The organism is Burkholderia seminalis, from assembly GCF_001718535.1.
Classification (GTDB): domain Bacteria; phylum Pseudomonadota; class Gammaproteobacteria; order Burkholderiales; family Burkholderiaceae; genus Burkholderia; species Burkholderia seminalis.
In genome coordinates, this window is sequence record NZ_CP013399.1 from 173015 (window position 1) to 230685 (window position 57671).

The window sequence follows — 57671 nt, forward strand, 5'->3', positions numbered from 1 at the left end:
CGGCCACGATGGCCGTGAACGGGATCGCCGTGTAGCGAAGGATGAACTTGATCGGGGTCATGAAGCGGTGGGTCGAAGGAATCGCAAACGCGGGCCGCGCGGCAGCGAAGCCACAGGCCGGTCGTACCGGGCATATTGTACTGAAAGCCCCATCCGGCTAACAGAGTATGATAATGACATTATCATGTTCATCACATGATTCGACAGACCCGGTCTCCGGCGCAGGCAGCGTGCCCACCTTGCCGCCCGGCGCCGGCTTTCCCGTCCGTGCCCGCGATCCGCGGCGATTGAGCGAAACCCTTATGCCAGCGCAGTACTTTCGCAACCTGACCGGAAAACACCGCAGCGCGACCGCGAACCGTCAGCTCGGGTTTTCGCTGGCCTTCGTCGCCGGCGCGGCCAATGCCGGCGGCTTTCTCGCGGTCAAGCAGTACACGTCGCACATGAGCGGCATCGTGTCCGCGATCGCCGACCAGACGGCGCTCGGCGACGTCCGGCTGGCCCTGGCCGGCATCAGTTCGCTGGGGTCGTTCCTGTTCGGCGCCAGTTGCTCGGCGATCCTCGTCAACTGGGGGCGCCGCCGCGGGCTGCATAGCCAGTTCGTGCTGCCGCTGCTGGTCGAGGCCGCGTTGCTGCTCCTGTTCGGGCTGCTCGGCAGCCACCTCGCGCTGTGGGAAACCTTCTTCGTGCCCGTGACCGTGACGTTGCTGTGCTTCATCATGGGGCTGCAGAACGCGACGATCACGAAGCTCTCGGGCGCGGAGATCCGCACGACGCACATGACGGGCATCGTGACCGATCTCGGCATCGAGCTCGGGAAGCTGTTCTACTGGAACCGGTCGGCCATCGACGTCGACGCGCATGCGGTGATCGCCAACCGCTCGAAACTGAGGATTCACGCGATGATGCTCACGTCGTTCTTCGTCGGCGGGCTGGCCGGCGCGATCGGCTTCAAGCATGTCGGCTACGTATCGACGGTGCCGCTCGCCGCGGTGCTCGTGATGCTCGCGATCGTTCCCGTGATCGACGATCTGCTCGCGCTGCTCCGCGGCAGCCGCTGATCGGCCCCGAGGCCCTCGTTCCGGCGGCGGCACCGAAGTCGGATCGATTATAATTTGATTAACATACCGACCACGCTCGACCCGTCATGGAAACGAAAACCGCCCGCCTGACCGTCCTGATCGACCCCGCGAAGAAGGAAGCCTTCGAAATGCTCTGCGCGGAGCAGGATCTCACGCCGTCGCAAGTCGTGCGGCAACTGATCCGCGACTATCTCGACCGGCACGGCGTCACGTACAAGACCAAGAGCGCGCTCGGCAAGCGCGTGAAGTAAGCGCGGCCACACCGGCCGCGCCCGCGACGGCGGTCACACGCCGGTCATGCGCCGATTTCCCATCGCCCGCGCGCTTGCGCGCGCCGCGCCAGCCGCCGCGGATCGACGTTCTCCCCTGCCTTCATGCGCCTCGCCGTGGCCGCCAGCTTCAGCGTGCCGGCCTGCTCGCACGCGAGCGCGCGTTCGAGCAGGATCCGCAACGACGGCAGCCGGGCGTCGTGCTTCCAAGCGAACGCGACGAAGTTGTTGTCGTCGCCGCACGGCACCAGCGTATACGACGCGCCGAACACCGTTCGCAGGTGCTCGAGATGCCGCGGCAGCGCCGGATCGTCGTCCATCAAGTTGATCGCCAGCACGCCGGTGTCGCCCAGGCGCGCGCGGCACGCGTCGAGGAAGGCCGCGCCGGTACACCGGCCCGGCGTGCCGTCGGCGACGAACGCGTCGTGCAGGATCACGTCCGTCCGGACGTCCGCCCGGTTCACATGATCCGCGCCGTCGGCGCATATCACCGAGAACCGTGCATCATCGGCGGGAATCCTGAATATGTCGCGCAGCGCGATCACGTCCGGATTGATCTCGACCGCGTCGATCGCCGTACCGGGCAGGTGCCGGTAGCAATATTTCGCGAGCGAACCGCCGCCGAGCCCGAGCATGCAGATATGCGCAGGCTCGGGCTGCAGCAGCAGAAAGCCCATCATCACGCGCGTATAACCGAGCTCGAGCCGCACGGGATCGCGCAGCGACATGAAGCTCTGCGTCGCGAAATGATCGAAGTGCAGCGACAGCGCATGCCGTGTCTCCAGCACGAACGGCCGGCCGTCGTTCAGCGGCGTCGCCAGGAATTTGACGAACGCGTCGTAGGAAGCTGGATCGTCGATCATGGGCGGGTAATCGGGCGAAAACGGCCGGGCGCGACGTGCGCTCAGACCTTCTTCAGGTAGCAGGCCTTCAGCATGAAGCCGCCCATGTCGGTCTTGCAATCGACTTCGTGATCGCCGCCGACGAGCCTGATACTCTTCACCTTGGTACCCATCTTCAGCGTGATCGACGAGCCCTTCACGCGCAAATCCTTGATCAGCACGACCGAATCGCCGTCCGACAGCACGTTGCCGTTCGCATCCTTGACGACGTCACCCGCCGGTTCGTCGACCACTTCGGCACCCGCCGACCATTCATGGCCGCAGTCGGCGCAGACGGTCAGCGTGCCATCCGGGTAAGTGTTTTCCATCGCGCATTGCGGGCAGGCGGGGGCGGCGTTCATTGCAGCTTCCATTCGGGAGGAGTTGGATCGATCAGGAAAATGCCGGGCGGGCAGGTTGCGCACCCGGCCGGTCATGCAACCGGGACACGCCTGCCAGGGACGCGCAGGTCGCCATCGGCGCACACGACATTATAATGCAATACACATATCCTGACCGATGCATTATAATCCTCGACTTCACGATATTCAGCGAACTTGAAGGCAGCTTTACTGAGGATGTCTGCAAGTTCACACCGGATCGCGCGCCGCGCTCCCGCGGAAAACCGCGAAAGCCCGGCCCGACGGTGCACGCCGCACATCGATCCCGCCCCCGTCCGGAGGATTTCCAGCATCGTGGCAACCGTTGTGTACGTTCAGATCGGCTCGGCGTGGAACCGCAACCGCGGTGCCGCCGCCCGCGACGCAACCGCCGACGCAGCGCGCCGCTTCGAAAGCGACATCCTGCTGATCGCGAACGGGCTCAGCGGGAACGCGAAGGACAGCGCGGCCATCGCGTCGCTGCAGGTACACGGCGGCACGTCGGCCCAGGTGCTGGCCACCGGGCCCGATGAAGAAGCCGCGCTGCACGCGCTGCTGCCGCTGCTCCAGGCGCGCTGATGCTTGCGCCACCCGTCTCGCGGCATTGCGCCGCGCCCCCCGAATCTCCACTCCCCGAGGAAGCGATGAGCGATACCGACATGTCCAACACCCCCAACCTGTCCGCCTCCGCCATCTGGGCGCTGGAACGCCTCGCCGATGTCCGCTACGGACGCGATGCGCCGGCACTCGGCTGGTCGATCGCGCGGGAGCTCGTCAGCGCCGGCTTCGTCAGTCATCCGGTGCACGGCCGCTCCGGCGCGTCGATCACGGCCGAAGGGCGGACCTTCCTGAAAAGCCGGAAATAGGCCGCCGCCCGCGAGCGGCCTTGCCTTGCACGGGAGGAGCCCGATTGCCGGTTGCGGCCGCACGGGGTTCCACGGCGGGGATGCCCGCGGCCATGCGGATTCCCGTTGCATCGGGCAACAGCGGCTGCGCGACGCCGCCACCGCCGCGCAGGGGTTTTGATATGATTTCGGCGCCTTGACGGCCTGGTTGTTCTGTTCAACCCTGTTCCGGAAACCTCGATGCCGCCGGTCTCTTCCCCGCCCGTTCTCGACACGCCCCGCCTCGTCCTCGAAGGCCATCCGCTCGGCGACTTCGACGCGCTTGCGGCGATGTGGGCCGAGCCGGCGGTCGTCGCGCACATCTTCAACGGCCAGCCGTCCGCGCCGCGCGATTCGTGGATGCGCATGCTCGCGTATCGCGGGCTGTGGCCGCTGCTCGGCTACGGCTACTGGGCGATTCGCGAGAAGGCGTCAGGGCGCTATGTCGGCGATCTCGGCTTCGCGGATTTCCACCGGAACATCGAGCCGTCGGTGCGCGGCGTGCCGGAAGCCGGCTGGGCGCTCGCGAGCTGGGCGCACGGCAAGGGCTATGCGACCGAGGCGCTCGCGGCCGCGCTGGCGTGGCTCGACGGGCAGCAGCGCTTCGAGCGCAGCGTGTGCCTGATCGCGCCGACCAACGTCGCGTCGATCCGCGTGGCGGAGAAGGCCGGGTATGGCGAACCGGAACGCATCCGCTTCAACGACGCCGATTCGTTGCTGTTCTCGCGCAGGCGTCGATAGACGCGAATACCGCGTTAATCCGGCGGCCGCCTCACTCCGCTGCCGGTTCGTAGAAATGCCTGAAAAGACTGTCGTCCATCGGCCAGCAGTTTCCGCATTCATCGAGCAGGATCCAGTCGCCCGGCTTCACCGTGCGCCAGCCTTCCGGCGTCGCGATGGCCCAAACGCCGTGACGGCTCTTCACCCGGTCATGATCGCCGTCGGCGAACCACCGTGTTGCATCGACATAACTGGTGCGTTTTCTGAATCTCATGCCATTCCCAAAGGAAGCGAATATCCGCTTCGTGTTGCCGGACGGGAAACGGATCGGGTGCCCGCGCGGAAAGCGCGGCTCGAGGCGGCGGTGCCGCCTTCGGCGCGATGATCCCCGCGTGGATTTCGTGCGGCGCGACCCGGCTCCCCGCCCCGCGCACCTGCAACGAATCGCGATCCGTCCGGCGCGCGCGACAGGTGCCGAAATTGTAGGGACGGATACTCGGCGACATTGGTAATATTTTGTAATGATATGTCGAGTAACCTTGCCTGGCCTCGGTTTCGCCCATACAGACGACGGTGGGAACAACGGATTTTCCGCAAACGTTTTCGTCTGAAGGATGCCCGATCGCGCATCCTCGCCGGCCCCGCGCCGGCTATCGCGCCGACCGTTTCGGCCAAACGTGCGTCTGCACGCCGACAGCCATTCGCCGCTTCGCCAGGCAGCGGCGGTCCCCCCATCGATACGCTCACCGAACGAATCAGATTTCGTCACATTCCGTCGGAATGTCGCGCAGTACCATGCACGTCGCGTCGGCTACCCCGCGTTCGGACTGGGCCTGACCGCTCGCCACTTTCCCGTTTCCCCCCTCGTTCCGCGATGCCCATCCGAATCCTGCTCGTCGAAGACGACGTCCCCCTGTCCGCGCTGATCGCCGACTATCTGCGCCAGCATCATTACCAGGTGGACACGCTGTCCGACGGCACGGGCGCGGCGACGACGATCATCGCGAGCCGCCCGGACCTGGTGCTGCTCGACATCAACCTGCCGGGCAAGGACGGCTTCGAGATCTGCCGCGCGGCGCGCACGCAATACGACGGCATCCTCATCATGATGACGGCCCGCGACGAACCGTTCGACGAGTTGCTCGGCCTGGAACTGGGCGCCGACGACTTTCTCCGCAAGCCGGTCGAGCCGCGCATCCTGCTCGCGCGGATCAAGGCGCAGTTGCGGCGGGCACGCCCGCAGCCGGCCGACCGCGGGCCGGAATCGCCGCAGCGGTTCACGTTCGGCAAGCTCTCGATCGACCGCACGGATCGCCGCGTCCACCTTCCCGACGGCAGCGTGCCGCGCCTGACGTCGACCGAATTCGACCTGCTGTGGGCCCTTGCGTGCCGCGCCGGAGAAGTGGTCAGCCGCGCCGACCTGACGTTGCTGCTGCGCGGCATCGCGTTCGACGGCCTCGATCGTTCGATCGACGGCCGCATCTCGAAGCTGCGCCGCAAACTGCGCGACGACGCGACCGAGCCTAAACGGATCAAGACCATTCGCTCCAAGGGTTATCAGTTCAGCAAGCACGCGTGGGAGTGATTCGCTGCGCGCGCAACCATGCGGCGTTGCACGGTGCTCGGGCCGCGACGTCCGGCATGCGCCCGCGGCTGCCGCACGTGTGCCGGATCAGCGTCCGGCCTGCCATCCGCCGCCCAACGCCTTGTAAAGCGCGACGAGGTCGGTCGTCGTCTGCAGGGTTCCCTGCTCGGCGTCTTGCCGCCCCTGCGACCACTGCCGTTCGGCATCCAGTACGTCGAGGAACGGCGACAACCCCTTCCGGTAGCGATCGCGCGCAAGATCCAGCGCCCCCTGTTCGGCCTTCACCGCATCGTCGAGCGCCGCCGCACGCGCCTGGTCGGTGCGATACACGGCCAGTGCATTGTCGACGTCGCGCAGCGCGACGAGCACGGCCTGCCGGTAGGCCAGTGCGGCTTCGGCCTGGCGGGCCTGCGACAGCCTCAAGTTCGACACGAGCGCGCCGCCGGAAAAGATCGGCAGCGAAACGGCCGGCCCGAACGCATAGAACAGGTGCGACCAGTGCGCCAGCTCCCGCACGTGCGACGCGCGCAGGCCGACCTGCCCCGTCAGCGAAATGTCCGGATAGAACTGCGCGACCGCGACGCCGACGTCGGCGGTGGCCGCATGGAGGTCGGCCTCCGCCCGGCGGATATCGGGGCGCCGGCGCGCGAGCGTCGACGGCAGGCCGACAGGCACGGTCGGCGGCACGCCGGGCAGCGTGGCCGGCGCGGCCAGCCAATCGTCGAGCGCGCCCGGCGCGCCGCCGACCAGATACGCAAGGCCGTTGCGCAGCAGCACGATCTGCTGGTCGAATTGCGGCAGTTGCGCGCGGATCTGCGCGAGCCGCGCCTCGGCCGCCCGTACGTCGAGGTCGCTCGCGAGCCCGTGCGCGGCTTGCTCGCGCGTCAGGTCGAGCAGTTCGCGCTGCGCGCGCTGCAGGTCGTCGGCCAGTGCGCGTTGCGCCTGCGCGCCACGCAGTTGCAGATAGGTCTGCGCGACTTCGGCTTCGAGCGACAGCAGCGCGTCGTCGCGGCTCGCGACCGCCGCACTCGCCTGCGCGCCGGCCGCCTCGACCGAGCGGCGCACGCGCCCGAACAGGTCGAGCTCCCACGATGCATCGAACCCGGCCTGCCACAGGTTGACCGGCGCCTCGAGGGCATCGAGCGCACCGCGCGCGCCTTGCCGCACGCTCGCGCCAGTGCCGGGCCCGAACCGGTCGAGCGGCGAGCCCGGTGCGCCGAGCCGGTCGACTCGCTGGTCGATGCCCTGCTCCTCGACGATGCCTCGCAGGCCGAGTTGTTCGCGCTGGTAGCTTGCGTTCGCGCGCACGTCGGGCAGGCCTTGCGCGGCAGCCGCCCGAACCTGCGCGCGAGCCTGCGCGATGCGCAGCACGGCGGCCTGCACGTCGAGGTTGTCGCGCGCCGCACGCTCGACGAGCCGGTCGAGCACCGGATCGCCGAACGCATGCCACCAGCGGGGATCGGGATCCGCATCGGTTACCGGCGCGGAGCGCGCCGCGACGTCCGACGCGGGCGCCGCCTGCCCGTCCGCCTGCATCGCATGCCAGGCAGGCGGTACCTCCGCGTGCGGCGGCTGATAGTCGGGCCCGACGGTGCACCCCGATATCGTTGCGCATGCAATGAACAGCATGGCAGCATCGCCCGCGACGGAACGAATCCGGCGGCGGCGGCTGTCGCGGCACGCACTCATCTCAATGCCCTCCCGCGCCGTGCGCGGCCTTCGCCGGCGAAAACAGGAACGTCAGCGGAATGCTGAACGCGCAGAACACCGCGAGGATCGCGAACACGTCGATATACGCGAGGATCGTCGCCTGCGCGACGAACGTCTCGTACAGCCGCCCGGTGGCCGTCTGCAGCGCGGCCGCCGGCCGCGCGCCCGTCAGCGCGCCGATCGCTTGCGCGTTCTGCTGCAGCGCGTCCTGGAAGTTCTGCGACAGCGGCGACATGTGCGTGGACAGATGCGCCATCCGCGCCTGCGTGCGCTCGCGGATCAACGCGGTCGACACCGAGATGCCGATCGAGCCCGCGACGTTGCGGAACATCGTGAACAGCGCGGACGCGTCGTCATTGAGCCGCTGCGGCACGGTCAGGTAGGCGAGCGTCGTGATTGGCACGAACATGAAACCGATCGCGAGCGACTGCGCGCAGCGGATCAGCACGAGATGCAGGTAGTCGATATCGGGCACCAGCATGCGCGAATAGACGAGCGCGCCGGACAGCAGCACGAAGCCGAAGCCGACGAGATAGCGCGTCTGCACGTGCGGCATCAGCCGGCTCACGACCGGAATCTCGAGCGTGATCAGCAACGCGCCGGGCGACAGCACGAGCCCGGCGAGCGTCGCCGTATAGCCGAGGTGCTGTTGCGCGAGCTGCGGCACGATCACCGCGCTGCCGTACAGCACGGCCGCGAACGTCGCGATCGTCACGCAGCCGAGGGCGAAGTTGCGATCGCGCAGGCACGACAGGTCGACCACCGGCTTTTTCGTGCGCAGCAGCCACAGCGTCGCGCCGACGAGCCCGAGCGCCGACAGCACCGCGAACACCCGGATGAAGGGGGAGCCGAACCAGTCCTCGTCCTCGCCGCGATCGAGCATCACCTGCAGGCAGCCGAGGCCGATCGCGATCAGCCCGATGCCGATGTAGTCGACGGAGATCCCGCGTTCGGCGCCGCGCCGCCACGGCGGATCCTCGACGAGCTGCATCACCGCGAGCACGGTCAGCGCGCCGATCGGCACGTTCAGCAGGAACACCCAGCGCCACGAGAAATGGTCGGTGATCCAGCCGCCGAGCGTCGGCCCCAGCACCGGCGCGACGACGATCGCGATCGCCGAGATCGAGAACGCGCGATTGCGCTGCGCGGGCGGAAACGTGTCGAGGATGATCGACTGCTGGTTCGGCTGCAGCCCGCCGCCGAACAGCCCCTGCAGCACGCGGAACACGATCAGTTCGCCGAGATTGGTCGCGACGCCGCAGAGGAACGAACACACGGTAAACGCGGCGATGCACAGCAGGAAGTAGCGCTTGCGGCCCATCAGGCGCCCGAGGAAACCCGAGATCGGCAGCACGATGCCGTTCGCGACGAGGTACGACGTGAGCGTCCAGGTCGCCTCGTCGTAACTCGCGGACATCGTGCCGGCAATGTGCGGCAGCGCGACGTTGACGATCGTCGTGTCGAGCACCTCCATGAACGCGGCGAGCGTGACGACGATCGCGACGAGCCACGGGTTCGCGGCCGGCCGCCATGCGTCGCCGGACGAAGCCGGCCGGGCGGGCGGCCGGTTCACCGGCACGCTCCGGGAAACGGCAACGACAGGCGGATGGCAGGCATGAGTCGATCGCTCCGGTCGAACCCGGCCGCGGCGCGGCGGCCAGTCATTTCAGGTGCACGGTCGGTTCGACCGACAGGCCGAGACCGAGCGGCGGACGGGTCGGCAGCGGGCCGTCGAGCACGATCTTCACCGGCACGCGCTGCACGATCTTCACGAAATTGCCGGTGGCGTTCTCGGCGGGGAACGCGGAAAAGCGCGAACCGCTGCCGAGCTGGATGCTGTCGATGCGGCCGTGCAGGTCGAGATCGGGATACGCGTCGACCGACACGTCGACGCGGTCGCCGATGCGCATCCGTTCAAGCTGCGACTCCTTGAAGTTCGCGGTGATCCAGATGCGCGGCGTCACGATCGAGAAGATCGACGTGCCCGGCTGCAGGAACGAGCCAAGCTGCACGTTGCGGCGTGTGACCCAGCCGTCGGACGGCGCGCGCATCTCGCAGTACGACAGGTTCAGGTTGGCCGTGTCGAGCTGCGCGCGCGCCTGCAGCACCTGCTGGCGGCGTTCCTCGACGGCCGTCTCGGCCTGCCGGATCTGCTGCGGCACGAGGCTCGCGGTGCGCGCCTGCGCCTGGGCCATCGCGACGTTCGCGTCGGCGCTGGCGCGCTGCGCGTCGGCCGCGTCGATCGCCTGCTGCGACGTCGCGCGCGCATCGACCGCGCGCTGCCGCTCCTGCGCGGCGAGCGCCTGGCGGTAAGCCGCTTCCGCCGATTCGATCTGCGCGCGCGCCTGCCGGTACTGGGCCGGGTACTGCACGCGCGCGATGTCGAGCTGCACGCGCGACGCGTCGAGCTGCGCCTGGGCGAGACCGAGCTGCGCCTGCGCGGCATCGACCTGGGCGCGGTAGTCGCGCGGATCGATCTCGACGAGCACGTCGCCGCGCCGCACGAACGTGTTGTCGTCGACGGCCAGCCGCGTCACGTAGCCGGACACGTGCGGCGCGACCGCCACCGCGTTGCCGTCGGTGTACGCGTCGTCGGTGCTTTCCTGGTTGCGCGTCGCGAACCACCACACGAGCGCCGCGACGAGCAGCACGCACAGCACCACGCCGAGGATGATCAACGGTTTCTTGCCGGACCGCCGGCGTTCGCCTTCGCCGTTGTTGCCGTCGCCGTCGCCGCCGGTGCGGCCGCCGCGGTCGTCGTGCGGATGGCCATCGCCGCCACCGCCGCCCGGCGCGTCGGTCGGCTGATCGGCGCGGTGGCCCGGTGCAGGGCCGTCACGCCGGCCGCTGTCCGGCGAATTGCCGCCGTCGCCCGCGCGCGCGACGGCGGGCGGCATGGATTCGGCCGCCGTGAAGCGCGCCCGGCCCGACGTCGGCAACACGGAAGCGGCGCGTGTCGGAACGATCGCCGTGCGCGGGCTCGGACCACGCCGCAATACGACGCGCCTTCGCTCGCGAACGGACCACGGACACAGGATGGCATCGGACATCGAACAGGACTCCGGGCGGCGGCCGCATGCGCCATTGCACACGTCCGCCTCAAACCCGCCCTCCAGCAAACCGCGGGCCCGGCCCGGCTGCGATGGCGATCCCAATCGGCCATGCACTTGTCCTCTGTTCATCCGGTCCGCTGGGGCGCACCATGACATCGCCGATTTGGCTCTCCCCCGGCTCTCTCGACGAAGGTCGCGGCAGAAATGACAAGCCGTTGAAAAATCGCGGAGCGCGGCGGCGGCATGGGAACAGGGATACAGGAGTACGCGTCGCGGGGGATCGTCTCGAAGCTTTCAATCGCCCGTCTGTCCCGCACGATTCGAGGACGACGTTCGACCGGACACCGTCACGCGTCTTTCGTCGTCTCGTCGAACCCGGCAACCGGCGTCTGCGGCTCGCGCGCGAGCCCTTGCGCAAACACCTTCAATCCTTCGATCAACGGCGTCAGCGCATCCCACAGCGCTTCGTCGTGCAGCAGCCGGTAGACGCCGCGCACGCCGGGCGCGACATGCGGATGCTGCGCCGGCTGCCACGCGCCGACGTGATGCAGCGCGTCGGCGGCCGCGAACGCGGCGCGTCCGAATTGATCAGTCGGAATGCGCGACAGCGCCGTCAGAAGCACCGCGAGATTCTGCATGCCGCTCCGCATGCCGGGCTTGTCGAGCGCGTCGACGAACGTGTCGGCCAGCCGCGCGTTCGCGCTGACGACCTCGTTCGCGAAGTGCAGGTAGCCGTGACGGTGCAGGCTGCCGAGCAGATGTTCGAGGGCGTCGCGCGCCGTGGGCTCCGCAGGCGGAGGCGTCGTGTCGGGAGGCTGGCGTTCGGTCATGGGCTTGCTCCGGATGAGGCGTCGGGCTGCCGCGTCGGGCTGCCGCGGCGGGCAGCCGCGGTGGCATCAGCGCGAGTGGCCGTCGGGCGGCGCCTTGTACTCGCTGCGCGCGCCCATCGCGTCTTCGACGCCGTGCACGCCATGCAGCGCGGTCACGCCGTCGACGATCGCCTGTCGTTCGGATTCGTCGATCTGGCCGGTCAGGCGCACCTGTCCGCGCTCGACGCTCACGTCGACGTCGCGCGGGTGGCCGACGAGACGGCCGAGTGCCGAGCGTACGCGCTCGGCCACCTGCACGTCGCTCGCTTCGCCCGCAAGCCAGTCTGCCCGCAGGCCGGCGATCGTGCCGCGCGCATGCGCGGCCGCCCGCTTCGCCTGCGTAGCCGCGTAGTCCGCCACGTCGTGACGGCCCGCGGCCGCCTTGTCGCGAAGATACGCGCGCCGCCGCCGGCCGGACGACGGATCGAGGAAGTACATCGCGGCCGCGCCGCAGGCAACGGCCACCGCAAGATTCAACACGGGATTCGAAGGCGTTCTGGAGTTCATGGAGGCACCGTGGGCAATACCCGGAACGACCGGGCTTCGTGAGGACGTCAAGCACGTGCCGTTCCCCGCGCGCGTGCCGCGCATCCGCCGTCGCCACGCGATACGGCGACAGAAACGACAAGCGTTTGAAAAATCATCGGCGCGCACGCCGCCCGGTCACGATTCGGGCGGCGTGTCGGCCGTCGCCGGGCGGTTCGTGCCCGCTTCGTCTTCCCGATCCGCGGCCTGCTGCGCTATGTCGAGGTAGGTCTGCGCCATCGCGCGCAGTTCTGCTTCCGATGCGTCCTCGATCCCGATCAGCCGGTCGCTCGCCGCATGCGTGACGGCCAGGAGCTCGTCGAGCTTCAGGTGCAGCGCGACGCTGTCGCGGTTCTGGTTGCGCTGCAGCAGGAACACCATTAGGAAGGTGATGATCGTCGTGCCGGTATTGATCACCAGTTGCCACGCATCCGAATAGTGAAACACGGGCCCCGTGACGAGCCACAGCGCCGTGATCGCCACCGCGCTGCCGAACGCGACCGGCGAACCGGCCCAGGTGGTCACGTGCGACGCGAAGCGTTCGAACGCGCGCGTGACGGGATGCCCGGCCTGCCCGGCGGATTTGCCGGCCTTGCCCGCGTCGCAACGCTCGGGCCGTGAGTCTTGGGATTCGCGCATGATGTCTCCGGCTATCGGATGTTGATCTGGTTGCGCACGCGGATTCCCGTGCCGCGTCCGGCCACGCCGGTCGCGCACGAAGCCGCCCGGGGTTCGGTCCCGTATGTGCGCATGACCGACGAGCATCACGCGTGCCCGCATCGCCGCTGAAGCCTTGCGGTCTTTACGGCTCACGGCGCGTTGCCATGCTCCTTCTGCCAGCGCTCCATCAGCGCGATCTCGTCGCGCTGCGCGGCGACGATCCGGCTGGCGAGCTGCCGCAGCGTCGGGTCCTTCCCGTATTTCAGCTCGACCTGCGCCATGTCGATCGCCCCCTGGTGATGCGGCGCCATGTGCGCGACGAAATCGCGATCGGCGTCGCCCGTGTACCGCGCGGCGTCCATCGCGTCCATCATCCTGCGGTCGGCACGCTTGAAAGCCTGCGTGGACGAGTCGGGCACGCTGGCCGGCTCGGCGGGGCGCAACTGTGCCGCAGCGGGCAGCGCCGACGCGCAGGCCGCGAGCATCAAGCAGGCGGCGCAACGGCGCGCGGATAAACGGTTGAATGCAGTCATGTGGCGCATCCTCGATAAAGGTTGACGGATCGTGCGCGCCCACCGCATGCAACCGCTGTGCCCGGCGCGGCACATGCCTTGCGCGACAGCCGGCATCGGCTCATCGCGAATCAAGGAGAAACGGCATGGCGACAGTGGCGGATTTCATCGTCGAGCGGCTGTACGACTGGGGCGTGCGTCGCCTCTACGGCTACCCGGGCGACGGCATCAACGGTTTTTTCGGTGCGCTTAACCGCGCAGACGGCAAGATCGAATTCATCCAGGCGCGCCACGAGGAGATGGCCGCCTTCATGGCCTCCGCGCACGCAAAATTTACAGGCGAGCTCGGCGTGTGCGTCGCGACGTCCGGCCCGGGCGCGTCGCACTTCGTGACGGGCCTGTACGACGCGCGGCTCGACCACATGCCGGTGCTCGCGATCGTCGGCCAGCAGGCACGGGCGGCACTCGGCGGCCACTACCAGCAGGAAGTCGATCTTCCGGCGCTGTTCAAGGACGTTGCCGGCGGATTCGTCCAGATGGCGACGGTGCCCGGCCAGGTGCGTCACCTGGTCGACCGCGCGATACGCACCGCGCTCGGCGCACGCACGGTCACCGCGCTCGTGCTGCCGAACGACCTGCAGGAACTCGACTACGCGCCGCCGAAACGCGCGCACGGTACCGTGCACTCGGGCATCGGTTACACCGCGCCGAAAGTCGTGCCGTACGCCCACGACCTGCAGCGCGCGGCCGACGTACTGAACGCCGGCAAGAAGGTCGCGCTGCTGGTCGGCGCGGGCGCGCTGAAGGCGACCGACGAGGTGATCGCGGTGGCCGACCGGCTCGGCGCGGGCGCCGCCAAGGCGCTGCTCGGCAAGACTGCGCTGCCGGACGACCTGCCGTGGGTCACCGGCTCGATCGGCCTGCTCGGCACCAGGCCGAGCTACGAGCTGATGACCGAATGCGACACGCTGCTGGTCGTCGGCTCGGGTTTTCCGTATTCGGAATTCCTGCCGAAGGAGGGCCAGGCGCGCGGCGTACAGATCGACCTGAAGGCCGACATGCTGAGCCTGCGCTACCCGATGGAGGTCAACCTCGTCGGCGACAGCGCCGAAACGCTGCGCGCGCTGCTGCCGCTGCTGAAGGCGCGTGACGACACCGGCTGGCGCGAGCGGATCGCGACATGGAACGACGCCTGGCACGAGACGCTCGCGGCGCGAGCGGCCGCCAAGGCCACGCCGGGGCGCGGCGTGAACCCGCAGCGCGCATTTACCGAGCTGTCGCCGCGGCTGCCCGACGACGTGATCCTGACGAGCGATTCGGGCTCCTGCGCAAACTGGTATGCGCGCGACCTGATGATCCGGCGCGGGATGATGGGCTCGCTGTCCGGCGGGCTTGCGTCGATGGGCGCCGCGGTGCCCTACGCGATCGCCGCGAAGTTCGCGCATCCGGCGCGTCCGGTCATTGCGATGGTCGGCGACGGCGCGATGCAGATGAACAACATGGCCGAACTGATCACGGTCGCGAAATACTGGCGGCAATGGCCCGATCCGCGCTGGATCTGCATGGTGCTGAACAACGAGGACCTGAACCAGGTCACGTGGGAGCAGCGCGTGATGGAAGGCGACCCGAAGTTCGACGCGTCGCAGCAGATTCCGAACGTGCCGTACTACCGCTTCGCAACGCTGCTCGGCCTGAAAGGCATCTACGTCGACGATCCCGAACAGCTCGGCGCCGCTTGGGACGAAGCACTGGCGGCCGACCGGCCGGTCGTGCTCGAAGTCAAGAGCGATCCCGAGGTGCCGCCGCTGCCGCCGCACGTGACGCTCCAGCAGGCGAAGCACTTCGCCGAAACGCTGGTGAAGGGCGACAGCCGCGAAACCAGCGTGATCGTCGAAACCGCGCGGCAAGTGCTGTCGGCCGTACTGCCGGGCAACGGAGAGCACGGCGGCAAGGGCGGCACGTAACGCCGGCGGACGCAGGCGCCGAATTACAAGCCGGCTGTAACGCATCGGACGTTGCGCATGCAACCCGGCGGCGGCACACCCCTGTCGATCCCACGCACGGAAATTGCTCGATCGCGGGTTGCCGCCATCCCGCCGCAAGGAGTCGCGTTGCCCGTCCCGCCGCCCATGAAAGCGCGCCGTCTCGCGCACGTCGCCGGATTCGCCTGCGCGGTCGCGCCGGCCGCCGCCTGCGCAGCCGCCGGGCCGCTGCCGCTCGCGTACGTCGTGCACGCGGCCGGGCCGGCCGCGCAGCCGGTGTTCGTGCTCGGCTGGGCGCTGCTCGCGCTCTGTACGTTCGTGTGCATCGCGATCGCGGTGCTGCTGCTCGTGGCGCTGTTTCGCCGCCGCGCCCCCGCGGGCCGCCCGGGCAGCGGCGTAACGTTCGTCGCGCTCGGCAGCGGCATCTCGATCGTGCTGCTGTTCGGCGCGCTCGTGTACATGCTGCGCGTGCTTGGCGCGGTGGCATCTCCGCCGCATCCGCCCGCGCTGACGCTCGTCGTCACCGCGCACGACTGGTGGTGGGCCGCGCGCTATCCGGCCGACGCGAACGGCAGCGCATTCGTCACCGCGAACGAGCTGCACATCCCGGTGGGCGAGCCCGTCGCGATCGAACTGAACAGCGCCGACGTGATCCACGCGTTCTGGGTACCGCAACTCGCGGGCAAGACGCAGACGATCCCCGGCCAGACCAATCGCCAATGGCTCCAGGCCGACCGGCCGGGCGTCTATCGCGGACAGTGCTCGCAATACTGCGGCGCGCAGCACGCGCACATGGCACTGGAAGTGGTGGCCGAGCCGCCCGCCGCGTTTCGCGCATGGCTCGCCGCGCAGCGCCGCCCTGCTCCCGTGCCAGGCACCGACGCCGAGCGGCGCGGCCGGCGCGTGTTCGCCGCGCGCTGCGCGGGTTGCCACGCGGTAAACGGCACCGACGCCGTCGGCGACGCGGGCCCCGATCTCACGCACGTCGGCTCACGCCGGCTGCTCGCGGCCGGCACGCTCGACAACACCCCCGACAACCTGCGCCGCTGGATCGCGCAGGCGCAGCAGATCAAGCCGCAATCGCTGATGCCGTCGATCGCGCTCGCGCCGCGCGACGCGGACGATCTCGCGGCGTATCTCGCCACGCTGCACTGAACGGAGAATGCCGATGGCCATTGCCCGCGACACGCCGCCCCCGCTCAGCCGCGTGCCCGACCTCGGCGACGCGCCGCCCGGCTCCGGGCACGAGCGTGCGCTGGCCGCGCTGTGGGAATCGGCGCCCGGCTGGCGCGGCTGGCTCGGGACGGTCGATCACAAGCGCATCGGCCTGCGCTACATCGTCACCGCGTTCGCGTTCCTGCTGCTCGGCGGCGTCGAGGCGCTCGTGATGCGCATCCAGCTCGCGCGGCCGAACGCGACGCTGCTCACGCCCGCGCAATACGACTCGCTGTTCACGATGCACGGCGTCACGATGATCTTCCTGTATGCGCTGCCCGTGCTGTCCGGCTTCGCGAACTACCTCTGGCCGTTGATGCTCGGCTCGCGCGACATGGCGTTCCCGCGGCTGAACGCCTTCTCGTACTGGGTATTCCTGTTCGCCGGGCTGTTCCTTTATGCGAGCTTCCCGCTCGGCGCGGTGCCGGACGGCGGCTGGTTCAACTACGTGCCGCTCACGTCGCTCGATTACAGTGCCGGTGCGAACATCGACATCTACGCGCTCGGCATGATCCTGCTCGGCATCTCGACGACCGGCGGCGCCGCGAACTTCGTCGTCACGCTGCTGCGGATGCGCGCGCACGGCATGTCGATCGACCGGCTGCCGATCATCGTGTGGGGCACGCTGACGGCATCGGTCGCGAACCTCGTCGCGGTGCCGTCGGTGAGCCTTGCGTTCCTGCTGCTGTGGCTCGACCGCAATGCCGGCACGCATTTCTTCGACGTCGCGAACGGCGGGCGGCCGCTCCTGTGGCAGCACCTGTTCTGGATGTTCGCGCATCCGTGGGTGTACGTCGTCGTGCTGCCCGCGATGGGAATCGTGTCGGATGCGCTGCCGACCTTCTGCCGGCGGCCGCTCGTCGCGTACGAGGCCGTCGCCGTATCGACGGTGGCGACGATGCTGATCGGCTTCGAAGTGTGGGTCCACCACATGTTCGCGACGGGCATCGCGCCGCTCGCGCTCGCGTTCTTCGGCGCGGCCAGCATGCTGATCTCGATCCCCAGCGCGGTCGCGGTGTTCGCGTGGATCGCGACGATCTGGACCGGCCGCCCGGTGTTCCGCACGCCGTTCCTGTATTTCGCGGGCTTCGTGCTGATGTTCGTGATCGGCGGCGTGTCGGGCGTGATGACGGCGGCCGTGCCGCTAGACTGGCAGCTCACCGACACGTACTTCGTCGTCGCGCACCTGCATTACGTGCTGCTCGGCATCAACGTGTTCCCGGTGCTCGGCGGCGTCGCGTACTGGTTCCCGAAATTCACCGGACGCATGATGAACGAGCGGTTCGGCCGCTGGACCTTCTGGGTCGTGCTGATCGGCTTCAATCTCGGCTTCTTCCCGATGCACGTCTCCGGGCTGCTCGGGATGCCGCGCCGCATCTATACCTATCCGTCCGGAATGGGCTGGGATACGTCGAACCTGCTGACGACGATCGGCTCGTTCGTATTCGGGATCGGCATCGTGATGTTCGTCGTCAACGCGCTGGTGAGCGCGCGCCGCGGCGCGCACGCCGGCGAGAATCCCTGGGGCGCGGCCGGCCTCGAATGGTCGGTCGCGTCGCCGACGCCCGTGTACAACTTCGCGGCGCTGCCGCTCGTCGCATCGCGGCACCCGCTGTGGGAGACGCGCGACGATGCGCGTCGCACCAGCATGCGCGTCGGCTACCGGCTCGCGGACGGGCGCGAGGCGCTCGCGGTCACGCCGCTATCCGCAACGCCGAACGCGATCCTGAAGATGCCCGACGACACCTGCATTCCATTCGGGCTCGCGCTGCTCGCGACCGCCGTGTTCGCGGCGATGCTCGTGCGCTCGCCCGCGCTCGTCGGTGCGGCCGTGGCCGGCTGCGCGATCGCGACCGCCGCGTGGCTGTGGCCGCGCCGCACGCTCGGGCAGCGCGCCGGCCTGGCGGCCCACCCCGACACGCAGGCGCCCGCCGCCGCTGGCCTTCATCCGGACGAACCGCCGTCGGCGACGCTCCCCCATGGTGCGCCGTCCCCCTGCGTCGAGCCGCTGCCGATCGGCAGTTGCGGCGCGCGCGCGGGCGGCTGGTGGGGCGTGCTGATGCTGATCGTGACCGAGGCCGGACTGTTCGGCTACCTGCTGTTCTGTTATTTCTATCTGCAGTCGCAGACCTCGGCCCCGTGGCCGCCCGAAGGGATGCCGAAGATCGGGCTCGCGGCCGTCAACACGGTCGTGCTGCTGTCGAGCAGCGGGTTCGTATGGCTCGCCGAGCGCGCGGTACGGGCCGGCCGGCAGCAACGCGCGGTCGCGATGCTCGCCGTCGCGCTGGTGCTCGGCACAGCGTTCGCGCTGGTCCAGCTGCACGAATGGCGCGACCATCCGTACGGCCCGACCGCGCATCTGTATGGCAGCCTGTATTTCACGATCACCGGATTCCACCTCGCGCACGTCGTCGCGGGTCTCGCCATCCTCGCGCTGCTCGCCGGCTGGACGGCCGCCGGCTTCTTCGACCGCGAGCGGCGCGTCGCGCTGACGGTCGGCGCACTCTACTGGCACTTCGTCGACCTCGTGTGGCTGTTCATCTTCACCGCGCTGTACGTCTCGCCGTTCTGGCTCAGGAGCACGGAATGAACGGCGCGCGACGCGCGTGGACGCCGCTGCTCGCAATCGCGGCCGGGCTCGTCGGTGCGCCGGCGCTGTGGTTCGCGCAGATGCTCGTGTCCGAAACGCTCGCGTCCACCGCGTGCTATCCGCTCGGCATCGCGCAGACGGTGCCGCGCTGGGCGCACGTCGGCGTGTGGCTCGCGCTGATCGCCGCGTGTGCGTTCGCACTGGCCGCGGCCTGCGCGACGTGGCTCGCACGTGCATGGCGGCACCGCCACGACGCCGATGCGCCCGCCGCGACGCACGACGACAGCATGCGTTTTCTCGCGCGCTGCGGGATGCTCGCCGCGCTCGGCTTCGTGATCGGTCTCGTGTTCACGGGGATCGTCGCCGCTTTCGTGGGGCCGTGCAGCCCATGGCACTGATCCCGTTCGTGTCGCTCCTGTCGCGCGCGGCGGCCCGGGTGCCGGGACGCCGCGCGGGTATCGCGCTTGCCGTATGCGCCGTGCTCTGCGCGTGCGACCTCCAGCAGGACGACAATGCGGCCTCCGCCGGCGATACGGCCGACGCGGCGTCCGCCGCGGAAGCGCCCGAGCCCGCGTCGGGCTGGCGTTTCGTGCGGATTCGCGCATCGGCAGCCGATGCCGGGGCATCGATGTCCGCGCGCGTGCAACACGACCCGCGGCTGTCGCGGTCGCGCGACGCCGCGGCGCCGGATGCCGCGCCAGCCGCATCCGCCCGGCCGCCGCATCCGGCTTCCGGATCGGCCGGTCGCCGGCCGGACGTCGTCGCCGCCGCCGCAAGCGCCGATGCCGCAACGATCGCGCGCGGTCGCTACCTCGCGCTCGCCGGCGACTGCGCGGCGTGCCACGACGCGGCCGACCATACGCCGTACGCGGGCGGCCAGCCGGTGAATTCGCCATTCGGGCCGATCTACGCACCGAACATCACCCCGGACCCGACGCACGGGATCGGCCACTACACGCTGCGCCAGTTCGACGACGCGTTGCGGCGCGGCGTGCGCGCGGACGGCAGCCGGCTGTATCCGGCGATGCCGTACCCGTCGTTCGCGCGCCTGAGCGACGACGACGTGCGCGCGCTGTATGCGTATTTCATGCGTGGCGTCGCACCGTCCCCGAGCGCGGCGAAGCTCACGCAGTTGCCGTTTCCGTTCAATCAGCGCTGGGCGCTCGGGCTCTGGAGCCTTGTGTTCGCCAACGGCGACCGGTTCGCGCCGCAGCCGTCGCAATCGACCGAATGGAATCGCGGCGCGTATCTCGTGCAGGGGCTCGGCCATTGCGGCGCATGCCATACGCCGCGCGGGCCGGCCTACAACGAACGCGGCTACGACGAGCGCAGCCCCGCGTTCCTGACCGGCGGCGTCAACGACCACTGGTTCGCGCCGAACCTGACCGGCGCGGACGCGGACGGCCTCGGCCGCTGGTCCGCCGGCGATATCGCCGCGTTCCTGCGCAGCGGCCACGCGCAACGCGGCGCGGTGTTCGGTGCGATGGCGCCGGTGGTCGGCGAAAGTACCGCGTTGCTGACCGACGCCGACCGTCGTGCAATCGCCGTGTACCTGAAATCGTTGCCCCCACAACCGACTGCCGCGACGAATCCGTTGGGTGTCGGCATGCCGCGGCTGACGGCCGCCGGCCCGCGCCCGGAGGGTGGCCAGCAGGCGCCGGGCGCCGGGATATATGCGGGTTTCTGTGCGCGTTGCCACGGTGCCGACGGCACGGGCGTGCGTGACCACGGGCCGCCGCTCGTCGGCAATTCGGCGGTGCTGGCGGCCGATCCGACCAGCGCGATCCGGATCGTGGTCGAAGGCGCGCGTCCCGCGCCAGGTACGAACGGCCCCGTGCAACGGATGCCGGCCATGCGCGGCACGCTGACCAGCAGCGAGATCGCGGCGGTGGTCAGCTATGTGCGCGGCGCATGGGGCAATCGGGCCGCGCCGGTGTCGGAGCGGGAGGTGAGAAGGTTACGGGAAGCGATTCGCCAATAGCGTCCGGCATGGCAACGACGGCCGGGACGCACGCCCGGCTGTCGTCCGCGCGTCGCTCAGTCCCGCAACACCGCCACCGCCTTGATCTCGACGATGTAGCCGGGCGAGCCGCCCAGCATGTGCGCGCCGACCGCCGTCCATGCCGGTTTCGGATCGGCGTGCAGATACCGGTCGCGCACCTGCATGAACAGCGGCAGGTCGCGCATGTCGGTATGGAACGTCGTCAGGTCGACCACGTCGCCGAACGATGCACCGGCCGCCTCGAGCACGAGCCGCAGGTTCTCGAACGCCTGCACGATCTGCGCCTCGCGGCCGTCGACCGGTTGCATCGCCGCGTCGCGGCCGATCTGGCCGGACACGTACAGCGTGTCGCCGACCTGCAGGCCCGGCGCATAGCCGATTTTCTCGTACACCGCTTCCATTCCCGCCGGAACGATGGCTTTGCGATCACGCATGGGTGTCTCCGTGGCCGGCGGCGTCGCGCCGGCCGTCTGGTTGTCGATGAAAACGGTCGATGGGCGAAGCCGAGCGGCACGCCGCTCAACCCGTATCGCCGCCGGCGACCGGCAGCACCGTGCCGGTGATGTAGCTCGCCTCGTCGGACGCGAGGAACAGAATCGGCGCGATCTGCTCGTCGAGGCTGCCATAGCGCTTGAAGTACGTCGACTCGGTCACCTGCCGCACGGCCTCGGCCATCCACGCCTGCTCCTGTGCGCTGTCGCCGGCCGCATTGCGCGGCACGCGACGCGGCGGTGCATGCGTGCCGCCCGGCGCGGTGGCCACGACACGGATGTTGTGCGCCGCGTACTCCATCGCGAGCGCCGACGTCAGCGCATTGACGCCGCCCTTCGCCGCCGAGTACGGCACGCGGCGAATCCCGCGGGTCGCGTTCGACGAGACGTTGACGATCGTGCCGCCGCCGCGCGCGATCAGGTGCGGCAGCACGGCGTGACAGGCATAAAGCGTCGGCATCAGCGAGCGGCGGATTTCCGCGTCGATCTGCGCCGGCTCGAATTCGGCGAACGGGCGCATGCGAATCGCGCCGCCGACGCCGTTGATCAGGATGTCGATGCCGCCGAACGTCCGCACCGCGCACGCGATCGCCGCCCGAGCGCCTTCGTAGGTTTCGAGATCGGCGACGCAGCCTGCCGTGTCGCCGCCGCTCGCCTCGGCCGCCACCTCGGCGACGAAATCCGCGCGATCGACGAACAGCACCCTGCCGCCCTCGGCCGCCGCGCGCAGCGCGACGCCTCGCCCGATACCCTGCGCCGCGCCGGTGACGACGACGACCTTGCCGGAGAATCGTTGCATGATCATGCCGCCTTTGCCGTGACGTTGGGCGTGAACTTCTCGTAGTGGAAGCTGTTCGGCTTCACGCCTTCGTCGTCGAAGTACTGGCGCACCGCGTCGACCATCGGCGGCGGCCCGCACAGATACACGTCGACATCGCCGTCGTTCAGTGCATCGGCCGGAATGTGCTGCGTGACCCAGCCCTTGCGCGGATGGTCCGACGCGGCATCCGCGACGACCGTCGCGAAGCTGAAGTTCGGCAGCTGCGCCGCATAGGCCTCGATCGCGTCGACCAGCACGAGATCGAGATCGCGCGTCACGCCGTAGATCAGGTGCACCTTCTGCCGCGAGCCGCCGCGCGCCAGCACTTCGAGCATCGACAGGAACGGCGCGAGGCCGGTGCCGCCGGCGAGGAACAGCAGCGGCCGCGCGACGTCGCGCAGGTAGAAGCTGCCGAGCGGGCCGTGCAATTGCAGCGTGTCGCCCGGCCGCGCCGATTCGAGCCACGTGCTCATCACGCCGCCGGGAATCTTCTTGATCAGGAAGCTGACCTTCGCATCGGCCGGCGCCGACGAGAACGAATAGGAGCGGTGCTGGCCGCTCGCGGGCACGTCGATGTTCACGTACTGGCCCGGCAGGAACACCGGCGCGGCCGCGCCGACGTCGAGCTCGAGCACGACGGCCGCGTCGTTGTGCTGCTCGACCTTCGTGACCGTCGCGGCAAAGCCGCTCTGGCCGGTCTTGCACGCGACCGACGAGGTCGGCACCGCGATCACGCAATCGCTTTGCGGCACCATCTGGCACGTCAGCACGAGGCCGTCGTCCTTCTCGTCTTCGGTGAGCGCGTCATCGATGTAATCGTCGCCGAGGTCGTAGCGGCCGCTTTCGGCGCGGCACTTGCAGGTGCCGCACACGCCGTCGGAGCAATCCATCGGCAGGTTGATCTTCGCGCGGAAGGCCGCGTCGAGAACCTTCTCGCCGGCCTTGCAATCGATGAAGCGGGTTACCCCGTCCTCGAAGTTCAGTGCAATCGTGTAGCTGGACATGGTGTCGCCTCCACTTCCTTTCATCACAAAACGACGGCGTCAGACGTGATAGACGTCGAGCACCTGCCGGATGTAGTCGTTCTTCAGCACGATCTTCTTGTGCGAGATCAGCAGCGCATCGCCCGCCCGGCGCAACGTGACGAACATCGTGCCGAAGAAGTGGTCGGTCACGCGGTAACGATGGTTCAGCGTGTGAAAGTTGTAACGCACGTCCACTTCGTCATCGCGCTCGGCCAGCACCTCGACGTTCGTCACGTTGTGGCTGGTACGCGGCTCGGGCGTCGATGCGCCGCTGCGCTCGGTCTTGATCCGGAACACGCGGTCCTCGAGGCCGCCGCGGTCCGGGTAGTACATCAGCGAGATCTGGCTCTGCGGGTCGTCGGTCGGCCGGTCGTCGTCGTCCCACGCGGGCATCCAGTACGTGACGTCCTCCGAATAGCAGGTCAGCCACTCGTCCCACTGGCGATCGTCGAGCAGCCGTGCTTCGCGATACAGCGTCGTGCAAATGGTCCGGTAATCGAAGCTCATGCCGCCACCTCCCCGCGTTCCTTCTTCAGCGCATCGCGCATCACGTGCACCCAGTGTTCGTGCTGGCATACGAACAGCCCTTCGTCCTCGCTGCGCTCGCCCGAGATGCGCGGGTTCAGCCCCATCTTCGTCGCGTTCTCGTCCGGCCCGTCGACCCACAGCGGCGCGCCGCGCGACAGGTCATTCCACATCGCCGTGACGCCCGCATAACCGGCCTGGCACGCGCGGAACTCCTCGAGATCGTCGGCAGTGCCCATGCCCGTGACGTTGAAGAAATCCTCGTACTGGCGAATGCGGAGCGTGCGATCGGTGTCGCTCTCGCCCTTCGGCGCGAAGCAGAAGATCGTGACTTCGGTCCGGTCGACGCCGAGCGGCCGCACCACGCGGATCTGCGTGCTGAACTGGTCCATCAGGAACACGTTCGGGTACACGCACAGGTTGCGTGTCTGGTTCACGATGAAGTCGGCCTGCACGTCGCCGACGCGCGCGCGGATCTCGTCGCGATGCCGGTACACGGGCCGCACTTCCGGGTTCATCGTCTGCGTCCACAGCAGGATGTGGCCGTTGTCGAAGCCGTACACGCCCGCGACCGACTTGCTCCAGCTGTTCGCGTCGACGGCCTTGGTGCCGTCTTCCTTGCGGCGGCCCATCGTCGCCGCATAGTTCCAGTGCACGGTGCTGACGTGGTAGCCGTCGCAACCGTTCTCCATCTGCATCTTCCAGTTGCCTTCGTAGATGTAGGACGAGTTGCCGCGCAGCACTTCAAGCCCGTTCGGCGCCTGGTCGACGATCTGGTCGATGATCACGCGCGCTTCGCCGAGGTAGTCCTCGAGCGGCAGCACGTCGGGGTTGAGGCTGCCGAACAGGAAGCCGCGATAGCTTTCGAAGCGCGCGACCTGCTTCAGGTCGTGCGACCCGTTCGTGTTGAACTGCACCGGATATTCCGTCGTCTTCTCGTCCTTCACCTTCAGCAGCTTGCCGGTGTTCGAGAAGGTCCAGCCATGGAACGGGCACGTGAAGCTGCCCTTGTTGCCGTGCTTGCGGCGGCACAGCATCGCGCCCTTGTGCGCGCAGGCATTGATGACCGCGTGCAGCTCGCCGGTCTTGTCGCGCGTGATCACGATCGGCTGGCGGCCGATCCACGTCGTGTAGTAGTCGTTGTTGGCCGGAATCTGGCTTTCGTGCGCGAGGTACACCCAGTTGCCCTCGAAGATGTGCTTCATCTCGAGCTCGTACAGTTCCGCGTTCGTGAAGATGTCGCGGCGGCAGCGGAATACGCCGGCCTCCTTGTCGTCCTGCACGGCGGTGGCGAGCAGATGATCCAGTTCGTTGGTGGGGTCGATCGTGGCGGACATGTTGTCTCCTTCCATGCGCGTGCCGCGTCCTGCAAGCACGCTCGCATCGGTTTCGGTTGAATCTCGCGGAAACCCGGCCGGCGGCGGCGCATGCGCGCCGCGCCGCCAGGCGGTTACGCCGTCGCGGCTGCGCGCGGGCGGTGGACGATCTGGTTGTCCCTGCCCTGCACCAGCGGCGTCAGCACGAAGTTGAATTCGATGTCCTGGTAGGCATCGGCCTTCATGCCGAGCGCCGTGCCGCCGGTCTTCCCGACCACGGGCGGGATCAGCTCCTCGCGCGTCGCGTACGCGAAGTCGTCCCAGATCAGCGGATCGCCGTCGATGTTGAACTGCGTCGTCAGCTTGCGGTGATCGGGGCTGTCGACGAAGAAGTGCACGTGCGCCGGGCGGTTGCCGTGGCGGCCGAGGCCGTTCAGCAGTTGCTGCGTCGCGCCTTGGGGCGGGCAGCCGTAGCCGACCGGCATCAGCGTGCGAAATTCGTACTTGCCGTCGGCACCCGTCTTCACCGCGCCGCGCAGGTTGAAGTCGGTCTGTGCGCCGGTCGGGTCGAAGTGCGAATAGAAGCCCTTCGAGTTCGCGTGCCAGCATTCGACCACCGCGCCCGCGACCGGCTTGCCGTCGAGGCCCGTGACCGTGCCGTGGATCACGAGCGGGCCCGCGCCGTCGTCCGCGTCGAGATCGATCTTCGACACGCCGTCGCGAACCGGCGCGCCTGCGACGTACAGCGGCCCTTCGATCGTGCGCGGCGTGCCGCCGTCGAGGCCGGCGGCCTGGTCCGCGGCGTCCATCCGGATGTCCAGGTACTTCTCGAGACCCAGACCGGCCGCGAGCAGCGCTGCCTCGCCATCCTGACCGAGCTTGTTCAGGTAGTTGACGCCGGCCCACACTTCGTCGGGCGTGATGTCGAGATCGTCGATCGCCTTGAACAGGTCGCCGAGCAGGCGCAGCACGACCTGCTGCGTGCGCGCGTGACCGCCGGCGCCGCCCGCGTTCGACGCGGCCTTCAGCAGATCCTGCACTTCCCGGGTTTCGAAAACTTTGACGCTCATGATGGTGTCTCCACGTGTATTTTGGGGGGAATGACGGCTTTGCCTGACTCGGGCTAGCGCGCGACTCGCACGAGTCCGTCGCGGGTGAAACGCCTGACCTTGTCTTCGTCGAGCTCGATGCCGAGACCGGGGCCGTCCGGCACGGCCAGTTCGAAGTCGCTGTAGTCGAGCGGCTGCGTCAGGATCTCTTCGGTGATCAGCAGCGGCCCGAACAGCTCGGTGCCCCACTGCAGGTTCGCGAAACTCGCGAACAGGTGCGCGGACGCCACCGTGCCGAATGCGCCTTCGAGCATCGTGCCGCCGTATAGCTCGATGCCGGCGGCATCGGCGATCGCGGCCACGCGCTGCGCGGCGAAGAGGCCGCCGCTCTGCTCGATCTTGATCGCGAACACGTCCGCGCCGTGATGCTTCGCGATGTCGAAGGCGCTGTCGGGGCCTTGCAGGATTTCATCGGCCATCAGCGCGACCGGGAAACGGCCCATCAGGCGCGCCAGCGCCGCGGCGGACGCGACCGGCTGCTCGACCAGTTCGCAGCCCGCATCGGCCAGCGCGGGAATCGCGCGCGCGGCCTGCGTTTCGCTCCATGCCATGTTCACGTCCACGCGCACCGACGCGCGATCGCCGACGGCCTTCTTGATCTCGGCCACGTGCCGGATATCCGTCTCCGGCGACTTCGCGCCGATCTTCAGCTTGAACACGTTGTGGCGGCGCAGGTCGAGCATCCGCTCGGCTTCGGCGATGTCGGTGGACGTGTCGCCCGACGCGAGCGTCCATGCGACCGGCAGGCGATCGCGCCGGCGGCCGCCGAGCAGCTCGCCGACGGGCACGCCGAGCCGCTTGCCGTGCGCGTCGAGCAGCGCGGTTTCGAGCGCGCTCTTCGCGAAGTGATTGACCTTCGCGAGCTTGCCGAGGAAGGCCATCAGCGTCTGGATGCGTGTTGCGTCGCGGCCGACGATCGCCGGGGCGAGGTACGCATCGATCGCGAGCTTCATCGCCTCGGGGCTTTCCGGGCCGTACGCCATGCCGGCGATCGTCGTGCCTTCGCCGAGGCCCGTCACGCCGTCGCTGCAGAACACCTTCACGAGCATCAGCGTCTGGCCGTGCATCGTGGCCACCGACAGCTTGTGCGGGCGGATCGTCGGCAGGTCGACGAGGCGGGTTTCGATGCGTTCGATGGTGGCGGAAGACATGGCGCGTGCGGCTTGGGGGCTGTTCATGGAACGGATTTATACGCGGCGGGGAAATGGGGCGTCCAATACTTTTGGTCGCCGAATTTCATACCTGACAGGTATCGAACCTTGGCAATATGCGCGCATTATTGCGACGCACCATACCTATTTTGGCTAGTTAGCGAGATGCGGAGCCTTGCTGGAGCGGGGTGTGCGCGAATGCGCGCTACGGTGGGGGAAGCGGTGCGCCGCGGTCGACCGCGCACCGGCCATAAGCGAGGAAATCGGCGGTCGATACGGGAAGATCAGGGTTTTCCTGAGGGAAAAAACTGCCGGACCGTGGCGGCACGACGGGCCGCCGTGCCATCGTCGGTCAGCGGCAGGCCGCCGCGACCGTCGCCTGCCATTGCGCGGCGACGCCGGCGTAATCGTCGACCTTGAAAGCCGAGCCGTCCTGGACATGGACCCAGCCGAGCGTGCGCTCGGACAGCGGCTTCTCGTGATCGTCCGTCGCGACCTTGACGATCGCATGCGCACGGACGTGCACGACACCGTTCGGGTAGTCGGACGACGGGTTCGCCAGCGTCACCGTCACGAACGGCCCGAGATCCTGCAGCAACTGCGCGGCCGGCGGATCGTCGGCCAGCAGCAGCGCGCCGCCCTTCACGCGGTCGTCCACGCGGATGGCCGTGCCGCCCGGCCGCCGGTGCGCGGCGGTCGGCAGCGACATCCACAGCACGTGCGCCGGGTTGAGATAGACCACGTCGGGGTCGCCCATCGCGTCGCGCGTTTCAATCCGGGGTATCGGCATCGAGCATCTCCAGTCGAATATCGGGCACCGCATGCGGGTGTGTCGGCACCATGATGATGCCGCACGATGTCGGCTTGCCGCGCGTGTTCCGATGAATGGCGCGACGGCCCGCGAGCGGGGCGCCGCGCCATGCGCACGTCACTGCCTTGCCGGCGCACCGATACCGTCGATGTCGGGCGCCCAGCCCGTCGGATTGGAGAACTTCAGCGTGTTGGCGCTCCCTTGCCTGAACGTGCCCGTCACCGTCACCGTCGACACGTTCCCCCATCCGCCCGTCGACGGGAACGACACGGACACGGGCGCCGCGCCGTCGAAACCGACCTGCGCGCTGCGCGGCGTCGAATCGCCGTTCACGTAGGCGATCACGACGCTGTAGGTGCCGTCCGCCGGCACCGAGATGCCGTTGATCGTGAGCGTGCCGTTGCTGGTCCCGTCACCGTTGCCGATATAGCCGACGTCCTGTCCGCGCGAACACGCGCCGCATGACGACACGTGCGCCGCCCCGCCGAGCGTGTTGCCGGCTGCCTCGGCCTCGTAAGCCAGCGGCGGCGGCGGCGGAACCTTCACCGGGCCGGCCACCACGGCGACCGACGTGACGTCCGGTGCTGCCGTCGTACCGCCGGTGCCCGACAAGGTCAACGTGTTCGGCCCGGACTGCAGGTTGACAAAGACCGTTACCGTGCCGACGGTATTGCCGGTGGGCGGAAACGCGAGCGTCGTGCCGTTGCCGCCGTTCGCCGCGAGCTGTGCGCTGGCGGTTTCCGTCCCGGTGTTCAGGTAGGCGATCTGGACATAACCGCCCACCGTTTGCGAGGTCACGTTGTTGAACGTCACCGCGCCCAGCCCCGTCACCTTCTTGCCGCTCGCACACGCGGTGCAGTCCGCGACCGTCGCGCCGCCCGACAGCGGGCCCGGCAGGTAGGCGGTCGACGGCAGGTCCGTGCCGCTCAACACGAGCATCACGGTGCCGCCGGCCGGCACGCTCGCGGCCGTGTAGGCACCGGTCGCCGCGCCGAGATCCTTGTGCGCCCAGACATCGCGGACGGTCGCCGACGTACCGGCCGCGAAGCCCAGTTGCTGCCACGTCACCGTGATGTCGCTCGCCGCCGTGCCGTTATTGAACAGCAGCACCGCGCGTTTGCCCGCGCCGGCCAGCAGCTTCGCCCACACCTGCTGCCCGTTGGCATCCGCGACCTTCAAGCCCTGCAGGCCCAGCATGTCCTGGTCGATCGCGATCAGCTCGGGATTGGTGAGCAGGCTCGCCGTATCGCTCGACAGCGACTTCGACAGGTCGTTGCCGAGTATCATCGGCGCGCCGGCGATGGCCCACAGATTCACGTGCGCCAGGTCGTTCGCCGCCGTCATGCCCATGCCGGCCACCATCATGTCCGGATCGTTGTAGTAACCGGTGTGCTGGCCTTCGGGGTGATAGTTGCCGTTGAAGTTGCCGAGCACCGAGCCGAACTTCGGCACCCCGCTCCCCGGCCCGTAGATGTCGCCCGTCGTGCGCCACGAAGTCGCGATCCCCGCGCCCCAGTCCCAGGGCCCCAGGTTGTAGTCGGGATAACCGCTCTTGCCGAGCGTGCCCCAGTCGCACATGTTCAGCACCAGCCGCTTCCCGGTGGCGACATAGGCTTTCTGAATCGCCTGCGAGATCGCCGTATAGGCTTGCTGCGGATCGTATCCGGCCGCGCTGCCGCCGCACCAGTCGACCTTGACGAAGTCGTAGCCCCACTGCGCGAACTGCAGGAAGTCGTGATCGTAGTGCGCGTAGTCGCTGCCGACGAAATGCGTGCCGTTCGTGTTTCCGCAGCCCTGCGGCCCGGAGTCGATATAGATGCCGGCCTTCAACCCCTTGCCGTGAATGTAGTCGGCCATCGCCTTCATCCCGCCCGGCCACTGATTGGTGGGATTGCCGTTCATGTCGACGTTGAGGATGAAGTTGCCGTTCGCGTCGCGCTTTCTGGACGTCCACCAGCCTTCGTCGATGTTCACATACTGGTACTTGTTGCCCGTCGCGAGGTTCGCGTTCAGCGCGGCCAGGCCGTCGGCCTGCGCCTTGATCGTATCGAAGCTGACGTTTTCCTCGAGGCTGTTCCACGACGACCAGCCCATCGGCGGCGGATTCACCGCGATCTGCTGCAGTGCGGTCGGGGACGTACCGGTGGGGGTCGTGCCGCCGCCAGTCGTCGACGTCGTGCCGGTGGTCGAGGTCGTCCCCGTCGCCGACGTGTTCGTTCCCGGCGACGAACCGACATCGTCGCCGCCGCATGCCGACAGGCCAATCGCTGCCGCCACGAGACATATCATCAACATTCCTAAATGATTGACGCCCTTCATCTTCGTCTCCCGATTGTTGTGAACGACGCACGCCAGTCAGCATCGTGCGCGTACGCAGATTAATGACGTTCGTTTCCCCGTTTCAATCTTTGCGGCACGCGGTCACATATTGGGAGATGACGGTGTTCCGGTCGCCCATCGCGTTGACGTCGATGCTTGCCGCGATCGTCCGCGAAAACCCACTCTTTGGACACTTGATCGACCAGGCGGAAACAATCCGCGTCGTTATTGCCGGTTTGAAGTAAAACCGGACAGGCGCGCCGCTACGCTCGCGACGTTGCGTGCGCGAGCTTCGCCACGCGTTCGTCGTACCCCCCGGATACGCCGTGGCATCGGGCCGCGGCCGATAGACGTGCGGCCTCCACGGTTCCGGTTCGAGGCTCGGCAACAGGCGCACCAGGCGCCCCTGCTGGACGTACGGCCGAACCAGGTACGCCGCGCACCGGCCGAATCCGGCTCCGGCTCATACGGCCTCGATCTCCGCCTCGGTGTCGTCCGTCAGACAGGCCGGCGACAACGGCACGAAGTGTGGTTCTCCACGGAAGATCCATGGCCACGCGCACCCGCTCCCACGATCGATCAGGCACGTCACCGGCATCGCCTCGAGTTAATTGCGGAATGGGGCTGCCAGGCCAAAGCGCATTCTTGAAAATGACTGCAATCGGGGGCGCCAGATATCCTTTGCGGATCGATAACGGCCGATCCGAACACGCGTGACCGAAAGTCTTCGCGCAGGTTTTCACGCCGGGCCTTCAGATCAGGCACCGGTCCCGCCGCACCGGCCACACCTGCAGTGTCATCGAACAGAATGCGACAACAAAACCCACAGCGACTGTTCAGTTTCCGCACACCGCATCGCGAACACGCCCCAATCCATACGCCTCCCGCGCGTGGGAAGAAACCCGGATAGCTCCGTTTCGCCCTGCCCGCCTACCCTCGCGGGCATGCTGGAGCGGGCAGCGCGTTGCCCGATCCGGCGATCCGAATTTCCACAGGAGCGCACATGGATAGCAGCAACACCGCACTGTTCGACGCCGACATCTGGCGCGGCAAGATCTTCACCGGCCGCTGGGACGCGAGCCCGCACGCGGCCGACGTGATCGAACCGGCGACCGGCAACACGCTCGGCCGCATCGGTCTCGCCGACGGCGCGGCCATCGCGGAAGCCGCCATCGCCGCCCATCGCGCGCAACCCGCATGGTTCGCCCTGCCCTACGACGAGCGCGCGGCGGTGCTGCGCCGCGCGGCGGCCGTCGCCGAAACGCATTTCGATGCGATCGTCGACTGGCTCGTGCGCGAAAGCGGCTCGACGCGCGCGAAGGCGTCGTTCGAAACGTCCGTTACGATCAAGGCATTGCACGAGGCCGCCGGGCTGCCGTCGCGCGCAGCCGGTGAAGTGCTGCCGTCGGCGGCCGGCCGGCTGTCGCTCGCGCGCCGCCGCCCGCGCGGCGTGGTCGGCGTGATCTCGCCGTTCAATTTCCCGCTGTACCTCGCGCTGCGCGCGGTCGCACCGGCGCTCGCGCTCGGCAACGCGGTCGTGTTGAAACCCGATCCGCGCACCGCCGTGTGCGGCGGTGTCGCGATCGCGCGCGTGTTCGAGCTAGCCGGCCTGCCCGAGGGCGTGCTGCACGTGCTGCCCGGCGACGGTGCGGCCGGCGCCGCGCTGGTCGCCGATCCGCATGTCGCGATGATCCAGTTCACCGGCTCCACCGCGGCCGGGCGCAAGGTCGGCGAAGCGGCGGGCCGCCATCTGAAGAAGGTATCGTTGGAACTCGGCGGCAAGAACTCGCTGATCGTGCTCGACGACGCCGATCTCGACCGCGCGGTCGCCAACACCGCGTGGGGCGCGTATCTGCATCAAGGCCAGATATGCATGGCGACCGGCCGCGTGCTCGTGCAGCGCGCGATCCACGACCGCTTCGTCGCGAAGCTCGTCGAGAAGGCGCAAAGCCTGCGCGTCGGCGACCCGGCTACCGGCGACGTCGGCCTCGGACCGTTGATCAATGCCGCGCAATGCGACCATGCGGCGAGCGTGGTCGATGCAGCCCGCCGCGCGGGCGCACGCGTCGAGACGGGCGGCGGCCATCGCGGCCTGTTCTTCGAGCCGACCGTGCTGAGCGGCGTCACGCCGGGCAATCCGGCGTTCGACGAGGAAATTTTCGGGCCGGTCGCGATCGTCGTGCCGTTCGATACCGACGAAGACGCGATCACCCTCGCCAATCAAACCGAATATGGGCTGTCGATGGCGATCCTGTCCGCCGACGTCGGCCGCGCGCTGAGGATCGGCGAACGCCTGAACACGGGGCTGCTGCACATCAACGACCAGACGGTGAACGACGAAGTGATCAATCCGTTCGGCGGCGTCGGCGCATCGGGCAATGGTGCGAGCATCGGCGGCAGCGCGAACTGGGAAGAATTCACGCAGTGGCAGTGGCTGACGATCAAGGGCGAAGCGCCGTTGTACCCGATTTGACGAGGAGACCGACCATGTACACCGAAAACGATACGCGCGCCGTCACCGCGGCCGTCGCACGCGCCGCCGGCGCGCCCTTCACGATCGAATCCGCGCGGCTCCGCGCGCCGCGCGCCGACGAGGTGCTGGTACGCGTCGTCGCGACGGGCCTGTGCCACACCGACCTGATCGTGCGCGACCAGTACTACCCGGTACCGCTGCCGGCCGTGCTCGGTCACGAAGGCGCCGGCGTGGTCGAGGCGGTCGGCCCGGACGTGAAGACGCTCGCCGCCGGCGATCACGTCGTGCTCACCTACGGCGCGTGCGGCCACTGCGCGTCGTGCGTCGGCGGTCACGGCGCGTATTGCCGGCAGTTCTTCGCGCTGAATTTCGGCGGCGCCGACGCCGACGGGCAGACGGCCATCCGCGACGAAGCCGGACAACCGCTGCACGATCATTTCTTCGCGCAGTCGTCGTTCGCGAGCTACGCGCTCGCACGCGAGAACAACGCGATCAAGGTGCCGAAGCAAGCGCCGCTCGAACTGCTCGGCCCGCTCGGCTGCGGGATCCAGACCGGCGCGGGCGCGGTGATCAACTCGCTCGCGGTGCGCCCCGGCAGCAGCTTCGCGAGCTTCGGCGCGGGGGCGGTCGGGATGAGTGCCGTGATGGCCGCACGCATCGCGGGTGCGACGACGATCATCGCGGTCGACATCGTCCCGTCGCGGCTCGCGCTGGCGCTCGAGCTCGGCGCGACGCACGCGCTCAACAGCCGGGAAGTCGACGTCGGCGACGCGATCCGCGAGATCACCGGCGGTGGCGTCGACTATGCGCTCGAATCGACCGGGCTGCCGGCGGTGCTGTCGCAAGGGATCGACGCGCTCGGCTCGCGCGGCACGATGGGCGTGGTCGGCGCGCCGAAGCTCGGCACGAAAGCCGAATTCGACGTGAACAGCCTGCTGCTCGGCGGCCACACGATCCGCGGCATCGTCGAAGGCGACAGCGTGCCGCAGACGTTCATTCCGCAGCTCGTGCAACTGCACCTGCAAGGGCGGTTTCCGTTCGACCGGCTGGTGAAGTTCTATCCGCTCGAGCAGATCAACCAGGCGGCGGAAGACAGCAGCACGGGAATCACGCTCAAGCCGATCCTGCGCTTGCCGCATTGAGCGCACGCGGGCGCCGCGCGGGCCGCCGACGCCTCGCGGCGGCACGCAACGACGCCCTCGGGGAAGGAAAATGCCGCATTCCGGGCACCGGGCTATATTACGCATTCGCTCGACACGCCGGCGCGGCACGCGCGCCCGGACTTTCGACCCACATGGAGCGCAGCGTGAACATGGCCCCCGAATCCCCTGCACGGCCGGTCGACCTCGACCGGCTCCGCGCCCGCTTCGCCGCGGGCGAGCCGCTGCCGGACACGGCGTTGCCGGCCGGCGTCGCGCGCTCGTGGCTGCGCTCGCGCGATGCCGGGCTGCGGCCGTGGCAAACCGCCCGCTATGAAATGCAGCGCGAGCACGACGAATCGCGCGCGGACCGGCGGCTCTATCGCTGCGTCGCGCAGGAGATCGAGCCGCTGTGGGCCGCATTCGGCGGCAGCGAATGGACGATCATGTGCGTCAATCCGCACGGCACGGTCATCCACGCGCGACGCAGCCCCCAATGCGACGACGCGCTGCTGACGCCGATCGTCGCCGGGCGCCGGATCGTCGAACCGAACATCGGCACGACCGCGCCGAGCTGCGTGATTCACGACGGCGTCGAGACCGTCGTCGCGGGCGCGCAGCATTATCTCGACGCGTTCTCGCGGGTGTTCTGTCTCGCGGTACCGCTGGTCGGCTTCGACGGTGAAGTCATCGGCGCGCTCGATATCACCGGCACCGGCCGGCGCAATGTCGCGCAACTGCTCGAGCCGTTCCGGCATGCGGCGCTGTCCGCCGAGCAGCGGCTTTATGCGATGCTGCGCGACTGCCATCTGCTGCAGGTGCAATACGATCCGCGCTGGCTCGGCACGCCGCTCGCCGGCGTCATTGCGCTCGACGGGTCCGGCCGCGTGCGTGCGGTGAGCCGGCCGGCGCGCCGGATGCTCGACCTCGCGCCCGAAGGGCCGGCCGCACCGGTCGAGCTCCGGCAACTGTTTCCCGGTGCGACGCCCGCGCAGCAGCGTCGCTTGCTGACACCGTCGCGCACGCCGCAGCGGATCGCACGCGACGATGGCAGCCACATCTGGGTGCGCACCGTGCGCGCACCGCTCGATCGGGCGACCGCCGCGCGCCACGCCGACGTGCTCGCCGACGCGGAGGACCTGTGTCACGCGGCGCCGGCCGTCAGCCCACCCGCCAGCGTCAGCCTGCGCGAACAGTCGCTCGACGCGATCCGCCGGGCGCTCGACGAGCATGACGGCAACGTGTCGGCGGCCGCGCGGCAACTCGGCATTTCACGCACGACGCTGTACGCGAAACTGCGGCAGCGCGATGCGGCGGGGCTCCCATACGACGCGCCGCATTGACGACGCGGGACGAAGCGGGCCGCATGACAATGGCGCTTGGGGCCCGTTCATGCCGATAACGGGCTTGCGCGGCCTTTAAGCCACTGCCTGCCGCGCATGAAGCCGCAACGCGAGCCACGCGATCCCGACCGCGAACGCGCCGACCACGCCGCCAAACGTGCCGATCCACGGCAGCCCGTAGTCCCCGGCGATATGGTTGCCGAGCAGTGCACCCGCGCCGATGCCCACGTTGTACAGCCCGGAGTAGATCGACACCGCGAGGTCGGTCGCGTCCGGCGCCAGCTTCAGCACCCACGCCTGCATCGCGAGGCCGAAGCAGACGATCGCGCCGCCCCACACCAGCGTATGCACGGACAGCGTGACGATGTTCAGCGCGCACGGGAACAGGACCAGCAGGCAACCCGACAACGCGACGATCGACGTCAGCAGAAACCGGTCGGGATCGCGCGGGTACGCGCGATTGAAGCAGAGCGCGGCCGGCAGGCCGGCGATGCCGAACAGGATCAGCACGTACGTGATCCGGCTGCTGCTCGCGTGGTTCACGCTCTGGACGAACGGCTCGATGTACGTGTACGACGTGAAATGCGCGGACACGACCAGGACGGTAATCGCGTAGAGCGCCACCAGGGCCGGCTTGCGCAGGAACACGCCGATGCTGCTCAGCGAGCCGGCGCCCTGGCTCGGCAGGACCGGCAACGTGGCGCGCAACACCAGCGCCGCGCCGGCCGCGGCGCCCGCGATGATCAGGAACGTGACGCGCCAGCCGAACGCCTCGCCGATCACGCGGCCGAGCGGAATGCCGGCGACCATCGCGATCGCCGAGCCCATCGCGATGAGGCTCAGCGCGCGGCTTTTGCGGTCGCTCGGCGCGAGCCGCACCGCCAGCGGGACGGAAATCGACCAGAACACCGCATGCGCGCACGCGATGCCGAGCCGGCCGATCATCAGCACCGTGAAATTCCATGCGACGCCGGTCACGATGTGGCTGCCGATGAACACCAGCAACGCGCCGACCAGCAGCTTGCGCCGTTCGACGTGACGCGTGACGAAGGTCAGCGGCAGCGACACGACGGCCACCGCCCATGCGTAGATCGTCAGCATCAGGCCGACGGCGGTCGGCTGCATCTGCAGGCTGTCGCCGATCGCGCTGAGCAGCGCGACCGGCACGAATTCGGTGGTGTTGAAAATGAAGGCGGTGAGTGACAGGGCCAGTACGCCCCACCACGAGTGCCTGGAACTGATGGCGTCCGGTGTTGCCATGCGTGGAATCGACGAGACGAGGGTTGGGGGTGTGTACGGCACGGGCGCGGCGCGGAAAGCGGCACAGAAGGCCCGGCCCGGCGCATCGGGCGATTGTACCAGCGGCGCATGACACGTCGCCGTACCGGCGGCCGGACATGGCGACGACACGGCCATGCGCCGATAATGTCTCCATCGACCACGATTCCCGCGGACGCTTCGCCCGCCTGTCACCGGACCAGGAGATTCACATGCGCATTGAAACGTCGTTTCTGTTCGATCTCGACGGCACGCTCGTCGACAGCGTCTATCAGCACGTGCTCGCGTGGAAGGAAGCGCTCGATGCGGAGGGGATCGAGCTGTCGGTATGGCGTATCCACCGCAAGATCGGGATGAGCGGCGGCCTGTTCCTGAACCAGCTGCTGCGCGAGACGGCGGGCGACATCGACGCCGAGCGTGTCGAGCGGCTCGCACGGCTGCATGCGGCCGCCTACCAGCGGCTGCGCGCGCAGGTGCGTCCGCTGCCGGGCGCGCGCGAACTGCTGGCCGCGCTGTCCGGCGCGGGCATCCGCTGGGCGATCGCCACCAGCGGACGGATGGAAACGGCCGCCATCAATCTCGAGGCGCTCGGCGTCGATCCGGCGAAGCAGGTGGTCGTCACACGCGATCAGGTCAAGTATGCGAAGCCGGACCCGGACCTGTTCCTGACGGCCGCCGCGCAGTTGAACGTGCCGATCGAGCACACCGTCGTGGTCGGCGACAGCATCTGGGACATGCTGGCCGCCGCCCGCTGCCGCGCGCTCGGCGTCGGGCTGCTGTCGGGCGGCTACGGCAGCGACGAACTGGAACGCGCCGGCGCGCTGCGCGTGTACGACGACCCGGCCGACCTGCTGTGGCATCTCGACGAGATTGCCGCGCGGCCGTAGGCGACCGTTCACCGCGCCCGGCTCGTTCGGCGCGAGCGCGCGTTCCCGTCGAGCCTGACGTCATGCGGCCGGCCTCGTCCGGCCAGGCAGCCGCGTGCGCGATCGTTCGCGGCGCGGCCGCCCGGCTTCGATTCATCGAATCGAAATAATCCCAATCGCCGTTGACCATTGCGATTTCAATATTTTAATTAGCGCCTGCTTTCCCGGTGTTTTTAAAACAGGCTGGAAGATTCTTGAAAAAGCGAATTGCCTCTCATATAACGAATACACTTCGCTTCCGTTTCACAATCGCAGTATCGGAATCGTGAAAACGCAAGCGACATACCGCGCCGAACCGGCTGGCCGGCGCGATCCCGCAATGCCAGAAGGCCCGCACATGGTATGGGGCCGGGGTTGCGATGCTTCGTCTCGGCACCCTTTCCGCCATTTATCCGGGGACCTGTAAATGCGCACGGATCTTTCACCTTCATAACGCTTCGACAGAAGCATTACATCGATTTATTCGATCTCACGTATCGGCGGGCGCATTTTCGTGCCGACGTCTCGTGAAGACCTGCGCTGCCGCTCAATCGGCAGGCATTGTTTCGTCCGGTTTTTTCGGAAATAGACGACGCGAGGATTTCGATGAATCAGCTCAGCGAACGGGCGAGCGCCGAACTGCGCGCGCCCCACCTGGAGCGCGCGCTGCCTATCCGCGTGCTGCATGGCGAGACGGTGAACGATTACGAACGGAAAGTGCAGACGACCTACGCCGGCAGTCCGGACGACTGGCGCAAGGCGATCGGCGAGTACCTGCTGTTCCAGTTCGGTGTTTACGACGATCCCCGCTCCACGCCGCCGATCTCGCTCGACGAATCGGGCATGCGCTACTTCGAACGCCAGCTTCATTTCGCCGGTTTCGACGCCCCGGCTCCCGCGCGCGTCGAGCGCATTCTCGACATCGGCTGCGGCTGGGGCTACATCCTCAAGTATCTGGCCGGCCGCTTCCCCGACTGCCTGTGTCTCGACGGGGTCAACGTCAGTCGCGAGCAGCTCGACTACTGCGCACGTTTTCATGCGCAGCACGGGCTCGCGGGCCGCATCAACCTCTATCAGTGCAACGCCCAGGACGTCGATCGACTACCCGATCCCGCGACGCCGTACGATCTCGTGATCATTCGCGGCGTGATCTCGCATTTCCCGAACGCACTGTACGAAAAGGCGATGCGCGCGCTGCATGCCCGCGTGCGCCCCGGCGGATCGGTGGTCATCTCGGATAATCTGTACAACGTCGATCTGAGCGAATATCAGTCCGACACGCCGGACGAGATCGACCGGATCGCGTGCAAACACCGCAAGACGCCCGATTATTTCAGGCAGGTGCTGGTCGACGCCGGGTTCGCCATCCGCGACATGCGCGTGCTGCCGTCGAACATCGACGTCGCGCGCTGGCTGATGGACGCCAAGGCCAACATCGATCGCCATTTTCCGCACCACGCCCCGGACACGCTGGAAGAACTGCGCGTGCTCGCCGAAAACTGGTCCGTCGCGCTGATCAAGAACAAGGTGTCGACCTACAGCGTCGTCGCGGTCAAACCGGACGCATGACCGGGAGACTCGCATGCACGCCTCCCAAACGCCACGCACCGCGAGCGCCACGCAGACGCTGGTGCTGCCGCTGCCGCGTCTGTCGCTGCCCGTTGCACGGCACCCGCGGCATGAAGCGATCGAGCGGCAGCTCGCGATCGACGACTACCCAATCATCCTGCAGCACTATCGCAGCGAGGCAGCGGCGCGCCGTTTTCTCGCGCAGCGCATTCCCGCCTATGGCAGCCTGTGTTACCCGAATGCGCGGCCCGATCGCGTGTACACGATCCACCGCATGATGCACGTCACGACGCTGATGGACGATGCGTTCACGCATCTCGCGCGCACCGGCGATCAGGCGGGGCTCGACACGTTGCGCGAGCATTTCCTCGCGGCCGTCGACGGCAAGCTTCCGCCGGCCGACGCGCCTTCCGCGCGACTGCTGCACGACACGCTGCGCCTGATGCGCACCGCGGGCGACGCGCGCCCGGCCTTCTGGCAGCGGTTCGTCGAATGCATCCGCGACCAGATCCGCACCCAGGCCAATCCGACGGCGACCGACGCGTCGCGCCTGTCGCTCGCCGACTATCTGGCGTTTCGCCGGGTCGAGGGATTCGGGCACTGGATCACCCTGCTCACCGAATACGCGCTCGACATCGACATGGGCGAGCGCCTCGCGAAACACCCGGCACTGGCCGATGCGCGCGACGCGGCGATCGATTCGGTGATCCTCGTCAACGACCTGTTTTCGTTTCGCAAGGAGTGGTCCGCGCATGAGCGGTTCAATGCCGTCTGGATCCTGATGCGCGTCGAACAACTGGACGTGCAGGCGGCGCTCGACCGGCTGGCTGCCCTGTGCGCGTCGAACGAGCGCCACCTGATCGACGCGCGCGACGCGATCGCGACAGGCGTGCTGGCCGGCGACGCCGACACGCAGGCGTACGTGACGGAACTGGGCTACATGAGCGCCGGCAACGCGGAATTCCACGCGTTCAGCACCCGCTACCACGGCGACGATCTCGGCGGCGGGCGCTTCGCCGGCGGCGAAGTCGCGATGACTGCGCTGCCGACGCTCGAGGAAATCGCGGCGGCGGAGCGGCACGATTCGCACCGGTGACCGGAGACGCGCATGCACGCATCGATCCCTCCCGTGTCCGCGCCCGCCGCCTCGCGACATCGCTATCCGGACGGCTGGTTCGCGCTGGCCTACAGCCGCGACGTCAGACCCGGCGCGCTCGTCGTCACGCGTTTCATGGGCGAGGACGTCGTGCTTTATCGAACGGCATCCGGCCTGATTCGCGCGGTCGCGCCGCATTGCCCGCACCTCGGCGCGCATCTCGGGCACGGCGGCGTCGTGCGCGGCGAGGAGATCGTGTGCCCGTTCCATCACCTCGCGTTCGCGCCGGACGGCACCTGCGTGCGCGCCGGGCAAGACGGCAAGCCGCCTGCCGCCACGCTGCGGCACCGCCAGGTGCGCGAATGGAACGGCCTCGTGCTCGCATGGCAGGACCGTGCGGGCACACCGCCGTCGTGGTCGCTGCCCGACCTCGACCTCAATGGTTATTCGCGGCCGCGCGGCGCGTGCCACACCCTGAACGGCAATCTGCAGAATCCGGCCGAGAACGGCGTCGACGTCAACCATTTCAGTCCGGTGCACGGCTGGTCGAATCCGGTGCTGGAGCCGCCGCAAGCCGACGGCCACCGGATGACGATGCGCTCGACGCTCGTGCTGCTCGGGCAACGGCTGTTGCTGGATATCACGATGCACGGCCTGGGCTGCATGGCCGCGCGCATGGAACTGCCGGACCTCGGGCTGCATGCGCGGGTCGTGCTGTTCCCGACGCAGATCGAACCCGATCGCTGGACGTGCCGTGAATTCGTGGCACTGCGCGTCGAACGCGCGTCGGCGTGGCCGTCGCCGCTGCGACGGGCCCTGCACGAGGTACTCGCGAGCGCCGCTTACCGGTGGTGGTTCGTGCCGCAGTTCAAGCGCGACCTGCGCATCTGGCATCACCGCGACTACGACGCGCGCCCGACGCTGATGGCCGGCGAGATGCCGATCATGACGTTCCGGCGCTGGGCCGCGCAGTTCTATCCGGCGCCCGACGGCGATGCGCCCGACGGGCAGGACGGCGCCGGGCCGGCGGCCGTCGCCTACGTCGATCGGGCATTCGCGCGATGAGTGCCAAGCCGACGCAGGAACACGCGATGAATGCAACCGGCCCCGCCGACGAGACCGCGCCGCTGCCCTATCCGGACGGATGGTTCGCACTGTGTTTCAGCCGCGAGCTGAAGCGCGGCAGCGTGCTCACGACGCCGTTCATGGGACGCGATGTCGTGCTGTACCGGACCGCATCGGGCGTCGCCTGCGCGGTCGACGCGTATTGCCCGCACCAGGGCGCGCATCTCGGCCACGGCGGCACGGTCGACGGCGAGCAGATCGTCTGCCCGTTCCATCACTACGCATACGGCCCCGACGGCCGGCGCGCCACCGCCCGCTGCCCGCACGGCGCCCAAGGGCTGACGCTTCGCACCCGGCACGTGCGCGAATGGAACGGCTTCGTGTTCGTGTGGCAGAACGCCGACGGCCTGGCGCCGACCTGGGAACTGCCCGACGTGGACATGACCGGCTTCTCGGCGCCGGTCGGCCAGGCATTCACGCTGCGTGGCGTGATGCAGAACCTGCCGGAAAACGGCTACGACCTCGAGCATTTCGGCGCGCTGCATCGCTGGAAGGACATGAAACCGCATGCCCCGGTGATCGACGGCCCGCGTATTTCGATGCAGGTGGACATGGCGTGGAAGAACATCAGATGGAGCACGCTGATCGGCGTGCATGGCCTCGGGTGCGTGTCGTCCGACCATGAAATGAAAGCGATCGGCCTCGAAGCGAAGATCTTCGCGTGCGGCGTGCAGATCGCGCCGCTGCGCTGGACCTTCCGGGACGGCATCTCGTTCCGCTTTTCGTGGCTGTCGAGGTGGCCGGCCCCGCTGCGGCGCGTCGTCTACGCCGCGCTCGGCCGGTTGCTGCACCGACTGTGGCTCGTGCCGGTGTTCAAGGAAGACATCATGGTGTGGAGCAATCGCGACTACACGGGCTACGGTACGCCGGGCGCGGGCGACGGGCCGTACCCGGTGTTTCAGCGATGGGCGCGGCAGTTCTATCCGGGCAGCGATCGAACCGAAGCCCGGCATCGCGCCGCGCATGCCGACGCGTTCGCCGGGAAATAACAGGCGCCGACGGCCTCGGGGTGCCTGCGTCACACCGTCCGCCTGACCAGCATCGTCCGGATCTCCGAAATCGCCGGGGTCGGATTCAGCCCTTTCGGGCACACGTCCGTGCAGTTCATGATCGTCCGGCACCGGAACAGCCGGTACGGATCCTCGAGGTCGTCGAGCCGCCCGGCCGTCCCGAGGTCGCGCGAATCCGCGATGAAGCGGTACGCCTGCAGCAGCCCCGCCGGGCCGACGAACTTGTCCGGATTCCACCAGTAACTCGGGCAGGCGGTCGAGCAGCACGCGCACAGGATGCATTCGTACAGCCCGTCCAGCTGGTCGCGTTCCTGCGGCGATTGCAGGCGTTCGCGCGCCGGCGGCGGCGTGTCGTTGATCAGGTATGGCCGGATCGAGTGGTACTGGTTGAAGAAATCGGTCATGTCGACGATCAGGTCGCGCACCACCGGCAGCGGCCGCAGCACGATGTCGCGCGGCAGCGTCTGCATGTTCGCTAGGCACGCGAGCCCGTTGCGGCCGTTGATGTTCATCGCATCCGACCCGCAGATGCCTTCACGGCACGAACGCCGGTACGACAGCGTCTCGTCGTCGCGCTTCACGCGGCCGAGTACGTCGAGCAGCATGCGGTCGTCCGGGTTCACGTCGATCTCGTAGCGCTGCATGTACGGCCGCGCGTCGCGATCGGGGTCGTAGCGATAGATATGAAGGGTACGGGGGTCGCTCATCAATGCCTCCAGACGCGGGCCGCATGCGGTAACGGCGCGCCGTCGCCGCATGCGGCCCGCCAGTGCGATGCCGGTCAGTCGTCATCCACGCGCTTGTCGATCAGGTAACGTCCGCGCTCCACGCCCGCGCGCAGCGCCTCGAGTTCGGTCAGCCACTCGGGGCCGCCCGGTGCCGGCACGACCATCTCGATGCGGGCGCCGTCGACATAGACCTGCACCTCGTCGCGCCACGCGCCGCTTTCATCGCGCCGCGCCCACACGAGGATCTCGTGACCGCGATACGGGTCGCGGACCTGTGCATCCTGTTGATGTTGCACGGTGGCCTCCTGTCCTTATCTGCGATACCAGTGCAAAAAATGCGCGCAGCATGACCGCCGCGCACGCCGGCGGCCTTGCGCGCACGCGCCGTGCCCGCCCGGCACGCGGCTTGCGTCCCTTTCGTCCATCGAATCGCCGGCGGACCGTCTCGCGCCGGCCGGAAGGAGCGCACATCATGATCGGCCACCTCGAACTGCTCGGACGACTGCTGCTCGCGGCGCTGCTCGGCAGCGTCATCGGCCTCGAACGCGAGCGCCTGAACTGGGCCGGCGGGCTGCGCACACACATGCTCGTGTGCGTGGGCGCCGCGCTCGTGATGCTGGTGTCGACCTTCGGCTTCGAGGACGTGCGCGGGCAAAACGGCGTCGTGCTCGATCCGTCCCGGGTCGCCGCGCAGGTGGTGTCGGGCATCGGCTTTCTCGGCGCCGGATCGATCCTGCTGCGCGGCGAAGTCGTGCGCGGACTGACGGCGGCGGCAAGCCTGTGGGCCGTGGCCGGCGTCGGCCTTGCCACGGGCGGTGGCATGTACCTGGCGTCGATCGGCGCGACGGCGATCGTGCTCGCGATCCTCGCGGGCGTGAAGCCGCTCGAACGCCGCTTCATCGCGCAGCGCCAGCAGCGCACGCTGCAGCTCGTGGCCGAGCGCGGCGGCCTCACGCTCGGCACGCTGCACGAGGCGCTCGGCCCCGGCCGCGTGCGCGTGAAGCGGTTCATCGTCCAGCAGTCGGACGACGATCCCGACACCGACGACATTTCCGTCTCCTTCTCGCGTACGAGCGGACCGGAATTTGCCGCGATCTGCGAGACGCTGCGGAACATCGCCTGCGTACGAACCTGCCAACCCGACAACGTGCCAAGGAGCTTCGCGTGACCCGGACCGACCTGCTTTCCTATCTCGTGACGAGCCAGCTGGCCGCGCGCATGCGCTCCGGCAACTGGCTCACCGCCAGCCAGCTCGTGGGCGCGCTGCGCGCATGGCTCGCCTGCCATCGCGCCGAATGCGGATGGCTCGAGCGGATCAGGATCGCGAACGCATCGACGACGATCGCGCAAGGCATCTACGACATCGCGATCGCCAACGGCGACCCGCACCGCAGCGCCCACGTGCGGCTCGACGCGGATTCGCCGGAACTGCTGGCATTGCGCGCACGCTGCGGCGCGCTGCTGCAGCGCATCGACGGCGGCTGGGACGGCGACGCCCGATGAGCGTGCCGGATCGCACGACAGGCGCCGCCGAGCCGACCGCCGACGCCGCCCGGCCCGGCGACGTATCGCGGCATGGCCTGCTCGAACGCGGGCGCAACTGCGACGCGATCCGCGGCGCGGACCGCTTCACGATGCTCGTCGACGGCGACGCGTATTTCTCGACGCTGCGCGCCGCGCTGCTGCGCGCGCGCCATACGGTGTTCATCGTCGGCTGGGACGTCGACAGCCGGATGCGGCTCGCGCCCGGCGCCCCCGGCGACAGGTTGCCCGACACGCTCGCGGCCTTCCTGCACGCGCTCGCCGAAGCGCGCCACAACCTGCGCATCTACGTGCTCGCGTGGGACTTCGCGATGATCTACGCACTGGAGCGCGACTGGCCGCCCGTGTATCGCGCCGGCTGGCGCGCGCATCGCGGCATCGTGTTCCGGCTCGACGACACGCATCCGCGCGGCGCGTCGCATCATCAGAAGCTCGTCGTGATCGACGACCGGCTCGCGTTCGTCGGCGGACTCGACCTGACGCGGGCGCGCTGGGACACGCCCGCGCACGCGGCCGGCGACCCGCGCCGCCGCGACGAGCACGGAATGCCTTACGCGCCGTTCCATGACGTGCAGGCGATGTTCGACGGCGATGCGGCCGCCGCGATCGGCGAGCAGGCGCGGGCACGCTGGCTGCAGGCGTGCGGGCGCCCGATCGCGATCCGTGCGCAGCGCCACCTCGAGCGGCCGGACGACGACGATCCGTGGCCGCCGGACGCGCGCGTCGACCTGCGCGACGTGCGGCTCGGCATCGCCTATACGGTACCGCGCCACGGCGGCCGCGAGCCGGTGCGACAGGTGCAGGCGCTCGTCGAGGACACGATCCGCGCGGCGCGCCGGCACCTGTATGTCGAGAACCAGTATTTCACCGCGGCGGTGGTCCGCGAGACGCTGTCCGCCCGCCTCGCCGACGCGCACGGGCCGGACGTGACGGTCGTCGCGCCGCGCGTGCAGAGCGGCTGGCTGCAGGAAGCGACGATGGGCGTGCTGCGCGCGCGGCTGCACGCGACGCTGGCGTCGGCCGACCGCTTCGGCCGCTACCGGCTGCTGTATCCGCACGTCGACGGGCTCGGCGACGCCTGCGTGAACGTGCACAGCAAGCTCGCGATCGTCGACGACGAATGCATCGTGATCGGCAGCGCGAACCTGAACAACCGCTCGATGGTGCTCGACACCGAATGCTGCGTGGCGCTCGTCGCGGCCGGCGATGCACGCATCCGCGCCGCGATCGCCGGCATGCGCGACCGGCTGCTGGCCGAACATCTCGGCACGACGCCCGCGGCAGTGGCCGAGGCGCTCGCGGGCGCCGAACGGCCGAACGCGGCGCTCGACCGGCTGCGCGCGAAACCGGGCCGCACGCTGCGCACGCTCGATCCGGCCGTCGCGCCGCAGCTCGACGCGCTCGTGCCGGTCAGCGCGTGGCTCGACCCGGAACAGCCGATCGAACCGGACCGGTTCGTCCGCGAATTCGTGCCGCACGACCACCATCGTCCGCTCACCGCACGCTTTTTCGCGCTCGGCACGGCCGTGCTGCTGGTCGCCGTGCTCACGCTCGCGTGGCGCTTCACGCCGCTCGGCGCACACCTGAACGTCGCGTCGCTGTCGCATGCGGCCGCCCGCATCGCGCAACTGCCTGCCGCGCCGGTGCTGCTGCTGGCCGGCTACGTGATCGCGGCGACGCTCGCGATCCCGGTCACGCTGCTGATCGCCGTGACGGGGCTCGTGTTCGGCGCATGGCCGGGGCTCGCGTATGCGGCGATCGGCACGATGGCGGCGGCGGCCGTCACCTACGAGCTGGGCCGCTGGCTGGGGCGCGACGCGGTGCGCCGGCTGGCCGGTGCACGCGCGAACCGGCTGAGCGAACACATCGGCCGGCGCGGCGTGCTCGCGATGGCCGTGCTGCGCTTGCTGCCGATCGCCCCGTTCTCGGTCGTGAACCTCGTCGCCGGCGCGTCGCACATCGGCTTGCGCGACTTCCTGGTCGGCACGGCGATCGGGATGCTGCCCGGCATCGTGCTGACCGTCACGTTCGCGCACCAGTTGACGGCCGCGCTCAGTCATCCCCGGCCCGCCGCGTTCGCGTGGCTCGCCGCGATCGGGCTTGCGCTGGTCGGCGTGTCGATCCTGCTCGTCAGGATGCTGAGACGATGGCGCTGAGCACGCACGCGGCGCCGCCGCCGATCATCGTCGCCGCCGACGGCGCGCCCGCCGCGGCCCCGGGCGGGCGCGACCTGCGGATCGCGACCTACAACATCCGCGGCGGCTACGGCGCGTGGCCGGCGCGCGCGGCCGACCGGATCGCCGCCGTGATCGACGAACTCGACGCGGACGTGATCGCGTTGCAGGAAGTGCCGCTCGGCGGCACGCGCGCGCCCGACGTGCTCGCCCACCTGCGCGACGCGACCGGCATGCATGCGGTGGCCGGCCCGACGATCGACACGCCGGAGCGCCGCTACGGCAACGCGGTGCTGTCGCGCTGCCCGATCCGCGCGGCGCGCACGCTCGACCTGTCGTTCCGCCAGCGCGAACCGCGCGGCGCGCTCGACGCCGACATCGACTGCGGCGCGGGCACGATCCGCGTGGTCGCGACCCATCTCGGGCTGTCGGCGAGCGAGCGCAGCGCGCAGGTGCAGCGGCTGCTCGCGGCTTTCGACACAGGCGCGATGCCCGTGATCCTGCTCGGCGACATCAACGAGTGGTTCGTGCGCGGCCGCGCGCTGCAGGCGCTCGTCACGCGGTTCCGGCGCGCGCCGGCGCCGCGCACGTTCCCGACCGTGTGCCCGGTGTTCTCGCTGGACCGGATCTGGATCCACCCGGGCGAGTTGCTGGTCGACGTGGTCGTGCATCGCAGCGCGCGGGCGCGGCATGCGTCCGACCACTACCCGCTGGTGGCGCGGATGCGCGCGACACCCGCGACGGGCACGTTGCTTGCGCGCTGAGCCCTTTTTCGATTCGGCGGAGCGACCCATGCAAACCGACGCCCTCGACGGCAAGGATCTCGATTACTGGTGCGCCCGCGCGCTGTGCGCGGACGACGAAGACACCCTGCGCTTCACGGCCGTCGCGCCGACCGTCGTCGTGACGGCCGCCTGCGACGCGTTCCGGCACCTCGACGCGCCGTTCGCGCCGTCGACCTCGTGGGCCGACGCGGGCACGGTGCTCGATCGCGTCGACGACCTGCGGATCGCCCGCCACGGCGACGACGTGGAATGCGACGCAACCTTCGTCGACGGGCCGTCGACCTGCGGCGCGCACGGCCGCGACGCGCGCGTGGCGCTGCTGCGCGCGTTCGTGCGCGCACGCTTCGGCGACGACGTCGACGCCCCGCCGCCTTTCGCGCATCGCATCGAACACGGCACCGTGGTGCGCTATGACCCCGGCGTGCCGTTACCCGCCGCGGATGACGATCGCGGCAGCGGCGACAGCACCGATATCCGTTCGATCCCGCGTATGTAAGTGCATGCGCCTTCCCTGCGGTCATGTAAAAACGACAGTCCCGGCGCCGGCCGGCTTCGCGCACCCGCCTTGCCCGCCGGGAAACCGCGGGGCGGGCACGCGTGTTGCGGCGCACCGGCGTCACCGACCGCCACCCGCCCCGCGCCACGCCATGGACTCCACGCCGACTTTTGCTCCGCACCTCTATTTCTGCGACGCCCGCCTCGTCGGGCCGCTCGACGCGTGGTCGCGGACGTTCGCGCATATCGCGGGCATGGGTTTCGATCACGTGCTCGTCGGCGCGTTCTGGGCCGCGAGCGTCGCGGGCTTTCCGCGCCACGTGGCCGATTACCGGCGGCCGGTGCAGGCCTTCGCGACCCGCGCGAGCGCGCTCGAAACCTTCTCGAGGCTCGCCCAGCTCGCGCACGGCCACGGGCTGCGCCTGCTGCTCGAAGTCGTGCCGGACCGCATCGCGCGCGACAACCCGTTGCGCGCCGAGCATCCGGACTGGTACGTCGAGCGCACGCACGACGATGCGCTGATCGACCCGCGCGGCACCGCGCATGCGCTCGATATCGCGCACGCGAACAGCGGCGATGAAGCGGTACGCGACGCGCTGGCCGCCTGGTGGTGCGCGCACCTCGCCACCTTCGCCGATGCGGGCGCGGCCGGCTTCCTGATCGACGCGCCCCATCACCTGCCGGCCGACTGGTGGCCGGGCTGGCGCGCGGCGCTGCGCCGCGCCCGCCCCGACGTCGCGGTGCTCGCGGGCGTGCCCGGCCATGCGCGCGACGCGCTCGCGCAGCTCGAGGCGGCCGGATTCGACGCGGTGTTTTCGTCGGTGCGCTGGTGGGACCTGCACGCGCCGTGGTTCGCGGACGAGCACCGGCTGCTGCGGCGCGTCGGCTCGCCGATCGCGTTCCCTGACGCGCTGGACGGCCCGCGTCTCGCCGACGACTGGCCCGACGCGCCGGACGACACCGTCGCCCGCGCATATCGCCGCGCGCTGTGGACGGCCGCGGCCGTCGGCACCGGCTGGCTCGTGCCGATGGGCTTCGAGCGCGGCGTCGCGGTGCCGCTGATGGCGCGCGATGCCGACGCCGGGCGCTACCGCGCCGCGTTCGAGCACGGGCGCTTCGACCTGTCGGGCGCGATCGCCGATGCGAACGCTTGGCGGCGGGCGACGCCCGTCGCGGCGGCCCGCGGCGAGATCGCGCAACTGAGCGCGCCCGGCGCGGCCGCGACGGTGCTGCTGCGCGGCACCGGCCCGTCGCTCGAACACGACGACGCGGCGCTGCTGATCGCGCTGAATCCCGCTTTCGACGCACGGGCGACGGTCGACCCCGCGACGATCCTGCCCGGCGTGCCCGGCAACTTCACGCGTGTCGCCACGCAGGCGGGCGCGCACACGCAGCCGCCTGCCGCGCTCGCACCGTTGACGCTCGAACCCGGCGCCTACGCGTTGCTGCACGCGTGGCCGGCGCCCGCCGTCACGACGCGCCCCGATGCCGCGCGCGAGCGCGAAGCGTTGTCGGCCGCGCTCGCGGCCGACCGGATCGCGATCGAGCGCGTCGAGCCGTCGGTCGACGACGGCCGCTTCGCGGTCAAGCGCGTGATCGGCGAGTCGCTCGTCGTCCATGCGTCGATCTTCACCGACGGTCACGCGCATCTCGCGGCCGCGCTCCAGTGGCGCGCCGACGGCGACGACGCGTGGCGAGAAGTCCCGTTCGAAGCCGGGCCGAACGACCGCTGGCATGCGCGCGTCGCGCTCGACCGGCTCGGCCGGCATGAATTCCGCGTGATCGCCTGGCGCGACGACTGGGCGTCGCTCGTCGACGACGTCGCCAAGAAGCACGCGGCCGGCCAGGACGTGACGCTCGAACTGCGCGAGGCGCAGTTGCTGCTCGCGACCGCGCTCAAGCTCGCCGATCCGGTCGACCCGCGCGCCCGCGCGCGGATGGAGCGCCTCGTCGCCGAGTTCAAGGACGCGCCGCCCGATGCGCGACGCGCGCTGCTCGCCGCGCCGCCGCTCGCCGACGCGTTCGCGGCGCTACGCTACCGCCCGTTCGCCACGCACGACGACACCACCTACCCGGTCGACGTCGAACGCCGCAAGGCACGTTTTTCGAGCTGGTACGAGATGTTTCCGCGTTCGGCGAGCGACGATCCGCGGCGGCACGGCACATTCGACGACGTGCGCGCGCACTTGCCGCGCATCCGCGACATGGGGTTCGACGTGCTGTACTTCCCGCCGATCCATCCGATCGGCACGACCGCGCGCAAGGGGCGCAACAACAGCCTGAGCGCCGGCCCGGACGACGTCGGCAGCCCGTATGCGATCGGCTCGCCCGACGGTGGCCATACGGCCGTGCATCCGCGGCTCGGCACGCTCGCGTCGTTTCGCGCGCTGGTCGATGCCGCGCGCGACCACGGGCTCGAGATCGCGCTCGATTTCGCGATCCAGTGCTCGCCCGATCACCCGTGGCTCGCCGAGCATCCCGGCTGGTTCGCGTGGCGCCCCGACGGGTCGCTGCGCTTCGCGGAGAATCCGCCGAAGCGCTACCAGGACATCGTGAACCCCGATTTCTATGCACCGGATGCGCTCCCGGCCCTGTGGCTCGCGCTGCGCGACGCGGTGCTGTTCTGGGTCGACGCGGGCGTGCGGATCTTTCGCGTCGACAACCCGCACACGAAGCCGCTGCCGTTCTGGGCATGGATGATCGGCGACGTGCGCGGCCGGCATCCGGACGTCGTGTTCCTGTCCGAGGCGTTCACGCGGCCGGGAATGATGTACCGGCTCGCGAAGGTCGGCTTCTCGCAGTCGTACACGTACTTCACGTGGCGCGAATCGAAGCGCGACTTCATCGACTACCTGACCGAGCTGACGGCCGGCCCCGCGCGCGAATTCTTCCGGCCGAACTTCTTCGTCAACACGCCCGACATCAACCCGCGCCACCTGCAGAACGCGCCGCGCGCGCAGTTCGTGATCCGCGCGGCGCTCGCGGCGACGCTGGCCGGTTCGTGGGGCATGTACTCGGGCTTCGAACTCGGCGAGTCGGCGCCGCTGCCGGACAGCGAGGAATACGCGAACGCCGAGAAGTACGAACTGCGCGCGCGCGACTGGAGCAAGGCCGCGCACATCGGCACGGAAATCGCGCGGCTGAACCGTGCGCGGCGCGATCACCCGGCGCTGCAGACGCATCTGGGCCTCGCATTCGTCGAGACGGACAACGACAACGTGCTCGTGTTCGTGAAGGCGACGCCGGCGTTCGACAGCGTGGTCGTCGTCGCGATCAGCCTCGACCCGTGGCATCCGCAGGCCGCGAACTTCACGCTCGACGCCGCGCTGTGGCGCGGTTTCGGGCTCGTCGACGGCGAACCGCTCGACGCGCTCGAACAGGATGCGGCCCACGCGCAAACGTGGCGCGGGCATCGTCAGTACGTGTCGCTCGATCCGCACGTGCGGCCCTACGCAATCTGGCGGCTCGCGCCGTCGCCGGACGCCGCGCGGGCGGCGGCGCCCGCACCGGACGTCGCCCGCCCCTCCTCGGGAGCCCATGGATGATGAAACGCGAAGATTCCCTCGACGACGTGCGCCGCGCGCAATTCCCGTCGCTCGCGCCGGCCGGCACGCCGCGCCGGCGTCGCGCGCGCCGCCGCGCCCCCGCGCTCTGCACGGACGATCCGCTGTGGTACAAGGACGCGATCATCTACCAGGTGCACGTGAAGTCGTTCTACGACTCGAACAACGACGGCATCGGCGATTTCCCCGGCCTGATCGCGAAGCTCGACTACATCGCCGAACTGGGCGTCGACACGATCTGGCTGCTGCCGTTCTACCCGTCGCCGCGCCGCGACGACGGCTACGACATCGCCGACTACCGCGACGTGCATCCCGACTACGGCACGCTCGCCGACGTGCGGCGCTTCATCCGCGAAGCGCATGCGCGCGGCATTCGCGTGATCGCCGAGCTCGTGATCAACCACACGTCGGATCAGCATCCGTGGTTCCAGCGCGCGCGCCGCGCGAAGCCGGGCTCCGCGCATCGCGACTACTACGTGTGGTCCGACACCGACACGAAATACGCGGGCACGCGGATCATCTTCCTCGACACCGAAACGTCGAACTGGACGCACGACCCGGTGGCCGGCCAGTACTACTGGCATCGCTTCTACTCGCACCAGCCCGACCTGAACTTCGACAACCCGGCCGTGGTGCGCGAAGTGATCCAGGTGATGCGCTTCTGGCTCGACCTCGGCATCGACGGGCTGCGGCTCGACGCGGTGCCGTACCTGGTCGAGCGCGAAGGCACGAACAACGAGAACCTGCCCGAGACGCATGCGATCCTGAAGCGGATCCGCGCGACGATCGACGCCGAATACCCGAACCGGATGCTGCTCGCGGAAGCGAACCAGTGGCCGGAGGACGTGCAGGAGTATTTCGGCAACGAGGACGAATGCCACATGGCGTTCCACTTTCCGCTGATGCCGCGCATCTACATGTCGATCGCGAGCGAGGACCGCTTCCCGATCGTCGACATCATGCGACAGACGCCGGCGCTCGCGCCGAGCAACCAGTGGGCCGTGTTCCTGCGCAACCACGACGAGCTGACGCTCGAGATGGTCACCGATTCGGAGCGCGACCTGCTGTGGCAGACCTATGCGAGCGACCGGCGCGCGCGGCTGAACCTCGGCATCCGGCGCCGGCTCGCGCCGCTGATGGAGCGCGACCGGCGCCGCATCGAGCTGATCAACTCGCTGCTGCTGTCGATGCCCGGCACGCCGGTGATCTACTACGGCGACGAGCTCGGGATGGGCGACAACATCCACCTCGGCGACCGCGACGGCGTGCGCACGCCGATGCAATGGTCGTCGGACCGCAACGGCGGCTTCTCGCGCGCCGACCCCGAGCTGCTCGTGCTGCCGCCGGTCATGGGCTCGCTGTACGGCTACGACGCGATCAACGTCGAGGCGCAAACGCGCGACCCGCATTCGCTGCTGAACTGGACGCGGCGCATTCTCGCGACCCGCCGCGCCTCGCAGGCGTTCGGGCGCGGCACGATCCGCTTCCTGCGGCCGGAGAACCGCAAGGTGCTCGCGTACCTGCGCGAGCTGGACGGTCACGAGCCGGTGCTGTGCGTCGCCAACCTGTCGCGCGCGTCGCAGGCCGTCGAGCTCGACCTGTCCGAATTCGCGGGCCGCGTGCCGATCGAGATGACGTCCGATTCGCCGTTTCCGCCGATCGGTCAGCTCCCGTATCTCCTCACCTTTCCGCCGTACGGGTTCCTGTGGTTCGTGCTCGCCGAGCACGGCCGCGAACCGTCGTGGCGGCAGCCGCACGCGGAACCGCTGCCCGAATACGTGACGCTCGTGATGCGGCGCGGCGAAACGCGGCCGGACGTCGCGCAGCTGCACGCGCTCGCGCACGACGCGCTCGCTTCATGGCTCGCGCGGCGGCGCTGGTTCGCGTCGAAGGATCGCGCGATCGGCGACGCGTGGCTGAATGTCGTCACGCCGATGCCGGACGAGCCGTTCCAGTATGCGGAGGCGTGGGTGTCGGCCAGCGACGGCGGCGTCGAACGCTACGTCGTGCCGCTCGCCACCGCATGGGGCGGCGAGACCTCGCAGCCGCTGTTCGCGCAGCTTGCGCTGGCGCGCGTGCGGCGCGGCCATACGGTCGGGTACCTGACCGATGCGTTCGCGCTGCCGGCGTTCGCGCGCGGGATGCTGCGCAAGCTGCGCGACGGCGCGACGGTGCCGACCGCCGACGGCGGCCGGCTCGCGTTCCTGCCGGAGGAGGCGCTCGCGGCGCTCGATCCCGGCGACGACGCGGACATCCGCTGGCTCGCGGCCGAGCAGAGCAACAGCTCGCTCGTGATCGGCGACGCGATCGTGCTGAAGCTGGTGCGCAAGGTCGCGCACGGCATCCACCCGGAAGCGGAAATGAGCCGGCATCTGACGCGCATCGGCTACGCGAACACCGCGACGCTCGCGGGCGAAGTCGTGCACGTCGATCCGGACGGCACGCCGCACACGGTCGCGATCCTGCAACGCTACGTCGACAACCAGGGCGACGCGTGGACACGGTCGTTCGACTTCCTGCGGCGGGCGGTCGACGAACTCGCGCTGCCGGCCGCGGACGACGAAGAAACGGCCGACGCGGACGAAGCACCCGATGCGCTGCTCGGCTACGCGGCGTTCGCGGGCATCATCGGCACGCGGCTCGGCCAGTTGCACGTCGCGCTCGCACAGCCGTCCGGCGACCCCGCGTTCGCACCGGAGCATGCCACGCCCGACCACGTCGACGGCTGGTGCGCGGACGCGATCGCGTCGTTCGAGCGCGCGCTCGACGTGCTGCGCACGCGGCTCGATACGCTCGACCCCGCGATGCGCGCGACGGCCGACACGCTGCTCGCGTCGCGCGACGCCGCCGTGCAGGCGCTCGGCGACCTCGTGCCGCGCACGCTCGACGCGCAATGCCTGCGGATTCACGGCGATTTCCATCTCGGCCAGGTGCTCGACGTCCAGGGCGACGCGCTGCTGATCGACTTCGAGGGCGAACCGGCGCGCCCGCTCGCGCACCGCCGCGCGAAATCGCATCCGCTGCGCGACGTCGCCGGCCTGCTGCGTTCGCTGTCGTACGTGAGCGCGACCGCGCAGTTCGCGATCGAGAAAGCGCCGCCGCAGGCGGCCGGCCGCAAGCGTGCGCTGTTCGACCGCTTCGGACAGGCGGCCGCCGACCGCTTCGTCGACTGCTATCGCACGGCCGCCGATCTCGCTCCCGCGCGCTTCGTCGATCCGCGCTATGCCGACCGCCTGCTCGCGCTGTTCTTGATCGACAAGGCGTCGTACGAGCTGTGCTACGAAGCCGCGAACCGGCCGGACTGGCTGAGCGTGCCGGTCGGCGGGCTCGCGGCGCTCGTCGAACGCCTGCTCGGCGACGGCGGACCGCCCGACGACGACGGAGACACGCGATGACCGATACGTTGTTCGACCGCACCGATATCGATGCGCTGCTCGCCGGCCGCCATCCCGATCCGTTCGCGTGCCTCGGCCCGCACGGGCAGGCCGACCGGACCGTCGTGCGCGCGCTGCTGCCCGGCGCCGAACGCGTGCGTGCGCTGGCGCCGGACGGCGACGAACTCGCGACGCTCGCGTGCGTCGATCGCGCAGGCTGCTTCGCGGGAACCATCGCACGCAACGGCGGCGCGACTCACTACCGGCTCGCGATCGACTGGCCGGACGCGCGGCAGGTGATCGACGACGCGTACGCGTTCGGCACGCTGCTCGACGAGGCCGCACTGGCGCGCCTCTCGTCCGGCGACCCGGCCGCCGTGCTCGACTGCCTCGGCGCGACGCCCGCACGGATCGACGGCATCGACGGCGTGCGCTTCGCGGTCTGGGCGCCCAACGCGCAGCGTGTGTCGGTGGTCGGCGACTTCAACGCGTGGGACGGCCGCCGCCATCCGATGCGGCTGCGCCGGCCGTCGGGCGTGTGGGAGCTGTTCGTGCCCGGCATCGGCGCGGGCGAGTGCTACAAGTACGAGCTGCGCGCGGCCGACGGGCGCGTGCTGCCGCACAAGGCCGATCCGTGCGCGCGCGCGACCGAAGCGCCGCCGCGCACGGCGTCCGTCGTCGCCGACGTCGCGGCGCTCGACGCATTCGCGTGGCACGACGACGGCTGGATGCACGCGCGGCCGCGCGCCGACCGCTACCGCGTGCCGTGGTCGATCTACGAGGTGCATCCGGAGTCGTGGCAGCGCGTGCCCGAGGACATGAACCGCAGCGCGACGTGGGACGAGCTCGCCGAGCGGCTGATTCCTTACGTGCAGGGGATGGGCTTCACGCACGTCGAATTCATGCCGATCGCCGAATACCCGTTCGGCGGATCGTGGGGCTACCAGCCGCTCGCGCAGTTCGCGCCGTCCGCGCGCTTCGGGCCGGTCGACGGCTTCGCGCGGTTCGTCGACCGCGCGCACGCGGCCGGCATCGGCGTGATCGTCGACTGGGTGCCCGCGCACTTCCCGGACGATCCGCACGGCCTCGCGCAGTTCGACGGCAGCGCGCTGTACGAGCATGCCGATCCGCGCGAAGGGCTGCATCCCGACTGGCACACCTGCGTGTTCAACGTCGGGCGTGCCGAAGTCGGCGCGTTCCTCGTCGCGTCGGCGCTCGCGTGGGCGCGCCGCTACCACGTCGACGGCATCCGCGTCGACGCGGTCGCGTCGATGCTGTACCGCGACTATTCGCGCAAGGAAGGCGAATGGGTGCCGAACCGGTACGGCGGCCGCGAGAACCTCGAATCGGTCGCGTTCCTGCGCCAGTTGAACGACACGCTGCACGGCGCGGCCGCGCCGGGCGGCGTCGTCACCATCGCGGAGGAATCGACCGCGTGGCCGGGCGTCACCGCGCCGACGCGCGACGGCGGGCTCGGCTTCGACTTCAAATGGAACATGGGGTGGATGCACGACACGCTCGCGTACCTGCACGAAGACCCGATCCACCGCCGCCATCACCACGACCGGATGACGTTCGGGCTCGTCTACGCGTTCTCGGAGCGCTTCGTGCTGCCGCTGTCGCACGACGAGGTCGTGCACGGCAAGGGCTCGCTCGTCGCGAAGATGCCGGGCGACGCGTGGCAGCGGCTCGCCACGCTGCGCGCGTACTTCGGCTTCATGTGGGCGCATCCGGGCAAGAAGCTGCTGTTCATGGGCAGCGAATTCGCGCAATGGGCGGAGTTCGCGCACGATGCGACGCCGCACTGGGACCTGCTCGACGCGCCGGCCCATCGCGGCGTGCAGCGGCTCGTGCGCGACCTGAACCGGACCTACGCCGCCGAACCGGCGCTGCATGCGCTCGACTGCCACGCGGCCGGCTTCGCCTGGCTGATCGGCGACGACCGCGACAACAGCGTGTTCGCGTTCGCGCGCCGCGACGACGCCGGGCACCTGGTGGTCGCCGTCTGCAACTTCACGCCCGTGCCGCGCGCCGGCTACCGCCTCGGGCTGCCCGCCCCCGGCCACTGGCGCGAACTGATGAACACCGATGCCGCGCCGTACGGCGGCACCAACGCCGGCAACGACGGCGCCGTGTGGGCCGAGGCCGTGCCCGCCCATGGCGAGGCGTGGTCGGCGACCCTGCGCTTGCCGCCGCTCGCGACGCTGTGGCTGACCCCCGCGTGATTTCCCGCTCCCTCGACTCGGAGATTCGCCCCATGCCGACCGCCCTGCCCGCCCGCCTCGAAGCCGGCCGCGCCTATCCGCTCGGTGCGACCTGGGACGGCCTCGGGACCAACTTCGCGGTGTTTTCCGCCCACGCGCAGCGCATCCAGCTGTGCGTGTTCGATCCGACCGGCCGCAAGGAACTCGCGCGCCTCGACCTGCCCGAATGCACCGACGAGGTGTGGCACGGCTACCTGCCCAACGCCCATCCGGGCACCGTGTACGGGTTTCGCGCGGACGGCCCGTACCAGCCGCAGCATGGTCACCGCTTCAACCCGACCAAGCTGCTGCTCGACCCGTACGCACGCAAGCTGGTCGGCCA

51 protein-coding genes (2 of these 51 running past the window's edge) are annotated in these 57671 nt (G+C 69.2%); 28 read left to right on the forward strand and 23 right to left on the reverse strand.

Annotated features, from left to right (window positions below):
* On the reverse strand, nt 1-61 hold the start of the coding sequence (locus WJ12_RS16640; RefSeq protein WP_034190047.1) for a hypothetical protein. Its footprint begins 290 nt before the window's first position; the window shows 61 of its 351 coding nt (coding positions 1-61); the start codon lies at nt 59-61; its stop codon lies beyond the left edge, outside the window.
* A gap of 241 nt (nt 62-302) precedes the next feature.
* Here WJ12_RS16640 and WJ12_RS16645 point away from each other — a divergent pair, with 241 nt between their 5' ends.
* Both WJ12_RS16645 and WJ12_RS16650 read left to right on the forward strand, forming a co-directional pair.
* Entirely contained in the window at nt 303-1061 is a 759-nt protein-coding gene (locus tag WJ12_RS16645) for a YoaK family protein (RefSeq protein ID WP_034190046.1), read from the forward strand.
* Between the two features lie 86 nt (nt 1062-1147).
* Nucleotides 1148-1333: a ribbon-helix-helix protein, CopG family gene (locus WJ12_RS16650; protein WP_034190045.1), complete on the forward strand. Its 186-nt coding sequence runs from the start codon at nt 1148-1150 to the stop codon at nt 1331-1333.
* A 44-nt stretch (nt 1334-1377) separates the two neighbouring features.
* Here WJ12_RS16650 and WJ12_RS16655 read toward each other — a convergent pair whose 3' ends face one another.
* Entirely contained in the window at nt 1378-2214 is an 837-nt protein-coding gene (locus WJ12_RS16655; protein ID WP_059561097.1) for a class I SAM-dependent methyltransferase, read from the reverse strand.
* A 41-nt stretch (nt 2215-2255) separates the two neighbouring features.
* A complete protein-coding gene (locus tag WJ12_RS16660) occupies nt 2256-2594 on the reverse strand; it encodes a zinc ribbon domain-containing protein YjdM (protein WP_034190043.1) in 339 nt (112 codons plus the stop codon).
* A gap of 333 nt (nt 2595-2927) precedes the next feature.
* Here WJ12_RS16660 and WJ12_RS16665 point away from each other — a divergent pair, with 333 nt between their 5' ends.
* The 3 genes from WJ12_RS16665 to WJ12_RS16675 all read left to right on the forward strand — a co-directional run bounded on the left by WJ12_RS16665 (nt 2928) and on the right by WJ12_RS16675 (nt 4237).
* On the forward strand, nt 2928-3191 hold the full coding sequence (locus WJ12_RS16665; RefSeq protein ID WP_034190042.1) for an HPr family phosphocarrier protein: 264 nt from the start codon (nt 2928-2930) through the stop codon (nt 3189-3191).
* A 65-nt stretch (nt 3192-3256) separates the two neighbouring features.
* A complete protein-coding gene (locus tag WJ12_RS16670) occupies nt 3257-3478 on the forward strand; it encodes a hypothetical protein (protein ID WP_034190041.1) in 222 nt (73 codons plus the stop codon).
* Nucleotides 3479-3697: 219 nt separating this feature from the next.
* On the forward strand, nt 3698-4237 hold the full coding sequence (locus WJ12_RS16675) for a GNAT family N-acetyltransferase (protein WP_034190040.1): 540 nt from the start codon (nt 3698-3700) through the stop codon (nt 4235-4237).
* Nucleotides 4238-4268: 31 nt separating this feature from the next.
* On the opposite strand, the gene WJ12_RS16680 is transcribed toward WJ12_RS16675, so the two are convergent.
* Complete coding sequence (locus WJ12_RS16680) at nt 4269-4490, reverse strand: hypothetical protein (protein WP_034190039.1); 222 nt, start codon at nt 4488-4490, stop codon at nt 4269-4271.
* A gap of 600 nt (nt 4491-5090) precedes the next feature.
* Between WJ12_RS16680 and WJ12_RS16685 the strand changes: the two genes are divergently transcribed.
* Nucleotides 5091-5801: a response regulator gene (locus WJ12_RS16685; protein WP_059561100.1), complete on the forward strand. Its 711-nt coding sequence runs from the start codon at nt 5091-5093 to the stop codon at nt 5799-5801.
* Nucleotides 5802-5888: 87 nt separating this feature from the next.
* On the opposite strand, the gene WJ12_RS16690 is transcribed toward WJ12_RS16685, so the two are convergent.
* The 7 genes from WJ12_RS16690 to copM all read right to left on the reverse strand — a co-directional run bounded on the left by WJ12_RS16690 (nt 5889) and on the right by copM (nt 13151).
* Complete coding sequence (locus tag WJ12_RS16690) at nt 5889-7490, reverse strand: efflux transporter outer membrane subunit (protein ID WP_059561103.1); 1602 nt, start codon at nt 7488-7490, stop codon at nt 5889-5891.
* A gap of 1 nt (nt 7491) precedes the next feature.
* Entirely contained in the window at nt 7492-9084 is a 1593-nt protein-coding gene (locus tag WJ12_RS16695) for a DHA2 family efflux MFS transporter permease subunit (RefSeq protein ID WP_059561365.1), read from the reverse strand.
* A gap of 88 nt (nt 9085-9172) precedes the next feature.
* Nucleotides 9173-10408: an HlyD family secretion protein gene (locus WJ12_RS16700; protein WP_404824190.1), complete on the reverse strand. Its 1236-nt coding sequence runs from the start codon at nt 10406-10408 to the stop codon at nt 9173-9175.
* A gap of 503 nt (nt 10409-10911) precedes the next feature.
* Entirely contained in the window at nt 10912-11394 is a 483-nt protein-coding gene (locus WJ12_RS16705; protein ID WP_034190035.1) for a hypothetical protein, read from the reverse strand.
* Between the two features lie 66 nt (nt 11395-11460).
* Nucleotides 11461-11940 carry a BON domain-containing protein gene (locus tag WJ12_RS16710; RefSeq protein WP_059561106.1) on the reverse strand — a complete coding sequence of 160 codons (480 nt, stop codon included), beginning with the start codon at nt 11938-11940 and terminating at the stop codon, nt 11461-11463.
* Nucleotides 11941-12096: 156 nt separating this feature from the next.
* The gene (locus WJ12_RS16715; protein WP_059561109.1) at nt 12097-12597 is read right to left on the reverse strand and encodes a low affinity iron permease family protein; all 501 of its coding nucleotides are present in this window, start codon (nt 12595-12597) and stop codon (nt 12097-12099) included.
* 170 nt (nt 12598-12767) lie between these two features.
* On the reverse strand, nt 12768-13151 hold the full coding sequence (gene copM, locus WJ12_RS16720) for a CopM family metallochaperone (RefSeq protein WP_034190032.1): 384 nt from the start codon (nt 13149-13151) through the stop codon (nt 12768-12770).
* A gap of 125 nt (nt 13152-13276) precedes the next feature.
* Between copM and WJ12_RS16725 the strand changes: the two genes are divergently transcribed.
* The 5 genes from WJ12_RS16725 (at nt 13277) to WJ12_RS16745 (ending at nt 20898) form a co-directional block, all read left to right on the forward strand.
* Entirely contained in the window at nt 13277-15094 is a 1818-nt protein-coding gene (locus WJ12_RS16725) for a thiamine pyrophosphate-requiring protein (protein WP_059561111.1), read from the forward strand.
* 165 nt (nt 15095-15259) lie between these two features.
* A complete protein-coding gene (coxB, locus tag WJ12_RS16730) occupies nt 15260-16267 on the forward strand; it encodes a cytochrome c oxidase subunit II (protein WP_226103832.1) in 1008 nt (335 codons plus the stop codon).
* A gap of 13 nt (nt 16268-16280) precedes the next feature.
* Nucleotides 16281-18917 carry a cytochrome c oxidase subunit I gene (gene ctaD / locus WJ12_RS16735; RefSeq protein WP_059561115.1) on the forward strand — a complete coding sequence of 879 codons (2637 nt, stop codon included), beginning with the start codon at nt 16281-16283 and terminating at the stop codon, nt 18915-18917.
* Nucleotides 18914-19315: a hypothetical protein gene (locus WJ12_RS16740; RefSeq protein ID WP_059561117.1), complete on the forward strand. Its 402-nt coding sequence runs from the start codon at nt 18914-18916 to the stop codon at nt 19313-19315. Before ctaD ends, WJ12_RS16740 begins: the two co-directional genes overlap by 4 nt.
* Nucleotides 19306-20898: a cytochrome c gene (locus tag WJ12_RS16745; protein ID WP_059561120.1), complete on the forward strand. Its 1593-nt coding sequence runs from the start codon at nt 19306-19308 to the stop codon at nt 20896-20898. Before WJ12_RS16740 ends, WJ12_RS16745 begins: the two co-directional genes overlap by 10 nt.
* A gap of 56 nt (nt 20899-20954) precedes the next feature.
* Here the strand turns inward: WJ12_RS16745 and WJ12_RS16750 are convergent, their stop codons facing one another.
* The 9 genes from WJ12_RS16750 to WJ12_RS16790 all read right to left on the reverse strand — a co-directional run bounded on the left by WJ12_RS16750 (nt 20955) and on the right by WJ12_RS16790 (nt 30444).
* On the reverse strand, nt 20955-21353 hold the full coding sequence (locus WJ12_RS16750; RefSeq protein WP_049030437.1) for a RidA family protein: 399 nt from the start codon (nt 21351-21353) through the stop codon (nt 20955-20957).
* 85 nt (nt 21354-21438) lie between these two features.
* On the reverse strand, nt 21439-22215 hold the full coding sequence (gene benD / locus WJ12_RS16755; protein WP_034190026.1) for a benzoate diol dehydrogenase BenD: 777 nt from the start codon (nt 22213-22215) through the stop codon (nt 21439-21441).
* Entirely contained in the window at nt 22212-23234 is a 1023-nt protein-coding gene (gene benC / locus WJ12_RS16760) for a benzoate 1,2-dioxygenase electron transfer component BenC (protein ID WP_059561123.1), read from the reverse strand. Before benC ends, benD begins: the two co-directional genes overlap by 4 nt.
* Before the next feature lie 39 nt (nt 23235-23273).
* Nucleotides 23274-23762 (reverse strand): benzoate 1,2-dioxygenase small subunit, encoded by a 489-nt coding sequence (benB, locus tag WJ12_RS16765; protein ID WP_034190024.1) that lies wholly within the window; start codon nt 23760-23762, stop codon nt 23274-23276.
* On the reverse strand, nt 23759-25117 hold the full coding sequence (locus tag WJ12_RS16770) for a Rieske 2Fe-2S domain-containing protein (RefSeq protein WP_034190095.1): 1359 nt from the start codon (nt 25115-25117) through the stop codon (nt 23759-23761). The genes benB and WJ12_RS16770 overlap by 4 nt, the downstream gene beginning before the upstream one ends.
* Nucleotides 25118-25230: 113 nt before the next feature.
* Entirely contained in the window at nt 25231-26166 is a 936-nt protein-coding gene (gene catA, locus WJ12_RS16775) for a catechol 1,2-dioxygenase (RefSeq protein WP_059561126.1), read from the reverse strand.
* Nucleotides 26167-26219: 53 nt separating this feature from the next.
* On the reverse strand, nt 26220-27356 hold the full coding sequence (locus WJ12_RS16780) for a muconate/chloromuconate family cycloisomerase (protein WP_059561130.1): 1137 nt from the start codon (nt 27354-27356) through the stop codon (nt 26220-26222).
* A 352-nt stretch (nt 27357-27708) separates the two neighbouring features.
* Entirely contained in the window at nt 27709-28146 is a 438-nt protein-coding gene (locus WJ12_RS16785; protein ID WP_069705750.1) for a hypothetical protein, read from the reverse strand.
* Nucleotides 28147-28284: 138 nt separating this feature from the next.
* Nucleotides 28285-30444: an alpha-galactosidase D gene (locus WJ12_RS16790; RefSeq protein ID WP_226103834.1), complete on the reverse strand. Its 2160-nt coding sequence runs from the start codon at nt 30442-30444 to the stop codon at nt 28285-28287.
* A 1045-nt stretch (nt 30445-31489) separates the two neighbouring features.
* Here WJ12_RS16790 and WJ12_RS16800 point away from each other — a divergent pair.
* From WJ12_RS16800 to WJ12_RS16810, 3 genes are all read left to right on the forward strand, one after another.
* Complete coding sequence (locus WJ12_RS16800) at nt 31490-32959, forward strand: benzaldehyde dehydrogenase (protein WP_059561134.1); 1470 nt, start codon at nt 31490-31492, stop codon at nt 32957-32959.
* A gap of 14 nt (nt 32960-32973) precedes the next feature.
* A complete protein-coding gene (locus tag WJ12_RS16805) occupies nt 32974-34101 on the forward strand; it encodes an NAD(P)-dependent alcohol dehydrogenase (protein ID WP_069245749.1) in 1128 nt (375 codons plus the stop codon).
* A 170-nt stretch (nt 34102-34271) separates the two neighbouring features.
* Nucleotides 34272-35441, forward strand: coding sequence for a helix-turn-helix domain-containing protein (locus WJ12_RS16810; RefSeq protein WP_226103844.1), 1170 nt, complete (start codon nt 34272-34274; stop codon nt 35439-35441).
* Nucleotides 35442-35516: 75 nt separating this feature from the next.
* Here the strand turns inward: WJ12_RS16810 and WJ12_RS16815 are convergent, their stop codons facing one another.
* Nucleotides 35517-36701: a sugar transporter gene (locus WJ12_RS16815; protein WP_059561142.1), complete on the reverse strand. Its 1185-nt coding sequence runs from the start codon at nt 36699-36701 to the stop codon at nt 35517-35519.
* A 230-nt stretch (nt 36702-36931) separates the two neighbouring features.
* Between WJ12_RS16815 and WJ12_RS16820 the strand changes: the two genes are divergently transcribed.
* From WJ12_RS16820 to WJ12_RS16840, 5 genes are all read left to right on the forward strand, one after another.
* Complete coding sequence (locus WJ12_RS16820; protein ID WP_034190015.1) at nt 36932-37606, forward strand: HAD family hydrolase; 675 nt, start codon at nt 36932-36934, stop codon at nt 37604-37606.
* Nucleotides 37607-38230: 624 nt separating this feature from the next.
* Entirely contained in the window at nt 38231-39193 is a 963-nt protein-coding gene (locus tag WJ12_RS16825) for an SAM-dependent methyltransferase (RefSeq protein WP_059561144.1), read from the forward strand.
* A 13-nt stretch (nt 39194-39206) separates the two neighbouring features.
* Nucleotides 39207-40289, forward strand: a complete 1083-nt coding sequence (locus WJ12_RS16830) for a terpene synthase family protein (protein WP_059561147.1) — start codon at nt 39207-39209, stop codon at nt 40287-40289.
* A gap of 12 nt (nt 40290-40301) precedes the next feature.
* Nucleotides 40302-41354: a Rieske 2Fe-2S domain-containing protein gene (locus WJ12_RS16835; protein ID WP_059561149.1), complete on the forward strand. Its 1053-nt coding sequence runs from the start codon at nt 40302-40304 to the stop codon at nt 41352-41354.
* 26 nt (nt 41355-41380) lie between these two features.
* Complete coding sequence (locus WJ12_RS16840; RefSeq protein WP_226103835.1) at nt 41381-42403, forward strand: Rieske (2Fe-2S) protein; 1023 nt, start codon at nt 41381-41383, stop codon at nt 42401-42403.
* A 29-nt stretch (nt 42404-42432) separates the two neighbouring features.
* Here the strand turns inward: WJ12_RS16840 and WJ12_RS16845 are convergent, their stop codons facing one another.
* A complete protein-coding gene (locus WJ12_RS16845; RefSeq protein ID WP_059561154.1) occupies nt 42433-43131 on the reverse strand; it encodes a succinate dehydrogenase/fumarate reductase iron-sulfur subunit in 699 nt (232 codons plus the stop codon).
* A gap of 74 nt (nt 43132-43205) precedes the next feature.
* Entirely contained in the window at nt 43206-43448 is a 243-nt protein-coding gene (locus WJ12_RS16850; protein WP_034190009.1) for a DUF6566 family protein, read from the reverse strand.
* 176 nt (nt 43449-43624) lie between these two features.
* On the opposite strand from WJ12_RS16850, the gene WJ12_RS16855 reads away from it, so the two are divergent.
* The 9 genes from WJ12_RS16855 to glgX all read left to right on the forward strand — a co-directional run.
* A complete protein-coding gene (locus WJ12_RS16855) occupies nt 43625-44320 on the forward strand; it encodes an MgtC/SapB family protein (RefSeq protein WP_059561369.1) in 696 nt (231 codons plus the stop codon).
* Nucleotides 44317-44655, forward strand: coding sequence for a hypothetical protein (locus WJ12_RS16860; protein ID WP_059561157.1), 339 nt, complete (start codon nt 44317-44319; stop codon nt 44653-44655). Before WJ12_RS16855 ends, WJ12_RS16860 begins: the two co-directional genes overlap by 4 nt.
* On the forward strand, nt 44652-46850 hold the full coding sequence (locus WJ12_RS16865; RefSeq protein ID WP_059561160.1) for a VTT domain-containing protein: 2199 nt from the start codon (nt 44652-44654) through the stop codon (nt 46848-46850). The genes WJ12_RS16860 and WJ12_RS16865 overlap by 4 nt, the downstream gene beginning before the upstream one ends.
* Nucleotides 46841-47632, forward strand: a complete 792-nt coding sequence (locus WJ12_RS16870; RefSeq protein ID WP_034190006.1) for an endonuclease/exonuclease/phosphatase family protein — start codon at nt 46841-46843, stop codon at nt 47630-47632. The genes WJ12_RS16865 and WJ12_RS16870 overlap by 10 nt, the downstream gene beginning before the upstream one ends.
* Before the next feature lie 28 nt (nt 47633-47660).
* A complete protein-coding gene (locus tag WJ12_RS16875) occupies nt 47661-48149 on the forward strand; it encodes a phage protein NinX family protein (RefSeq protein ID WP_034190005.1) in 489 nt (162 codons plus the stop codon).
* Nucleotides 48150-48300: 151 nt separating this feature from the next.
* Nucleotides 48301-51693 carry a maltotransferase domain-containing protein gene (locus WJ12_RS16880; RefSeq protein ID WP_059561162.1) on the forward strand — a complete coding sequence of 1131 codons (3393 nt, stop codon included), beginning with the start codon at nt 48301-48303 and terminating at the stop codon, nt 51691-51693.
* Nucleotides 51693-55106, forward strand: a complete 3414-nt coding sequence (gene treS / locus WJ12_RS16885) for a maltose alpha-D-glucosyltransferase (RefSeq protein WP_059561372.1) — start codon at nt 51693-51695, stop codon at nt 55104-55106. Before WJ12_RS16880 ends, treS begins: the two co-directional genes overlap by 1 nt.
* A complete protein-coding gene (glgB, locus tag WJ12_RS16890) occupies nt 55103-57310 on the forward strand; it encodes a 1,4-alpha-glucan branching protein GlgB (RefSeq protein ID WP_059561165.1) in 2208 nt (735 codons plus the stop codon). The genes treS and glgB overlap by 4 nt, the downstream gene beginning before the upstream one ends.
* A 32-nt stretch (nt 57311-57342) precedes the next feature.
* Nucleotides 57343-57671, forward strand: the 5' portion of a protein-coding gene (gene glgX / locus WJ12_RS16895) for a glycogen debranching protein GlgX (RefSeq protein ID WP_059561168.1). 1786 nt of this gene lie beyond the right edge of the window; the window shows 329 of its 2115 coding nt (coding positions 1-329); it begins with the start codon at nt 57343-57345; its stop codon lies beyond the right edge, outside the window.

Bases quoted from the DNA above. Each gene is read 5' to 3' on its own strand.
- WJ12_RS16645 (WP_034190046.1), top strand. From the start codon at position 303: ATGCCAGCGCAGTACTTTCGCAACCTGACCGGAAAACACCGCAGCGCG.
- WJ12_RS16650 (WP_034190045.1), top strand. From the start codon at position 1,148: ATGGAAACGAAAACCGCCCGCCTGACCGTCCTGATCGACCCCGCGAAG.
- WJ12_RS16655 (WP_059561097.1), bottom strand. From the start codon at position 2,214: ATGATCGACGATCCAGCTTCCTACGACGCGTTCGTCAAATTCCTGGCG.
- WJ12_RS16660 (WP_034190043.1), bottom strand. From the start codon at position 2,594: ATGAACGCCGCCCCCGCCTGCCCGCAATGCGCGATGGAAAACACTTAC.
- WJ12_RS16670 (WP_034190041.1), top strand. From the start codon at position 3,257: ATGAGCGATACCGACATGTCCAACACCCCCAACCTGTCCGCCTCCGCC.
- WJ12_RS16675 (WP_034190040.1), top strand. From the start codon at position 3,698: ATGCCGCCGGTCTCTTCCCCGCCCGTTCTCGACACGCCCCGCCTCGTC.
- WJ12_RS16680 (WP_034190039.1), bottom strand. From the start codon at position 4,490: ATGAGATTCAGAAAACGCACCAGTTATGTCGATGCAACACGGTGGTTC.
- WJ12_RS16685 (WP_059561100.1), top strand. From the start codon at position 5,091: ATGCCCATCCGAATCCTGCTCGTCGAAGACGACGTCCCCCTGTCCGCG.
- WJ12_RS16690 (WP_059561103.1), bottom strand. From the start codon at position 7,490: ATGAGTGCGTGCCGCGACAGCCGCCGCCGCCGGATTCGTTCCGTCGCG.
- WJ12_RS16700 (WP_404824190.1), bottom strand. From the start codon at position 10,408: ATGCCGCCCGCCGTCGCGCGCGCGGGCGACGGCGGCAATTCGCCGGAC.
- WJ12_RS16705 (WP_034190035.1), bottom strand. From the start codon at position 11,394: ATGACCGAACGCCAGCCTCCCGACACGACGCCTCCGCCTGCGGAGCCC.
- WJ12_RS16710 (WP_059561106.1), bottom strand. From the start codon at position 11,940: ATGAACTCCAGAACGCCTTCGAATCCCGTGTTGAATCTTGCGGTGGCC.
- WJ12_RS16715 (WP_059561109.1), bottom strand. From the start codon at position 12,597: ATGCGCGAATCCCAAGACTCACGGCCCGAGCGTTGCGACGCGGGCAAG.
- copM (WP_034190032.1), bottom strand. From the start codon at position 13,151: ATGACTGCATTCAACCGTTTATCCGCGCGCCGTTGCGCCGCCTGCTTG.
- WJ12_RS16725 (WP_059561111.1), top strand. From the start codon at position 13,277: ATGGCGACAGTGGCGGATTTCATCGTCGAGCGGCTGTACGACTGGGGC.
- coxB (WP_226103832.1), top strand. From the start codon at position 15,260: ATGAAAGCGCGCCGTCTCGCGCACGTCGCCGGATTCGCCTGCGCGGTC.
- ctaD (WP_059561115.1), top strand. From the start codon at position 16,281: ATGGCCATTGCCCGCGACACGCCGCCCCCGCTCAGCCGCGTGCCCGAC.
- WJ12_RS16740 (WP_059561117.1), top strand. From the start codon at position 18,914: ATGAACGGCGCGCGACGCGCGTGGACGCCGCTGCTCGCAATCGCGGCC.
- WJ12_RS16745 (WP_059561120.1), top strand. From the start codon at position 19,306: ATGGCACTGATCCCGTTCGTGTCGCTCCTGTCGCGCGCGGCGGCCCGG.
- WJ12_RS16750 (WP_049030437.1), bottom strand. From the start codon at position 21,353: ATGCGTGATCGCAAAGCCATCGTTCCGGCGGGAATGGAAGCGGTGTAC.
- benD (WP_034190026.1), bottom strand. From the start codon at position 22,215: ATGATCATGCAACGATTCTCCGGCAAGGTCGTCGTCGTCACCGGCGCG.
- benC (WP_059561123.1), bottom strand. From the start codon at position 23,234: ATGTCCAGCTACACGATTGCACTGAACTTCGAGGACGGGGTAACCCGC.
- benB (WP_034190024.1), bottom strand. From the start codon at position 23,762: ATGAGCTTCGATTACCGGACCATTTGCACGACGCTGTATCGCGAAGCA.
- WJ12_RS16770 (WP_034190095.1), bottom strand. From the start codon at position 25,117: ATGTCCGCCACGATCGACCCCACCAACGAACTGGATCATCTGCTCGCC.
- catA (WP_059561126.1), bottom strand. From the start codon at position 26,166: ATGAGCGTCAAAGTTTTCGAAACCCGGGAAGTGCAGGATCTGCTGAAG.
- WJ12_RS16780 (WP_059561130.1), bottom strand. From the start codon at position 27,356: ATGTCTTCCGCCACCATCGAACGCATCGAAACCCGCCTCGTCGACCTG.
- WJ12_RS16785 (WP_069705750.1), bottom strand. From the start codon at position 28,146: ATGCCGATACCCCGGATTGAAACGCGCGACGCGATGGGCGACCCCGAC.
- WJ12_RS16800 (WP_059561134.1), top strand. From the start codon at position 31,490: ATGGATAGCAGCAACACCGCACTGTTCGACGCCGACATCTGGCGCGGC.
- WJ12_RS16805 (WP_069245749.1), top strand. From the start codon at position 32,974: ATGTACACCGAAAACGATACGCGCGCCGTCACCGCGGCCGTCGCACGC.
- WJ12_RS16810 (WP_226103844.1), top strand. From the start codon at position 34,272: ATGGCCCCCGAATCCCCTGCACGGCCGGTCGACCTCGACCGGCTCCGC.
- WJ12_RS16815 (WP_059561142.1), bottom strand. From the start codon at position 36,701: ATGGCAACACCGGACGCCATCAGTTCCAGGCACTCGTGGTGGGGCGTA.
- WJ12_RS16820 (WP_034190015.1), top strand. From the start codon at position 36,932: ATGCGCATTGAAACGTCGTTTCTGTTCGATCTCGACGGCACGCTCGTC.
- WJ12_RS16825 (WP_059561144.1), top strand. From the start codon at position 38,231: ATGAATCAGCTCAGCGAACGGGCGAGCGCCGAACTGCGCGCGCCCCAC.
- WJ12_RS16830 (WP_059561147.1), top strand. From the start codon at position 39,207: ATGCACGCCTCCCAAACGCCACGCACCGCGAGCGCCACGCAGACGCTG.
- WJ12_RS16835 (WP_059561149.1), top strand. From the start codon at position 40,302: ATGCACGCATCGATCCCTCCCGTGTCCGCGCCCGCCGCCTCGCGACAT.
- WJ12_RS16840 (WP_226103835.1), top strand. From the start codon at position 41,381: ATGAATGCAACCGGCCCCGCCGACGAGACCGCGCCGCTGCCCTATCCG.
- WJ12_RS16845 (WP_059561154.1), bottom strand. From the start codon at position 43,131: ATGAGCGACCCCCGTACCCTTCATATCTATCGCTACGACCCCGATCGC.
- WJ12_RS16855 (WP_059561369.1), top strand. From the start codon at position 43,625: ATGATCGGCCACCTCGAACTGCTCGGACGACTGCTGCTCGCGGCGCTG.
- WJ12_RS16865 (WP_059561160.1), top strand. From the start codon at position 44,652: ATGAGCGTGCCGGATCGCACGACAGGCGCCGCCGAGCCGACCGCCGAC.
- WJ12_RS16870 (WP_034190006.1), top strand. From the start codon at position 46,841: ATGGCGCTGAGCACGCACGCGGCGCCGCCGCCGATCATCGTCGCCGCC.
- WJ12_RS16875 (WP_034190005.1), top strand. From the start codon at position 47,661: ATGCAAACCGACGCCCTCGACGGCAAGGATCTCGATTACTGGTGCGCC.
- WJ12_RS16880 (WP_059561162.1), top strand. From the start codon at position 48,301: ATGGACTCCACGCCGACTTTTGCTCCGCACCTCTATTTCTGCGACGCC.
- treS (WP_059561372.1), top strand. From the start codon at position 51,693: ATGAAACGCGAAGATTCCCTCGACGACGTGCGCCGCGCGCAATTCCCG.
- glgB (WP_059561165.1), top strand. From the start codon at position 55,103: ATGACCGATACGTTGTTCGACCGCACCGATATCGATGCGCTGCTCGCC.